The 57,671-nt window shown below is 60.3% G+C and carries 48 protein-coding genes and 1 pseudogene (1 of these 49 only partly in view); 18 read left to right on the forward strand and 31 right to left on the reverse strand.

Annotated elements, in window-relative coordinates; genetic code table 11:
- Positions 1–172: 172 nt before the first annotated feature.
- From ACVWYU_RS23100 to cmoB, 7 genes are all read left to right on the forward strand, one after another.
- Positions 173–1,555: a carbohydrate porin gene (locus ACVWYU_RS23100; protein WP_457373756.1), complete on the forward strand. Its 1,383-nt coding sequence runs from the start codon at positions 173–175 to the stop codon at positions 1,553–1,555.
- A gap of 211 nt (positions 1,556–1,766) precedes the next feature.
- The gene (locus tag ACVWYU_RS23105) at positions 1,767–4,178 is read left to right on the forward strand and encodes a glucose/quinate/shikimate family membrane-bound PQQ-dependent dehydrogenase (RefSeq protein ID WP_457373757.1); all 2,412 of its coding nucleotides are present in this window, start codon (positions 1,767–1,769) and stop codon (positions 4,176–4,178) included.
- Positions 4,179–4,485: 307 nt separating this feature from the next.
- Positions 4,486–6,903, forward strand: coding sequence for an endopeptidase La (gene lon, locus ACVWYU_RS23110; protein WP_090316635.1), 2,418 nt, complete (start codon positions 4,486–4,488; stop codon positions 6,901–6,903).
- 216 nt (positions 6,904–7,119) lie between these two features.
- Positions 7,120–7,512 (forward strand): protease inhibitor I42 family protein, encoded by a 393-nt coding sequence (locus tag ACVWYU_RS23115; RefSeq protein ID WP_090316632.1) that lies wholly within the window; start codon positions 7,120–7,122, stop codon positions 7,510–7,512.
- A gap of 2 nt (positions 7,513–7,514) precedes the next feature.
- Positions 7,515–8,150, forward strand: a complete 636-nt coding sequence (locus tag ACVWYU_RS23120) for a lysoplasmalogenase (protein WP_457373758.1) — start codon at positions 7,515–7,517, stop codon at positions 8,148–8,150.
- A 205-nt stretch (positions 8,151–8,355) separates the two neighbouring features.
- Positions 8,356–9,135: a carboxy-S-adenosyl-L-methionine synthase CmoA gene (gene cmoA, locus ACVWYU_RS23125; RefSeq protein WP_174552466.1), complete on the forward strand. Its 780-nt coding sequence runs from the start codon at positions 8,356–8,358 to the stop codon at positions 9,133–9,135.
- Positions 9,132–10,088 carry a tRNA 5-methoxyuridine(34)/uridine 5-oxyacetic acid(34) synthase CmoB gene (gene cmoB / locus ACVWYU_RS23130; RefSeq protein ID WP_390958923.1) on the forward strand — a complete coding sequence of 319 codons (957 nt, stop codon included), beginning with the start codon at positions 9,132–9,134 and terminating at the stop codon, positions 10,086–10,088. The genes cmoA and cmoB overlap by 4 nt, the downstream gene beginning before the upstream one ends.
- 134 nt (positions 10,089–10,222) lie before the next feature.
- Here cmoB and tadA read toward each other — a convergent pair whose 3' ends face one another.
- Together tadA and ACVWYU_RS23140 are read right to left on the reverse strand one after the other, a co-directional pair.
- Complete coding sequence (gene tadA / locus ACVWYU_RS23135) at positions 10,223–10,720, reverse strand: tRNA adenosine(34) deaminase TadA (protein WP_103405798.1); 498 nt, start codon at positions 10,718–10,720, stop codon at positions 10,223–10,225.
- Positions 10,720–12,096: a multicopper oxidase family protein gene (locus ACVWYU_RS23140; protein ID WP_457373759.1), complete on the reverse strand. Its 1,377-nt coding sequence runs from the start codon at positions 12,094–12,096 to the stop codon at positions 10,720–10,722. Before ACVWYU_RS23140 ends, tadA begins: the two co-directional genes overlap by 1 nt.
- Before the next feature lie 188 nt (positions 12,097–12,284).
- Between ACVWYU_RS23140 and ACVWYU_RS23145 the strand changes: the two genes are divergently transcribed.
- A complete protein-coding gene (locus tag ACVWYU_RS23145) occupies positions 12,285–15,287 on the forward strand; it encodes a membrane-targeted effector domain-containing toxin (protein WP_457373760.1) in 3,003 nt (1,000 codons plus the stop codon).
- Positions 15,288–15,408: 121 nt separating this feature from the next.
- Here ACVWYU_RS23145 and guaA read toward each other — a convergent pair whose 3' ends face one another.
- From guaA to ACVWYU_RS23185, 8 genes are all read right to left on the reverse strand, one after another.
- Positions 15,409–16,986 (reverse strand): glutamine-hydrolyzing GMP synthase, encoded by a 1,578-nt coding sequence (guaA, locus tag ACVWYU_RS23150; RefSeq protein ID WP_457373761.1) that lies wholly within the window; start codon positions 16,984–16,986, stop codon positions 15,409–15,411.
- A 98-nt stretch (positions 16,987–17,084) separates the two neighbouring features.
- On the reverse strand, positions 17,085–18,554 hold the full coding sequence (gene guaB / locus ACVWYU_RS23155; protein WP_090316613.1) for an IMP dehydrogenase: 1,470 nt from the start codon (positions 18,552–18,554) through the stop codon (positions 17,085–17,087).
- A 241-nt stretch (positions 18,555–18,795) separates the two neighbouring features.
- A complete protein-coding gene (locus ACVWYU_RS23160; protein WP_090316610.1) occupies positions 18,796–19,344 on the reverse strand; it encodes a sugar ABC transporter ATPase in 549 nt (182 codons plus the stop codon).
- Positions 19,345–19,547: 203 nt separating this feature from the next.
- Entirely contained in the window at positions 19,548–20,729 is a 1,182-nt protein-coding gene (purT, locus tag ACVWYU_RS23165) for a formate-dependent phosphoribosylglycinamide formyltransferase (RefSeq protein ID WP_457373762.1), read from the reverse strand.
- 99 nt (positions 20,730–20,828) lie between these two features.
- Positions 20,829–21,296 (reverse strand): preQ0 transporter, encoded by a 468-nt coding sequence (locus tag ACVWYU_RS23170; RefSeq protein ID WP_457373763.1) that lies wholly within the window; start codon positions 21,294–21,296, stop codon positions 20,829–20,831.
- Positions 21,297–21,498: 202 nt separating this feature from the next.
- A complete protein-coding gene (locus ACVWYU_RS23175) occupies positions 21,499–21,714 on the reverse strand; it encodes a DUF1289 domain-containing protein (RefSeq protein ID WP_390958913.1) in 216 nt (71 codons plus the stop codon).
- On the reverse strand, positions 21,711–22,235 hold the full coding sequence (locus ACVWYU_RS23180; protein ID WP_047538150.1) for a gamma carbonic anhydrase family protein: 525 nt from the start codon (positions 22,233–22,235) through the stop codon (positions 21,711–21,713). Before ACVWYU_RS23180 ends, ACVWYU_RS23175 begins: the two co-directional genes overlap by 4 nt.
- A gap of 55 nt (positions 22,236–22,290) precedes the next feature.
- Positions 22,291–22,890 carry a CoA pyrophosphatase gene (locus tag ACVWYU_RS23185; protein WP_090316600.1) on the reverse strand — a complete coding sequence of 200 codons (600 nt, stop codon included), beginning with the start codon at positions 22,888–22,890 and terminating at the stop codon, positions 22,291–22,293.
- 147 nt (positions 22,891–23,037) lie between these two features.
- Between ACVWYU_RS23185 and ACVWYU_RS23190 the strand changes: the two genes are divergently transcribed.
- Positions 23,038–23,586 carry an NUDIX hydrolase gene (locus tag ACVWYU_RS23190; protein ID WP_247255908.1) on the forward strand — a complete coding sequence of 183 codons (549 nt, stop codon included), beginning with the start codon at positions 23,038–23,040 and terminating at the stop codon, positions 23,584–23,586.
- A gap of 50 nt (positions 23,587–23,636) precedes the next feature.
- The gene (locus ACVWYU_RS23195; protein ID WP_090316595.1) at positions 23,637–24,140 is read left to right on the forward strand and encodes a L,D-transpeptidase family protein; all 504 of its coding nucleotides are present in this window, start codon (positions 23,637–23,639) and stop codon (positions 24,138–24,140) included.
- Between the two features lie 66 nt (positions 24,141–24,206).
- Here ACVWYU_RS23195 and ACVWYU_RS23200 read toward each other — a convergent pair.
- Positions 24,207–24,302: pseudogene (locus ACVWYU_RS23200) on the reverse strand (NGG1p interacting factor NIF3); the annotation flags it as partial.
- 125 nt (positions 24,303–24,427) lie between these two features.
- Here ACVWYU_RS23200 and ACVWYU_RS23205 point away from each other — a divergent pair.
- A complete protein-coding gene (locus ACVWYU_RS23205) occupies positions 24,428–25,621 on the forward strand; it encodes a hypothetical protein (RefSeq protein WP_457373764.1) in 1,194 nt (397 codons plus the stop codon).
- Positions 25,622–25,724: 103 nt separating this feature from the next.
- Here the strand turns inward: ACVWYU_RS23205 and ACVWYU_RS23210 are convergent, their stop codons facing one another.
- Both ACVWYU_RS23210 and purL read right to left on the reverse strand, forming a co-directional pair.
- Positions 25,725–26,036, reverse strand: a complete 312-nt coding sequence (locus tag ACVWYU_RS23210) for an NGG1p interacting factor NIF3 (protein WP_457373765.1) — start codon at positions 26,034–26,036, stop codon at positions 25,725–25,727.
- A 5-nt stretch (positions 26,037–26,041) separates the two neighbouring features.
- Positions 26,042–29,938, reverse strand: a complete 3,897-nt coding sequence (purL, locus tag ACVWYU_RS23215) for a phosphoribosylformylglycinamidine synthase (RefSeq protein WP_090316587.1) — start codon at positions 29,936–29,938, stop codon at positions 26,042–26,044.
- Between the two features lie 286 nt (positions 29,939–30,224).
- Between purL and mltF the strand changes: the two genes are divergently transcribed.
- Entirely contained in the window at positions 30,225–31,685 is a 1,461-nt protein-coding gene (mltF, locus tag ACVWYU_RS23220; protein ID WP_248914426.1) for a membrane-bound lytic murein transglycosylase MltF, read from the forward strand.
- Positions 31,686–31,810: 125 nt separating this feature from the next.
- Here the strand turns inward: mltF and pdxJ are convergent, their stop codons facing one another.
- The 8 genes from pdxJ to lptF form a co-directional block, all read right to left on the reverse strand.
- Complete coding sequence (gene pdxJ, locus ACVWYU_RS23225; protein WP_247255911.1) at positions 31,811–32,557, reverse strand: pyridoxine 5'-phosphate synthase; 747 nt, start codon at positions 32,555–32,557, stop codon at positions 31,811–31,813.
- Positions 32,558–32,608: 51 nt separating this feature from the next.
- Positions 32,609–33,298 (reverse strand): DNA repair protein RecO, encoded by a 690-nt coding sequence (gene recO / locus ACVWYU_RS23230; RefSeq protein ID WP_457373766.1) that lies wholly within the window; start codon positions 33,296–33,298, stop codon positions 32,609–32,611.
- Between the two features lie 163 nt (positions 33,299–33,461).
- Positions 33,462–34,364, reverse strand: a complete 903-nt coding sequence (gene era / locus ACVWYU_RS23235) for a GTPase Era (protein ID WP_390958906.1) — start codon at positions 34,362–34,364, stop codon at positions 33,462–33,464.
- Entirely contained in the window at positions 34,357–35,046 is a 690-nt protein-coding gene (gene rnc, locus ACVWYU_RS23240) for a ribonuclease III (RefSeq protein WP_008056598.1), read from the reverse strand. The genes era and rnc overlap by 8 nt, the downstream gene beginning before the upstream one ends.
- A 184-nt stretch (positions 35,047–35,230) precedes the next feature.
- A complete protein-coding gene (lepB, locus tag ACVWYU_RS23245) occupies positions 35,231–36,085 on the reverse strand; it encodes a signal peptidase I (protein WP_090316568.1) in 855 nt (284 codons plus the stop codon).
- A gap of 5 nt (positions 36,086–36,090) precedes the next feature.
- Entirely contained in the window at positions 36,091–37,890 is a 1,800-nt protein-coding gene (gene lepA / locus ACVWYU_RS23250; RefSeq protein WP_090316563.1) for a translation elongation factor 4, read from the reverse strand.
- Positions 37,891–38,061: 171 nt separating this feature from the next.
- Positions 38,062–39,123, reverse strand: a complete 1,062-nt coding sequence (gene lptG, locus ACVWYU_RS23255) for an LPS export ABC transporter permease LptG (protein ID WP_390958903.1) — start codon at positions 39,121–39,123, stop codon at positions 38,062–38,064.
- On the reverse strand, positions 39,116–40,234 hold the full coding sequence (lptF, locus tag ACVWYU_RS23260) for an LPS export ABC transporter permease LptF (protein WP_390958901.1): 1,119 nt from the start codon (positions 40,232–40,234) through the stop codon (positions 39,116–39,118). Before lptF ends, lptG begins: the two co-directional genes overlap by 8 nt.
- 398 nt (positions 40,235–40,632) lie before the next feature.
- Here lptF and ACVWYU_RS23265 point away from each other — a divergent pair, with 398 nt between their 5' ends.
- Genes ACVWYU_RS23265 through ACVWYU_RS23275 form a run of 3 tightly spaced genes read left to right on the forward strand, consistent with a single transcriptional unit; the run spans position 40,633 to position 43,010 of the window.
- A complete protein-coding gene (locus ACVWYU_RS23265) occupies positions 40,633–42,123 on the forward strand; it encodes a leucyl aminopeptidase (protein WP_247255915.1) in 1,491 nt (496 codons plus the stop codon).
- Between the two features lie 60 nt (positions 42,124–42,183).
- Positions 42,184–42,612 carry a DNA polymerase III subunit chi gene (locus ACVWYU_RS23270; RefSeq protein ID WP_090316547.1) on the forward strand — a complete coding sequence of 143 codons (429 nt, stop codon included), beginning with the start codon at positions 42,184–42,186 and terminating at the stop codon, positions 42,610–42,612.
- Between the two features lie 8 nt (positions 42,613–42,620).
- Entirely contained in the window at positions 42,621–43,010 is a 390-nt protein-coding gene (locus ACVWYU_RS23275; RefSeq protein ID WP_457373767.1) for a DNA polymerase III subunit chi, read from the forward strand.
- 31 nt (positions 43,011–43,041) lie between these two features.
- Here the strand turns inward: ACVWYU_RS23275 and ACVWYU_RS23280 are convergent, their stop codons facing one another.
- The gene (locus ACVWYU_RS23280; RefSeq protein ID WP_248914422.1) at positions 43,042–43,809 is read right to left on the reverse strand and encodes a sulfite exporter TauE/SafE family protein; all 768 of its coding nucleotides are present in this window, start codon (positions 43,807–43,809) and stop codon (positions 43,042–43,044) included.
- A gap of 198 nt (positions 43,810–44,007) precedes the next feature.
- Here ACVWYU_RS23280 and xseA point away from each other — a divergent pair, with 198 nt between their 5' ends.
- Positions 44,008–45,387 carry an exodeoxyribonuclease VII large subunit gene (xseA, locus tag ACVWYU_RS23285; protein WP_390958898.1) on the forward strand — a complete coding sequence of 460 codons (1,380 nt, stop codon included), beginning with the start codon at positions 44,008–44,010 and terminating at the stop codon, positions 45,385–45,387.
- A gap of 3 nt (positions 45,388–45,390) precedes the next feature.
- Positions 45,391–46,212: a M23 family metallopeptidase gene (locus ACVWYU_RS23290; RefSeq protein ID WP_247255919.1), complete on the forward strand. Its 822-nt coding sequence runs from the start codon at positions 45,391–45,393 to the stop codon at positions 46,210–46,212.
- A 136-nt stretch (positions 46,213–46,348) separates the two neighbouring features.
- Here the strand turns inward: ACVWYU_RS23290 and ACVWYU_RS23295 are convergent, their stop codons facing one another.
- Positions 46,349–46,705, reverse strand: coding sequence for a hypothetical protein (locus ACVWYU_RS23295; protein ID WP_090316533.1), 357 nt, complete (start codon positions 46,703–46,705; stop codon positions 46,349–46,351).
- Between the two features lie 387 nt (positions 46,706–47,092).
- Here ACVWYU_RS23295 and leuA point away from each other — a divergent pair, with 387 nt between their 5' ends.
- On the forward strand, positions 47,093–48,772 hold the full coding sequence (leuA, locus tag ACVWYU_RS23300; protein ID WP_247255921.1) for a 2-isopropylmalate synthase: 1,680 nt from the start codon (positions 47,093–47,095) through the stop codon (positions 48,770–48,772).
- Positions 48,773–48,960: 188 nt separating this feature from the next.
- Here leuA and ACVWYU_RS23305 read toward each other — a convergent pair whose 3' ends face one another.
- The 8 genes from ACVWYU_RS23305 to ACVWYU_RS23340 all read right to left on the reverse strand — a co-directional run.
- Positions 48,961–49,752, reverse strand: coding sequence for an amidohydrolase (locus tag ACVWYU_RS23305; RefSeq protein ID WP_248914419.1), 792 nt, complete (start codon positions 49,750–49,752; stop codon positions 48,961–48,963).
- Entirely contained in the window at positions 49,740–50,888 is a 1,149-nt protein-coding gene (locus ACVWYU_RS23310) for a pyridoxal phosphate-dependent aminotransferase (RefSeq protein ID WP_457373768.1), read from the reverse strand. Before ACVWYU_RS23310 ends, ACVWYU_RS23305 begins: the two co-directional genes overlap by 13 nt.
- Positions 50,889–51,193: 305 nt before the next feature.
- Positions 51,194–52,663: a ribosome biogenesis GTPase Der gene (gene der, locus ACVWYU_RS23315; protein ID WP_090316528.1), complete on the reverse strand. Its 1,470-nt coding sequence runs from the start codon at positions 52,661–52,663 to the stop codon at positions 51,194–51,196.
- Positions 52,664–52,880: 217 nt separating this feature from the next.
- Complete coding sequence (bamB, locus tag ACVWYU_RS23320; RefSeq protein ID WP_390958891.1) at positions 52,881–54,032, reverse strand: outer membrane protein assembly factor BamB; 1,152 nt, start codon at positions 54,030–54,032, stop codon at positions 52,881–52,883.
- The gene (locus tag ACVWYU_RS23325; protein ID WP_247255925.1) at positions 54,025–54,666 is read right to left on the reverse strand and encodes a tetratricopeptide repeat protein; all 642 of its coding nucleotides are present in this window, start codon (positions 54,664–54,666) and stop codon (positions 54,025–54,027) included. The genes bamB and ACVWYU_RS23325 overlap by 8 nt, the downstream gene beginning before the upstream one ends.
- Positions 54,667–54,707: 41 nt before the next feature.
- A complete protein-coding gene (gene hisS, locus ACVWYU_RS23330) occupies positions 54,708–55,997 on the reverse strand; it encodes a histidine--tRNA ligase (protein ID WP_090316521.1) in 1,290 nt (429 codons plus the stop codon).
- Positions 55,998–56,035: 38 nt separating this feature from the next.
- On the reverse strand, positions 56,036–57,145 hold the full coding sequence (gene ispG / locus ACVWYU_RS23335; protein ID WP_020795607.1) for a flavodoxin-dependent (E)-4-hydroxy-3-methylbut-2-enyl-diphosphate synthase: 1,110 nt from the start codon (positions 57,143–57,145) through the stop codon (positions 56,036–56,038).
- A gap of 3 nt (positions 57,146–57,148) precedes the next feature.
- Positions 57,149–57,671 carry the 3' portion of a RodZ domain-containing protein gene (locus ACVWYU_RS23340; protein WP_457373769.1) on the reverse strand. The gene runs 515 nt beyond the window's last position, so only the last 523 of its 1,038 coding nucleotides appear in the window; its start codon lies off the right edge, out of view; the stop codon is at positions 57,149–57,151.

Genomic DNA, 57,671 nt, shown 5'->3' on the forward strand with positions numbered 1-57,671 from the left:
TCGTTCCAACAATTGTTACCGAATCCGAAAGAATTCATCTCAACAAAGCGCTTTCTCTATTTGTAACAGAACATTATCCTTGCGCCCGCCTTAGCTGAAACGCTTCCGCTAATTCGCATCACGCCCTGCTGATTCCGATTATTCCCAGAAAAAGATCAAGAATTCCCCCTCTATGCCTGATTTCAAACTTCCGAAAGACAGCGCTGTCTTAATGCCTGTTGCCTGCCGAAAAGCCCTGAACCTGATCGGCGGATTGACCGTGATGAGCCTCGCCACCTGCGCCCAGGCCGCTGCGGCCTTTGATGGCGACTCACCGTGGATGCTCGGCGACTGGAACGGCACGCGTACCGAACTGGCGGAAAAAGGCTACGACTTCAAACTCGATTACACCGGCGAAATGGGCAGCAACCTGCACGGCGGCTACGACCACGATCGCACTGCGCGCTACAGCGACCAATTCGGCCTCGGTACGCATCTGGACCTGCAGAAGATCCTCGGCTGGAACGACGCCGAATTTCAGCTGACCGTGACCGAACGCAGCGGCAACAACATCAGCAACGACCGGATCAACGATCCGCGGGTCGGCGGCTTCACCTCGGCCCAGGAAGTCTGGGGCCGTGGCCAGACCTGGCGCCTGACGCAGATGTGGTATCAGCAGAAATTCCTCGACCAGGCACTCGACATCAAGGTCGGCCGCTTTGGCGAGGGCGAAGACTTCAACAGCTTCCCTTGCGACTTCCAGAACCTGGCGTTCTGCGGCTCCCAGGTCGGCAACTGGGCCGGCGGCATCTGGTACAACTGGCCGGTCAGCCAATGGGCCATGCGGGTCAAATATCACCTGACGTCCGAGCTGTACGCGCAGGTCGGTGCCTATGAGCAAAACCCGTCGAACCTCGACCGCGACAACGGCTTCAAACTCAGCGGCAGCGGCACCCAGGGCACGGTCCTGCCGGTGGAACTGGTGTGGACGCCGAAGCTCAACGGCCTGCCCGGCGAATACCGCGCCGGTTACTACTACAGCAGCGCCAAGGCCACCGACGTCTACAAGGACAGCAACGGTCAGCCCGCAGCCCTGAGCGGCGAGGCCTACCGCAGCGCGTCAAGCAAGCACGGTGTATGGCTCGGCCTTCAGCAGCAGGTCACCAGCGTCGCCAGCGATAACACCCGCGGCTTGAGCCTGTTCGCCAACGGCACGATGCACGACAAGAAAACCAACGCCATCGACAACTACGTCCAGGCCGGCCTCGTCTACAAAGGCCTGTTCGATGCCCGTGCCAAGGATGACATCGGCTTCGCCCTGGCCCGCGTCCACGTCAACCCGGCGTACCGCAAGAATGCCGAGGCGACCAATCAGGCCCATGCCGTTTTCGACTACGACGACCCGGCCTTCCTGCCGCCCCAGGACACCGAATACAGCGCCGAACTTTATTACGGCGTGCACGTCACGAACTGGCTCACCGTGCGCCCGAACCTGCAGTACATCCGCCATCCCGGTGGCGTGGACCAGGTCGACGACGCGCTGATTGGCGGGATCAAGGTCCAGTCGTCGTTCTGACCAGTGCCACAAACCCTGTAGGAGCGAGCCTGCTCGCGATGGTCGTCAACGATAACGTTGGTTGCCTGACACCCCACGTAGTTCTCGGGTCCATCGCGAGCAGGCTCGCGCCTACAGGGATCACCGTTTTTATCTGAACCATGCCCGCGCGGGATCGTCATCTACAGTGAACTGACGCGGGACTACTTGAAACGTCACGGAGAATCACACTATGAGCACTGATGGTGCCTTGGGTCGAAGCCGGATATGGCCGACCCTGCTCGGCATACTGCTTCTGCTAATGGGCCTGGCCATGCTGGCCGGGGGAATCAAGCTGAGCATGCTCGGCGGCTCGCTGTACTACCTGCTGGCCGGTATCGGCATCGCGCTGACCGGCGTGCTGCTGATCGCCGCCCGTCGCGCCGCACTGGGCCTGTACGCGCTGGTGCTGTTCGCCAGTACGGTGTGGGCCTTGTGGGAAATCGGCCTCGACTGGTGGCAACTGGTGCCGCGTCTGGCACTGTGGTTCGCCCTGGGCGTGGTGATGTTGTTGCCGTGGTTCCGTCGTCCATTGCTGCGTGACGGCCCCGCGACACTGGGCACCGGTGCGTTGAGCGTGGCCGTGGTGCTGGCCGGTGCGACCGCCCTTGCCAGCCAGTTCACCCACCCCGGTGAAGTCTTCGGCGAGCTGGGCCGCGACAGCGCCGACATGACCAGCACGGCACCAGCCATGCCCGAAGGCGACTGGCAAGCCTATGGCCGCACCGAATTCGGTGATCGCTACTCGCCGCTCAAGCAAATCACCCCCGGTAACGTCGGCAAGTTGCAGGAAGCCTGGCGTATCCGCACCGGCGACCTGCCGACCGCCGATGACCCGGTGGAACTGACCAACGAGAACACGCCGCTCAAAGCCAACGGCATGCTCTATGCCTGCACCGCCCACAGCAAGGTACTGGCGCTGGACCCGGACACCGGCAAGGAAATCTGGCGCTTCGACCCGCAGATCAAGAGCCCGGTGGGCTTCAAGGGTTTCGCCCACATGACCTGCCGTGGCGTGTCGTACTACGACGAAGCGGCCTACGCCAAGTCGGAAAACGCCGCATCGGCCGTCATCTCCGAGGCCGGCAAAGCGGTGGCCCAGGCTTGCCCGCGTCGTCTGTACCTGCCAACCGCCGACGCTCGCCTGATCGCACTGAATGCCGACACCGGCAAGGTCTGCGAAGGCTTCGGCAATAAGGGCGTAGTGGACCTGACCCAGGGCATTGGCCCGTTCACACCGGGTGGCTACTACTCCACCTCGCCGGCCGCGATCACCCGTGACCTGGTGATCATGGGTGGCCACGTCACCGACAACGAGTCGACCAACGAGCCGTCCGGCGTGATCCGCGCCTTTGATGTGCGCGACGGTCACCTGGTGTGGAACTGGGACAGCAACAACCCGGACGCCACCGAGCCTTTGGCACCGGGTCAGATCTACAGCCGCAACTCGGCGAACATGTGGTCGCTGGCCAGCGTCGACGAAAAACTCGGCATGGTTTACCTGCCGCTGGGCAATCAGACGCCCGACCAGTGGGGCGCGGACCGCACCCCTGGCGCCGAAAAATTCAGCGCCGGCCTGGTCGCTCTGGATCTGGCCACCGGCAAGGTGCGCTGGAACTACCAGTTCACCCACCATGACCTGTGGGACATGGACGTCGGCAGCCAGCCAACCCTGCTGGACATGAAGACCGCTGACGGCGTGAAACCTGCGCTGATCGCGCCGACCAAGCAAGGCAGCCTGTATGTCCTTGACCGTCGGGACGGCACGCCGATCATTCCGATCCACGAAATCCCGGTCCCGCAAGGCGCCGTGAAGGGTGACCACACCGCACCGACCCAGGCCCGTTCGGAACTGAACCTGCTGGCCCCGGAACTGACCGAAAAAGCCATGTGGGGTGCCAGTCCGTTCGACCAGATGCTGTGCCGCATCCAGTTCAAGCAACTGCGTTACGAAGGCCAGTACACTCCGCCGTCGGAACAGGGCAGCCTGATCTATCCGGGTAACGTCGGCGTGTTCAACTGGGGCGGCGTGTCGGTCGACCCGGTTCGCCAGATGTTGTTCACCAGCCCGAACTACATGGCCTTCGTCTCGAAGATGGTGCCACGCGCCCAAGTCGCGGCCGGCAGCAAGCGCGAGAGCGAAACCGCTGGCGTGCAGCCGAACACCGGCGCCCCGTACGCGGTGATCATGCACCCGTTCATGTCGCCTTTCGGCGTGCCGTGCCAGGCGCCGTCCTGGGGTTACGTGGCCGGTATCGACCTGACCACCAGCAAAATCGTGTGGAAACGCAAGAACGGCACCAGCCGCGACAGCTCGCCGCTGCCGATCGGCCTGCCCCTGGGCGTGCCAAGCATGGGCGGCTCGATGGTCACCGCCGGCGGCGTCGGCTTCCTCAGCGGCACCCTGGACCAGTTCCTGCGCGCCTATGACGTCAACACCGGCAAGGAACTCTGGAAGTCGCGCCTGCCGGCCGGCGGCCAGGCGACACCGATGACCTACACCGGCAAGGACGGCAAACAATACGTGCTGCTCGTGGTCGGCGGTCATGGTTCGCTGGGGACCAAGATGGGCGACTATGTGATTGCGTATAAATTGCCGGAATAAGATTTAGCGGCAGTAAAACGAAAGGCGACGCCCGTGAGGACGTCGCCTTTTTTTGTGGCCGCAGATTTCAAAACACCACACGCCCCCTGTGGGAGATTGCTCGCGATGGTGTGTCAGCTACGTTGGTGTCAACTGACACTCCATCGCGAGCAGGCTCGCTCCCACAATTGACCGCGCAAAGCCGTGGTTCAGCTAACCTGAATCCCTGCTGAATACACCTTGGAATGACCGGTTAATGCCCAGGCATCATTGAAACCACCGCCAACCTGCCCCATCTAAGACCCATACCCATTGCGCAGGTGCCCAAATGAGCGACCAGCAAGAATTCCCCGAAGACCCGAGCGAATACGCCGATCCGGAAAACGCGACCCATCACTCCACTGGTAAAGGCCTCGCCCTGCCTGGCCAGAACCTGCCGGACAAGGTCTACATCATCCCGATCCACAACCGACCGTTCTTCCCGGCCCAGGTGCTGCCGGTGATCGTCAATGAAGAACCCTGGGCCGAAACCCTCGACCTGGTCGCCAAATCCGATCACCACTCCCTGGCCCTGTTCTATATGGACACGCCCCAGGAAGACCCGCGTCATTTCGACACCTCGGCCCTGCCGCTCTACGGCACCCTGGTCAAGGTGCATCACGCCAGCCGCGAAAACGGCAAGCTGCAGTTCGTCGCCCAGGGCCTGACCCGCGTGCGTCTGAAGACCTGGCTCAAACACCATCGCCCACCATACCTGGTGGAAGTCGAATACCCGCACCAGCCCACCGAGCCGACCGACGAGGTCAAGGCCTACGGCATGGCGCTGATCAATGCGATCAAGGAATTGCTGCCGCTCAACCCGCTGTACAGCGAAGAGCTGAAGAATTACCTCAACCGCTTCAGCCCCAACGACCCATCGCCTTTGACCGATTTCGCCGCCGCCCTGACCTCGGCCACCGGCAGCGAACTGCAGGAAGTGCTCGATTGCGTACCGATGCTCAAGCGCATGGAAAAAGTCCTGCCGATGCTGCGCAAGGAAGTCGAGGTTGCGCGCCTGCAAAAGGAAATTTCCGCCGAAGTTAATCGCAAGATCGGCGAACATCAGCGCGAGTTCTTCCTCAAGGAACAGCTCAAGGTCATCCAGCAGGAGCTGGGGCTGACCAAGGATGACCGCAGCGCCGACCTCGAACAGTTCGAACAGCGCCTGGTGGGTAAAGTCCTGCCGGTGCAGGTGCAGAAGCGCCTCGAAGAGGAAATGAACAAGCTGTCGATCCTCGAGACCGGCTCGCCGGAGTACGCCGTCACCCGCAATTACATCGACTGGGCGACCTCGGTGCCGTGGGGCGTGTACGGCGAGGACAAACTCGACCTCAAGTACGCCCGCAAGGTGCTGGACAAGCACCATGCCGGCCTCGAAGACATCAAGGACCGCATTCTCGAATTCCTCGCAGTCGGTGCCTATAAAGGCGAGATCAGCGGCTCAATCGTGCTGCTGGTCGGGCCGCCGGGCGTGGGCAAGACCAGCGTCGGCAAATCCATCGCCGAATCCCTCGGCCGGCCGTTCTACCGCTTCAGCCTCGGCGGCATGCGCGACGAAGCCGAGATCAAGGGCCATCGCCGCACGTACATCGGTGCGCAGCCGGGCAAACTGGTGCAGGCGTTGAAAGACGTCGAAGTGATGAACCCGGTGATCATGCTCGACGAGATCGACAAGATGGGCCAGAGCTACCAGGGCGACCCGGCCTCGGCGCTGCTGGAAACCCTCGATCCGGAGCAGAACGTCGAATTCCTCGATCACTACCTCGACTTGCGCATGGACCTGTCGAAGGTGCTGTTCATCTGCACCGCCAACACCCTGGATTCGATCCCCGGGCCGTTGCTTGACCGGATGGAAGTGATTCGCCTGTCGGGCTATATCACCGAAGAAAAAGTCGCCATCGCCAAGCGTCACCTGTGGCCCAAACAGCTTGAGAAGGCCGGTGTATCCAAGGGCAGTCTGAGCATCAGCGATAGCGCGCTCAAGGCATTGATCGACGGCTATGCTCGCGAAGCCGGTGTGCGCCAGCTGGAAAAAAACCTCGGCAAACTGGTGCGCAAAGCGGTGATCAAGCTGCTCGACGACCCGAATGCGGTGATCAAGCTTGGCCCCAAAGACCTCGAAAGCTCGCTCGGCAAACCGGTGTTCCGCAACGAGCAAGTGCTGTCGGGCACTGGCGTGATTACCGGGCTGGCCTGGACCAGCATGGGCGGCGCCACCCTGCCGATCGAAGCGACGCGCATCCACACCCTGAACCGTGGGTTCAAACTCACCGGGCAACTGGGGGATGTGATGAAAGAGTCCGCGGAAATCGCCTACAGCTACGTCAGTTCCAATCTGAAGTCGTTTGGCGGTGATCCGAAGTTCTTCGACGAGGCTTTCGTGCACCTGCACGTACCGGAAGGCGCCACCCCGAAAGACGGCCCGAGCGCCGGCGTGACCATGGCCAGCGCGCTGCTGTCGCTGGCGCGCAACCAGCCACCGAAAAAAGGCGTGGCAATGACCGGTGAGCTGACATTGACCGGGCACGTGCTGCCGATTGGCGGGGTACGCGAAAAGGTCATCGCGGCGCGGCGGCAGAAGATCTTCGAGTTGATTCTGCCAGAGGCCAACCGGGGTAATTTCGAGGAGCTGCCGGAGTACCTGAAGGAAGGCATTACCGTGCACTTCGCCAAGCGGTTTGCGGATGTGGCGAAGGTACTTTTCTGATAGCCCTGTAGCGACTGTTTGATTGCATTCGCGGGCAAGCCCGCTCCCACAGGATTTTGCGGTGAACACACAATATGTGAGCACCGCTGAACACTGTGGGAGCGGGCTTGCCCGCGAAGGCGTCCTCCCTGCCACCACATCCTTCTGCGACTGTCACACCCTGTCTCATCTCAGTTATGCTCGCCGTTCGTCGTGAACGCCGGAGCCATTGACCTTATGTCCCCCACCCGCCTGTTTGTCCCCCTCGCCCTCGCGCTGTTGGCCGCCTGTGCCACTCAACCGAAGCAGAATGTGACCGTGGAAAAACAAAGCGAATGCCCGGTGAAACTCGCCAACGGGCAAAACCTGATCCTGACCCTGCCGAGCAACCCGACCACGGGTTACCGCTGGGCCATTCAGGATTCGGCCGGCGGCGTGTTGCGTGCGCTCAGCCCCGAGGTCTATACCAACCCGGAAGATGCCGGGGTGGTCGGCGCGGCCGGGGTTTCCACCTGGCGCTTTCAGGCCTTCGCCACCGGGACCGGGCGTTTGCGCCTGACTTCACAACAGCCTTGGGCACCGGAAGTGCTGCCGGTGGACTCTTTCGACTGCAGCATCTCGGTTAACTGACCGTGGGCTGGCTGATTCTGGCGCTCATGGGCGCAGTGACGTTCCTCTACGGCCTGAGCGTGCACGCCGCGCTGCTGTGCCTGCTGGTCAAGCCGCTGCCGGTCCTGGCGCTGCTCGGCTGGTTGCACGACGCGCCACCGAGCGAATATCGGCGCTGGATCAGCCTCGGCTTGATCTTCTCCCTGCTCGGCGATGTGCTGCTGGCGTGGCCGGGGGATTTGTTCGTGTTCGGCCTCGGGGCGTTCCTGGTCGCGCATCTGGCTTACTTGAAAGCGTATTTGAGCGATTGTCGGCGCCTGGCCGTATTGCCGCTGATCCTGGCCATGGGTGTCGGCGCCGTGTTGCTGGGGATTCTGATTTCTCATGGACTTGGGCCGTTGCTGATCCCGGTGATCGTCTATGGCCTGGCCATCAGCACCATGCTCTGGCGCGCACTGGCCCGACTCGGCACCGACGTGCCCAAGCGCTCGGCGCTGCTGGCTGCCGCTGGCGCCGTGGCGTTTGTGTTTTCCGACAGCGTGATTGGCATCAGTCGCTTTGTGGTGCCGTTCGAAGCCGCGCCGTATGTGATCATCCTCAGCTACTGGCTGGGGCAATGGGGCATTACCGCCTCGGCGTTCACCCAAAACAAACGCTAACCCCTGTGGCGAGGGAGCTTGTCGGATCGCCGCACCGTCCCGTTCGGCGGCGCAGCCGTCGTAAATGCGGCTGATGAAGTAGTCCTGATAAAACAAAGGTGAATGGTTTGAGGGCCGCTGCGCAGCCCAGCGGGAGCAAGCTCCCTCGCCACAAAGCCTTCGCTTTATCAGACAACCCGCGCATCCCCGCGCCAACTTGGCTAAAATGCCGGCCTTTTCCACCTACGCCGCTGGAACCGCCGTGAGCAAAGAACCCGATCGCCTTTTCGCCCAGCCTTTGGCCCAGGTGCCTGACTTCGCCTTCAACGAGGACGTGGTGCGGGTGTTCCCGGACATGATCAAGCGCTCGGTGCCAGGTTATCCGACCATCGTGGAAAACCTTGGTGTGCTCGCCGCGCAGTTCGCCCAGCCCAACAGTGTGCTCTATGACCTGGGTTCGTCGTTGGGTGCCGTGACCCAGGCCCTGCGTCGCCACGTGCGTACCGACGGTTGCCGGGTGATCGCTGTGGATAACTCGGCGGCCATGGTCGAGCGCTGCCGCGAGTACCTCAACGGCCAGGACTCGATGTTCCAGGAGTTGCTGCCGGTGGAAGTGATCGAAGGCGACATCCTCGCCCTCGACTTCCAGCCAGCCTCGGTGGTGGCGCTGAACTTCACCCTGCAATTCATCGCTCCGGAACACCGCACGGCATTGCTGTCGCGCATCCGTCAGTCGCTGCTGCCCGGCGGTGCGCTGATCCTCTCGGAAAAACTGCGCTTCAACGATCCCGAAGAGCACGCGTTGCTCACCGATCTGCACATCGCGTTCAAACGCGCCAACGGCTACAGCGAACTGGAAATCGCCCAGAAGCGCAGTGCCATCGAAAATGTCATGAAGCCCGACAGCCTCGAAGAACACCGCGAACGCCTGCTGGCCGCCGGGTTCTCGAAAGTCGTGCCGTGGTTCCAGTGTCTTAACTTTGCCTCGTTGATTGCCTTGCCATGATTGATCTGTCCCCTCTCGCCCGCCGTCTGGCGGGCACACCGCTGGCCGACTGGGCCAACACCCTGCAAGCGCAACTCGACAAGAAAATGGAAAAGGGTCACGGCGACCTGGAGCGCTGGCAAAGTGCGCTGGACGCCCTGCCGAAACTGCAGCCGAGCGAAGTCGATTTGCTCAACGGCTTGACACTGGACACCGATTGCGACGATGCCACCCGCGCGCAGATGCGCACGGCGTTGATGGGCCTGTCACCCTGGCGCAAAGGGCCGTTCGACCTGTTTGGCGTGCACGTCGACACCGAATGGCGCTCGGACTGGAAATGGTCGCGGGTGGCTCCGCACCTGGACCTCAAGGGCAAACGCATCCTCGATGTCGGCTGCGGCAACGGCTATTACATGTGGCGCATGCTCGGCGCCGGCGCGGACAGCGTGATCGGTGTCGACCCGAACTGGTTGTTCTTCTGCCAGTTCCAGGCCGTGCAGCGTTACCTGTCCGAGCCGAATGCCTGGCACCTGCCCTTCCCCTTCGAAGACCTGCCGCCGAACCTGGAAGGCTTCGACACGGTGTTTTCCATGGGCGTGTTCTACCACCGCCGCTCACCGATCGAGCATTTGCTGGCGCTGAAGGATTGCCTGGTCAAGGGCGGCGAACTGGTGCTGGAAACCCTGGTGGTCGAAGGCGACAAACACCAGGTGCTGGTGCCGGAAGACCGTTATGCGCAAATGCGCAACGTGTGGTTCCTGCCCTCGGTGCCGGCGCTGGAATTGTGGCTGCGCCGCGCCGGGTTCAGCGATGTGAAGTGCGTGGACGTGAGCGTGACCACGGTCGAGGAACAGCGCGGCACGGAGTGGATGAAGTATCAGTCGCTCAGTGATTTCCTCGATCCGCACGATCACAGCAAGACCATCGAAGGGCTGCCGGCGCCGATGCGGGCTGTGATTGTCGCGAAGAAATAAGCCGACCTCAAAAACGCAGCAAAAACCTGTGGGAGCTGGCTTGCCAGCGATGGCGTCGGCACATCAAACATTGATGTCGACTGATCTACCGTTATCGCTGGCAAGCCAGCTCCCACAGGGTTTGATGTTGTCCTTTATTCAGCGGGTTTGGCGCGCCGCGCCTTGAAAAACTCGCTCAACACCGCGCCACACTCCTCGGCCAACACCCCACCCTCATACAACACCCGGTGATTCAAGAAGCCCTGGGTGAAGAACTGTCCCTGGCTCTGCACGATTCCGGCTTTGGGCTCCAGCGCGCCATACACCACCCGCGCAATCCGCGAGTGCACGATCAGCCCGGCGCACATGCTGCACGGCTCCAGGGTCACGTACAGCGTGCTGCCCGGCAGGCGATAGTTGCTCACGGCCTGGGCGGCGGCGCGGATGGCGACCATCTCGGCGTGGGCGCTCGGGTCGTTGCCACTGATCGGGCAGTTGAAGCCGCGCCCGATGATTTCGCCGTCCTGCACCAGCACCGCGCCCACGGGCACTTCGCCCAATGCGGCGCCCTGGGCGGCCAGGGCCAGGGCTTCACGCATGAAATCGCGGTCACGGCTACGGTCGATGATGGCGGCGGGACGTATCTGACGCATCAGGCCACCTCGATCGCGGCCATCAGGCCGGTTTCCATGTGGTCGATCACATGGCAATGGAACATCCACACGCCCGGGTTATCCGCCACCAGTGCCACTTGCGCGCGCTCGTTCTTGCCCAACAGGTAGGTGTCGGTGAAGTACGGAATGACCTTGTGCCGGTTCGAGGCGATGACTTTGAAGCTCATGCCGTGCAGGTGGATCGGGTGCTGGTATTGAGTCATGTTTTTCAATTCGAAGATGTAACTCTTGCCCTTCTCGAGCCTGGCAATCGGCCGGTCGGCGCAGGTCTTGTCGGTGATGTCCCAGGCCTTGCCGTTGATCTGCCACAGGCTCGGCGGCTTGCCATTATCGACGTTTACCGACACCGAGCCCACCCACTCGAAATTGAAGTTGAGTTTCTCGGCATTGGCCAGATCCGGTTCGGCCACCGGGTTGGCGGGCAGCGCGGGTGGCCATTCGGTCGGCGCATCGGTATTGGCCACAGAGCGCAACGTCGCCAACCGTACAGGGCCGTTGCGCAGCGACAACTCTTCGCCGACCGGTGGCGCCTTGATCGCCAGGCAAATGCGCATGCCGGGGCCGAGCCAGTATTCCTTGCCGAGCGGGCGCGGCTCGACCGGGTTGCCATCCAGCGCATAGATCTGCGCTTCGACACCGGGGATGTTCAGACGATAGGTCAGGGTGTTGTCGAGGTTGAGCAGGCGCACGCGGGTGATCTGGCCGGCGGGCAAATCGATCACCGCTTGCGGGACACCGTTGATGGTCGAAAGACGCCCCGCCGTGCCGCCACGGGCCGCCTCGCGAGGAACGCTGAACGCGACGAAAGCACCCTTTTCATCGACGTGCCAGCTCTTGAGGCTCAAGGTTTTTTCATACTTGAAACCGGTCGGCTCGCGCTCTTCGATGATCAGCGGGCCAACCAGGCCACGGCCGAGCTCTTCGCTGCTGTTCACATGGGGGTGATACCAGTAGCTGCCGGCGTCCGGCACGCGGAATTTGTAGTCGAAGTATTCGCCCGGCAGCACCGGCAGTTGCGAAACGTAGGGCACGCCGTCCATTTCCAGCGGCAGGCGGATGCCATGCCAGTGAATGGTGGTGGCGACCGGCAGGTGGTTGATGAAGCGCACCCGCAGCCATTCGCCCTGACGTACCCGCAGCTCGGTGCCCGGCGCCGACGGGCCGAACGCCCAGGCTTGGGTTGTGTGTCCCGGCACCAGCTCGACGTCCAGCGGTGCGGCGATCAGCTCGTAGTCGTGGCCCGCCTCGGCGTCAGCCCTCTTGCCCAGCCAGTAGCGCGACGCGCCCCCCGCCCCCACGCCAACCACTACAAGACCGGCCAGACCACCGAGTATTTGTCGACGGGTAAAGGACATGTACTCAACTACCTCACGTATCAGCTTCGGGCCCTGGGCCCGCAAAAGGCGAATACGATACACCTGCAATTGCGAAACAGTAAGGGTGACGTGTGCCCGCACATCCACCGAGGGCATAACTATGTAGTGCACATGCCTTGGGTGAACGGGGCATCCTGCGCTCCCGTCTTCTCAAGGAAAGAGAGTGCATGAACCTCAACGAAACACGCCCGCTGCCCAATGCCGCCGATAAAGCGGCGCTCAAGGCCATTGCTACCCGGATAATCCGGACCTGCCCCGGCCTGCAGGACACGGCCCACGAGGTGGCCAGTGACCTGCTGAAAAAGTCCGGCATCACCGGTCTCGATCCGGATCAGGTCTACTTCCACCGTTTCGACGCCTCCCAAAGCAGTTCGAAGGCCTTTACCGGCTGGGAGCACGTCCACGCCACGCCGACGTCCTCCATGACCCTGACGCAGTTGGTCATCCACCGCTTTCGCACCAGCGACCAGGACAACGCCGACCTGCTGGACGTCTATGCGGGCTTCTATACCGCCGGCGCTAACGCCGGGACCTACAATGAAACCAACGAAGTGCGCCTGCATGGCAACGAAGTGCTCAAGGCATTCTGGAGCCTCGATTTCAGTTCGATGTACCGCGAGCGCCTGTTCACCTTCTGGAACACTTGCGCCGATGACTTCCGCACCCTGGCCAAATGCAATTTCCTGATCCAGGCCGTGAAGGCCAGGGACGCGCGCCAGCTGAGCGACGAAGACTTTCAATTCGTCACCCATGCCGTAATGGGGCCGATCACCTGGCCGGTGGATCTGACGCAGCTGCAGGCACGGCATCCTTGTGCCGACAATGTCAGGACCCTGGACGTCGACGGTCACGTCGCCACCAACATCCTTCGTTTTGTCTCGCCCAGCGGCCGCCAGATTGTCTACCTGCCCGGTGAAGCCGTCGCCTTCAAGGTGCTGGAAACCGCGACGGACATGCATTACTGGATACTGCAGGAAATGAACGAGGAAGCCGCGCGCCAGACGTTCATGACCCACTTTGCCCTGGCCGATCGCCAGACCATCGCCGAGCACATCACCGATATCATGAACAGGCTGGTCAGCACCTGGGGCCAATACGACCATCATCTGATCAACAAAGAAAATCGCAGCGTCAGCGGCGATGCCTTCAGTTGGCTGTGCCATTCGAGCAAGAACGCCATGTTCGCCGAAGCCGAACTCTCCCTGACGTCCAATGGCGATCTGCGCAAGAAACTGTGGATCGGTTACCTCAGCGCCGGCTTGAAAGTATTCGGCCCCATGGCGGTGGTCGGTTGGCCGGTTGCCCTGCCGCTGGTCGGCGCCAGTATCGCCAGCATGGGGTTGAACATCGACCAGGCGGTTAACGGAAAAACCGCCGTGGAGCGCAAGGCCGGCATTCTTGGCGCCGTGCTGGGCAGCATCGATTTGCTGTTCAACCTCCTGCTCCTCAAAGGGCCGGGATCACTGGAGGAAATCGCTCCGGGCAACCTCGATGAGCTCAAAGAGGCATTGGTTACCGAGGACTTGAAGCCCGTGGGCTTGCCCACCGAACCGCCCATTGAACTGGACTCTTCCTTGTCTGAAACGTCGCAGCCCATGGAAATTCCCAAGCACTGGCAAGCCAATGAACTGCTCGAAGGTCGAACACCGATGAGTGAGTCCGGGCAATACCAGGGCATTTATCAACTCGATTCCAACCCTTCCACCGCCATCATGCTGGAAGACATCGCCTACTACGTGCGCTATGAAGCCGACCCCAACGGCAGCGGGACCTGGGCCATCATTGATCCGGAAAACCCGCACGCGTTTTCAGGATCGCTGCCTGTGCGTCTCAATGCCCAGGGCGAGTGGGAGCTGGCACCTCGATCCGGACTCAAGGGCGGCGGCAACCGGCATCCGGGATCGTCGCAATCGCCTGCGCCTGCACCGGGGCCTGCTTCTGTCCAAGAGCCGGCACAGCCCATCCTGCGCAGCCCCTCCACGCAATACGATAACGTTAACCGGTACCGTTTCAGGCAACTGGCGCTGGGTGAAACTGAAACCCATATCAAAGTCGTCCGTCAGCCAGATGGAAGTTTTCGCGGACTGAGCACCTACGAGGAGTACATCGCAGCCCCTCGCGCCAAGCTTTCACAGGACGCGCGTCTGTTCTTCGCTCACGACGGTTTCGCCGCTTCGCTACCACCGCGCCCTGAGCTGCCTGCCGTGACGCCAGCCACCACTGCCGAACAATTGATTACGAAGGTCTTTGAAGCGGCCCCCGGCCTGGTCATCGGCGAAAGCCAGGACCGCATCGCCAGCATGCGGTTTCTGATCGAGAACATGCCGGTCCTGGCCCGACAGGACGTCAAGACGATCTATTTCCATCGCCTGCTCAACGATTTCAACCAAGCGGAACTCGATCAATTCTTCAAGACCGGGTCAATGCCAAGCGATCTGGAAGCGTATTTGCAAAAGCTGCAAAGCGATCCCTCCGGACGCTTCACCCCACTCGAAGTGGTCAAGGCGGCTCAACAAAACGGTATTCGAATTCAGGCAACTGACTGTCTGGCCAGTTACCGCTACCCCGGCGCACCGCTTCCCGACATGCATGAGCAAGCCATCAAGACCTACCTCACCCACACCCTGATGCAGACCGACAAAGCGCTCAATGGAGCGAGCAAATGGGTGGTGCTGACGGATCAGGAAAACATCAATACCTTTCGCGGTATGCCTGGCATCAGCGAAATGCAGGGCGGTATCGGATTGCGCATCGAAGAGGTGTTGCCGGAAGAAAGCCTGCTGATTGAACAGGATCGAGGCATCGAGGTGGGTCGTGGCTTTGCCACTCAACCCGAATCCACCGAGGGAAACTTTGACACCCTGCACGCAGACTTGAGCCTGCAGATGCCACTGCCGTTGCTCGAAAGGACGCCAGAGGAACTGAGCCGGATGCTGTTCAGGCAAGGCATGTTCACGTTTGAGAAGTCGAACGGTAACTGGACACTGATTCATCGCAGCAGAGACCGCCAGGTGGTCCGAACCCTGGTAGAGCGGACGGTTGATGGCAACTACCTGATCAATCGCCCCGCATGGACCGAAGTGCATCAGGTGCCCTACGCCAACATCACAGAGCTGTCCTGGGGCCTCAGCCGCATGGGCATGCACCTTGAAGGCCGGTTGCCGTTGTAACCCCTCGGCTGCTTCGCTGGAGGACTCTGCCACTGAAATGCAAGAAGCCCCCGATCTCGCGATCGGGGGCTTCCTTTTTGTCACTCTCGTTTTGAGCCTGGGTTTACCGGCTCAAACTCGATCATTCCCACTCAATGGTCGCTGGCGGCTTGCTCGACACGTCGTAGGTGACGCGAGAGATGCCTTCGATCTCATTGATGATGCGGCCGCTGACGGTTTCCAGCAGTTCGTAAGGCAGGTGTGCCCAACGCGCGGTCATGAAGTCGATGGTTTCCACGGCACGCAGGGCCACGACCCAGGCGTAACGACGGCCATCACCCACCACGCCAACCGATTTCACCGGCTGGAACACCACGAATGCCTGGCTGACCTTGTGGTACCAGTCGGCCTTGCGCAGTTCTTCGATGAAGATGTGGTCGGCGCGACGCAGCAGGTCGGCGTATTCCTTCTTCACTTCACCGAGGATCCGCACGCCCAGGCCCGGGCCCGGGAACGGGTGACGGTAGACCATGTCGTACGGCAGGCCCAGCTCCAGGCCCAGACGACGGACTTCGTCCTTGAACAGCTCGCGCAGGGGTTCAACCAGCTTGAGGTTCATTTCTTCCGGCAGGCCACCCACGTTGTGGTGCGACTTGATCACGTGAGCCTTGCCGCTCTTGGCGCCAGCCGATTCGATCACGTCCGGGTAGATGGTGCCCTGGGCCAGGTACTTGATGTTGTCCAGCTTGCAGGATTCGGCATCGAATACGTCGATGAAGGTGCGGCCGATGATCTTGCGCTTCTTCTCCGGGTCGGACTCGCCGGCCAGGTTGTTGAGGAACTGCTCCTCGGCGTTGGCGCGGATCACCTTGACGCCCATGTTCTCGGCGAACATGGCCATCACTTGCTCGCCTTCGTGCAGACGCAGCAGACCATTGTCGACGAACACGCAGGTCAGCTGGTCGCCAATGGCCTTGTGCAGCAGCGCGGCAACCACCGACGAATCCACACCGCCGGACAGGCCGAGCAGCACGTTGTCGGTGCCGACCTGGGCACGCACCTGGGCGATGGCGTCTTCAGCGATTTTCGACGGGGTCCACAGGGCTTCGCAGCCGCAGATGTCGAGGATGAAGCGCGACAGGATGCGACCGCCCTGCTTGGTGTGGGTCACTTCCGGGTGGAACTGCACGCCGTAGTAGGCACGCTCGTCGTTGAACATGCCGGCAATCGGGCAGCTCGGGGTGCTGGCCAGGATGTGGAAGTTTTCCGGCATCCTGGTGACCTTGTCACCGTGGCTCATCCACACGTCGAGGCCGAACAGGCCGTCGGCGTCGATGTGGTCTTCGATGCCGTCGAGCAGGCGGCTCTTGCCGACCACGTCTACGCGGGCATAACCGAACTCACGCAGCTCGGAACCTTCTACCTTGCCGCCCAGTTGCTCGGCCATGGTCTGCATGCCGTAGCAGATGCCGAAAACCGGCACGCCCAGATCAAAGACAGCTTGCGGGCAGCGAGGGCTGTTGGCTTCGTGCACGGACTCGGGGCCACCGGCGAGGATGACGCCTTTCGGAGCGAATTCGCGAATCGCTTCCTCGTCCATGTCGAACGGATGCAGTTCGCAGTACACACCGATTTCGCGAACGCGACGGGCGATCAGCTGGGTGTACTGGGAACCGAAGTCGAGGATCAGGATGCGGTGAGCGTGAATATCGAGGGCCATGATTCAGTCTCGTCTAAGTCATTCAGAAACAGTCGTGATTCAGAAACAACTCGGGGCTGAATAAAACAGCCCCGGTCGTTAACTTTTTGCTAGAAGGCTCAACCTACGCGGTAGTTTGGCGCTTCTTTGGTGATCTGCACGTCGTGAACGTGGGACTCGGCCATGCCAGCGCCGGTGATCCGCACGAACTCAGGCCGGGTGCGCATTTCTTCGATGTTGGCGCTACCGGTGTAGCCCATGGAAGAACGCAGGCCGCCCATCAGTTGATGGATGATGGCGCTCAGGGTGCCCTTGTACGGAACACGCCCTTCGATGCCTTCCGGAACCAGCTTCTCGGCGCCTGCCGAGGAGTCCTGGAAGTAACGGTCGGAGGAGCCTTGAGCCTGGGACATGGCGCCCAGCGAACCCATGCCGCGATAAGCCTTGTACGAACGACCCTGGAACAGTTCGATCTCGCCCGGCGCTTCTTCAGTACCGGCGAACATCGAACCCATCATCACGCAGGAGGCACCGGCCACGATGGCCTTGGACAGGTCACCGGAGAAACGGATGCCGCCGTCGGCGATCAACGGAACGCCAGTGCCTTCAAGGGCAGCGGCAACGTTGGCGATGGCACTGATTTGCGGGACGCCGACACCGGCGACGATACGGGTGGTGCAGATCGAGCCAGGACCGATACCGACCTTGACCGCGTCAGCGCCGGCCTCGGCCAGGGCCTTGGCAGCAGCGCCGGTGGCGATGTTACCGCCGATGACCTGCACTTCAGGGAAGTTCTGCTTGACCCAGCGAACGCGGTCGATCACGCCTTTGGAGTGACCGTGGGCAGTGTCGACCACCACCACGTCAACACCGGCGCTGACCAGGGCCGCGACGCGATCACCGGTGTCTTTACCGGTGCCGACGGCGGCGCCAACGCGCAGACGACCTTGATCGTCCTTGCTGGCCAGCGGGTAAGCCTTGGCTTTTTCGATGTCGTTGACGGTCATCATGCCCTTGAGGGCGAATTTGTCGTCGACGATCAGAACGCGTTCGATGCGGTGCTTGTGCAGCAGCTCGCGGACGTCGTTCTTGTCGGCGCCTTCCTTGACCGTGACCAGACGCTCTTTAGGCGTCATCACATCACGGACGGTGGCTTCCAGGCGGTTCTCGAAACGTACGTCACGGGAGGTGACAATGCCGACCAGGTCGCCATTGTGCAGCACCGGAACGCCGGAGATGTTGTTCATGCGGGTCAATTCGAACAGCTCGCGCACGGTAGCGTCGGCGTCGATGGTGATCGGGTCCTTGACCACACCGGCTTCGTAACGCTTGACCTTGCGCACTTCGGCAGCTTGCTGCTCGATGGTCATGTTCTTGTGGATGATGCCGATACCACCTTCCTGAGCCATGGCAATTGCCAGACGGGCTTCAGTGACGGTGTCCATGGCAGCGGAAACCAGTGGGATATTCAGCTCGATGCCACGGGTAAGGCGGGTCTTGAGACTGACTTCGTTAGGAAGCACCTCGGAATAACCAGGCACTAGGAGAATGTCGTCGAATGTCAGAGCTTCTTGGCTGATACGCAGCATCGCGGGGGCTCCCGAGCGGGAAAATGGAAGCGCGCCATTATAGTCAGACACCCCCTCGGGTTCAATGTAAAACTCTGTCTATTATTGGCATTACTGATATACGGGGATCACAGCGGTACGGATTGCTGTTTTTTTGTGGGAGCGAGCCTGCTCGCGATGGTCGTTAACGATAACGCATGCTTCTTTCTGCAAACCAACGTCGCCTTCAGGTTTTCGCGAGCAAGCTCGCTCCTACCGTTATTTAGAGTTCGACTTTGACCCAACTGACCGGCTGATCGAGCCAATCGGCAAACTCGTCCAGAAAGCTCTGCTTGAACCCGGCCTCGGCCCAGTTGTTGAAGATGAAGCCCAGGTTGGAAAAGCCGCATTCCTGCAGGAACAGAAAGCCGTTGATGTCGTCTTCATGCCCGCATTCCGGACACGTGAAGTTGTCGGTACGCCCCGGCATCCAGTCTTCCAGGCTCTCGAACAAGGCTTCACCTATTTCCCTGCGACACTCGGCACAACCGGCCTCGCCAAGAAATCCCTTGGCCGGCGTATAGATGCAGCGCTTGGTGACGATCTCCAGACCGTTGATCTGTTCGCCAAACGGCAGGGCTTCGGGGTGCAGGACCACATCACGGGCGCCCTCGGCGATGGCGTGGGCCATGCGATTGCCGGTGCGACCGCAGGTTGTCAGCTCTTCCTTGACGATGTTCTTGCGCACCAGCCAACGCACGATCGCCCGGGCCCGGGGTTCGTGTACCGGCAAGGTGGAAATTTTCGGGACGATGATGCTTTGGGAATTCATGGGGTACAGGCCTGATGCTTTTTGAAGAAGGGTCTTGGGCATCCCGAAATTATAGGCCGACCCGGGCCTGATGCCTGGCATCGAACCTGTTGGAGCGGGCTTGCCCGCGATGGCGTCAGCACATCAAACATTGATATCGACTGACCCACCGCAATCGCGGGCAAGCCCGCTCCCACAAGGTTGCGGACCTGCCTGAGAAGCGCTTACAGCTCGACGACCACCGCCTGCGACGCACGGGTCGCTTTGGCGCGAGCGGCTTCGATCGATTCATCGCGAGCCAATGCCACACCCATGCGGCGCTGGCCGTTGACTTCAGGCTTGCCGAACAAACGCAACGCGGTGTCCGGCTCGCTCAATGCGGCGCCCAGGTTGGCGAAAGCGGTCTGGGTCGACTGCCCTTCCACCAGAATCACCGCCGAAGCCGAAGGCCCGAACTGACGGATCAATGGAATCGGCAGGCCCAGGATCGCCCGGGCGTGCAGGGCGAATTGCGACAGGTCCTGGGAAATCAGCGTAACCAGACCGGTGTCGTGCGGGCGCGGCGACACTTCGCTGAACCACACCTGATCGCCCTTGATGAACAGCTCCACGCCAAACAGACCACGGCCACCCAGGGCTTCGGTCACGGCTTTGGCCACGCGCTCCGATTCTGCCAGGGCAATCGGGCTCATGGCTTGAGGCTGCCAGGATTCCTGGTAGTCGCCCTTCTCCTGACGATGGCCGACCGGCGCACAGAACGTGGTGCCGCCGACATGACGCACGGTCAGCAGGGTGATTTCGTAGTCGAAATCGATGAAGCCTTCGATGATCACCCGGCCTTTACCGGCGCGGCCGCCTTCCTGGGCGTAATCCCAGGCTTTCTTGACGTCATCGACACTGCGCAGCAGGCTCTGGCCTTTGCCCGACGAACTCATGACCGGCTTCACCACGCACGGAAAACCGAGGTCCTCGACCGCCTTGCTGTAGTCCTCGAAGGTGTCGGCGAAGTGGTACGACGAGGTCGGCAGGTCCAGCTCTTCGGCGGCCAGGCGACGGATGCCTTCACGGTTCATGGTCAACTGGGCGGCGCGCGCGGTCGGGATCACGGTGAAGCCTTCGGACTCCAGCTCAACCAGGGTCGCGGTGGCAATGGCTTCGATTTCCGGCACGATGAAGTGCGGCTTCTCGGCTTCGATCACCGCACGCAGGGCGGCGCCATCGAGCATGTTGATCACGTGGCTGCGGTGGGCAACCTGCATGGCCGGTGCATTGGCATAACGATCCACGGCAATCACTTCAACGCCCAGGCGTTGCAGCTCGATCACCACTTCCTTGCCCAACTCGCCACAGCCACACATCAATACGCGGGTCGCAGTCGGCGACAATGGAGTTCCGATACGGGTCATCTCAGGTCCTCAAAGGAGCGGATCATCGAGGATACGGCGAAATACGCACGATCCATGGGGAGAAAGCGCGGCATTTTACATGAACCACAGGGTTTGGCTTCAGCTGACGAGGGCCTGTTTGCGCAAGCGCCAGGCCATGATCAGCCACACGGCGGTCACACCGGCGAACTTCGAGCCCAGCGCGGTGAGGATCACGCCGGGGGTCAGTGCGTCGATCATGCCGAAGAAAATGAAGGTATCGAGGGGAATACTCAGGGCCGAACTTATCCACAGACGATCGTGCAGCGGACGCTTGGTGAGGCTGAACACCAGCCAGTCAATGCATTCGGAGACCGCGAACGCCGTGGCGCTGGCCAGGGCAATGGACGGATCGGAGGTGATATAGGACAGCACCAGCGCCGCCAGCATGGCTGCGATGGCCCCATGACCGAAGCGGGTTTGCACCATGTCGCGCAGGATGAACACCAGACCACCCCAGGCTGACCAAATGATGTCCAGGTGCGGCGCGGTGGAAAAGGCGTAGTTGATCAGCACGACGCTGCTGATGTAGGCGATGAGGAAGAGCATGAGGGTACCTGTCAATTTGCGCACAGGGTACTTCATCTTCAATGCACAGATAACCTGTGGCGAGGGAGCTTGCTCCCGCTGGAGCGCGCAGCGCTCCCAAACCAGAAGGCGCAGTGTGTCAGATGAATGACATCGAACAGATCGGGTCTGCTGCGCAGCCCAGCGGGAGCAAGCTCCCTCGCCACAAAAAGTCCACTCTAATTCAGCGACCAGATTTGGTCGGCAACATCCACACCAACCCGCTGGCCTTGGCCCGCTCATGGCACAACCCCAGCACCGTGCGGCGTTCGTCGTTGGTCATACGGCTCCAGCGGGTAATCTCTTCGACCGTGCGCTGACAGCCCGTGCAGATGTCATCGTCGTCCAGCGCGCAAATATTCACACAGGGCGATGATACGGGGCGTTCGGTGGTCGTCATTCTTCTTGCTCAACCAGATCGCGAGCGTAACGCTGGGCGTTATGCACGTAGTGAGCGGCGCTGGCTTCGAGCATTTTCTTCTGCGGTTCGGTCAATTCGCGCACCACTTTACCGGGCGAGCCCATCACCAGTGAACCGTCCGGAATTTCCTTGCCTTCGCCAATCAGTGAATTGGCGCCGATGATGCAGTTCTTGCCGATTTTTGCGCCGTTGAGAATGACCGCATTGATGCCGATCAGGCTGTAGTCCCCTACGGTGCAGCCATGCAGCATGGCGTTATGGCCAATGGTCACGCCGGTGCCGATGGTCAGCGGGTAGCCCATGTCGGTGTGCATCACGGTGCCATCCTGGACGTTGCTGTTCTTGCCGATCAGGATCAACTCGTTGTCGCCCCGCAGCACGGCGTTGAACCAGACGTTGGCCCCCTCTTCCAGCTTGACCTTGCCCACCAGCACGGCATTGGGAGCGACCCAGCTCTGTGGGTGGGTCTCGACACGGGCGTCGCCCAGGCGGTATTTCATCGTGTTGTCCTCAAGGCGCAGGCAGCGGCGTGTTCAGGCCATTGGAGTGATGGCTTCAGGTATTGATAAAGCTTTTGGGCGGTTGGTGCAGGCTGATTTTGGCGTCATAGAGCAGGTTGATCAACTCGACAATCATGATTGCCGTCAGGCCCCAGATCTTGTATTCGCCATAGCGATAACTCGGCACGTACCAGCTGCGGCCCTGATAATCGATGCGGTGGGTGTGTTCGCGCGGGTCCTTGCGGAAGAACTCCAGGGGCACGCTGAACACCGCGGCAATCTCGGCATCGTTGGCCTGGTATTCGACGAAATCGGGAATCACCCCGACATAAGGGGTGACCTTGATCCCGTGCAGGGAAATCAGCGGGCTGAGCGGGCCGATCACTTCAACCAATCCTGGCGGCAAACCAATCTCTTCTTCAGCTTCGCGCAGGGCGGTGAAAATCAGGTCGGGGTCTTCAGGATCGCGTCGGCCGCCGGGAAAGGCGACTTCGCCGCCGTGGGTCGAGAGGCCGCTGGCACGCAGGGTCAACAGCAGCTCCGGCTCGTCACTGCGGGTGATGGGCACCAGGACGGCGGCCTCGGGGAAACGTCGGTCGGTCTCCAACGTGCGCGGAGTATGGTTACTTACCCGATGCAGTAGCTCGTCCAGCATGAGTGTTCTCGATCTGTGCCTTACCCTGCATCATGCACCAATCGCTTCGGCCGCCCAACCCCTCGTACAGCAGCGTGTCGCGAAACGACAACTTGCCGACGGACACCGCCGCACGCCAAGATAGGCGCAGCATTCAGGAACCCAAGCATGAAATTTTGCAGTCAATGCGGCAACCCGGTGACCCAGCGCATTCCCGAAGGCGATTCGCGCCTTCGTTTCGTCTGCGACCGCTGTCAGACCATTCATTACCAGAACCCCAATATCGTCGCCGGTTGCGTGGCGACCTGGGGCACCAAGGTGTTGCTGTGCCGACGCGCCATCGAGCCCCGCCTGGGTTATTGGACCCTGCCCGCCGGCTTCATGGAGAACGGCGAGACCATCGAACAGGCGGCGATTCGCGAAACCGCCGAGGAAGCCTGTGCCCGGGTGCGCAACCTGAGCATCTATACCCTGATCGACGTGCCGCACATCAGCCAGGTGCATGTATTTTTCCGCGCCGAACTGGCGGACCTGAACTTCGCTGCCGGCCCCGAAAGCCTGGAAGTGCAATTATTCGACGAAGTCGACATTCCCTGGGATGAGCTGGCTTTCCGCACGGTGGGCCGTACCTTAGAATGCTTCTTCGCTGACCGGCGGACCGAGGCCTACCCCGTGCGGTCCGAATCGATCCCGCCGCTTGCTCAGCCTGCCAACTAAAAAACATCTATAAATGAATAATCGAGACACCTTTTTGGGGAATCGTTTCAATGCGCTGGTTGCTTGCCCTGTTTTGCTTGTCGTTCATCACGGTGTCCCAGGCTTCTGCCGTGGAAACGCTGAACGGCAAGGTCATCGAGAAAGTCCTGGTTCTCAAGTCCGCACATCAATTGCAATTGATCAATGACGGCAAGCCGGTCAAGACCTATCGCATTTCCCTGGGCAAAAACCCGAGGGGGCCGAAACTGATGGAGGGCGATAAACGTACGCCGGAGGGTTTCTACTGGATCGACTGGCGCAAGACCAGCAACAACTTCAATCTGGCGATGCACATTTCTTACCCGAACATCACTGACTCCGCACGCGCGCGCCGCGAAGGTGTCGAGCCCGGCGGCATGATCATGATCCATGGCACCCCGGACACAGAAGACACCCCGGAAGACCTGTTCCACACCCTGGACTGGACCGATGGCTGCGTCGCCATGCGCAACATGGACATGCGTGAAGTCTGGAATCTGGTGCCGGATGGCACGATGATCGAGATTCGTCCGTAGCTCCCTTTGTTTCGCGCAACAAAAAACCCGCTGAAATCGCTTTCAGCGGGTTTTTCATTTCAGCGGTCAGAAATCCTCCAACCGCCACACCTCATACGCCGGTGCCTCATAGGGATGGCTCTGTTTCAGCGCCATCACCACCGAGTGAATCAACTCATCCGCACCATTGATCCCAACGACTACCGTTGGTCTGAACTGTCATTTCTGTCAGGTTTTTACTATTGATGATCTATCCGAGAATCTGCACCAGACCCAGGCAAGTCTGCCTGCGCCAGGAGTGCAAGACCATGAGCGATTCAAGCGTAGACCAAGCAGAAAATACGGACAAAATCACTTCAACCGCAAAATCGACGAAACCACCCGTGCCGGTGGTCGAATGGCCAAAATTGGGTGCAGTGTATTCTGATTACATTCGCATTTGCGGCACGTGCGTGGATAACGCGCAAGTAGAGCTATTGATCTCGTCGTCATGGGTAACTGTGCCGGCCATCGGCACAAAGTGGTCCCATTCGCTGAAGGATTTTTCACCGGGCGACCATACTTTTCAGGTTCGACAAACTGTCGATGGCATTACCTCGGATCCTGGACCAGTCCCGACATTCATAGTGCGCGATAAGGGCACAATCCCCTTGCCCGAAGTGACAGAGCCCAACGTCAACAGCTCCATTCCCATCGGCGGCATAGTGCAGTTCAAGGGATCGTGTACGTTGAACGCGACAGTTGCTGTATTTGATCTGGATGAAAACATGTTAGGCAAAGCGGTAGTGACCGGTACCACCTGGTCATACGCACATACATGGAGGCAGAGCCAGGTGGCCTATGTGAAGATTCGGCAGGTGGTCGGTGATGACGTATCCGATGTGGTAGGACGCTGGATTGGAGTCGGATTGACAAACAACGAACTGGAATTCACCTGGGATACGCCCGAAGATACGCCCGGACAACGAAGAAACGTTCCAATGGGTATTTCCGAATTCAGCGGTACGCGCACCCCATATTCAGGCACTGAATCATTTACTTACGTAGTGACCTGGTGGGGTAATGCCGACTATTACGGATATTCAGTCGGTGACCGCTGGAAAGTGATGGTTGGCCCTCACCGCACACCCCGTGATGAATATGTCGATATTGAAGTAGGTGATGGACACTCTGGGCAGAGGATAAGTAAAAAAATTCATCAGCAGTTCATCAGGATCATCGACACCCCCCGCCCCCCCGCACCATCAATTCGAGTCCCCGTCACGGGCAGTACCCACCCGGTGGGGGCTTTGGCAATCGATGGATTATGCGAAGTGGGCAATACAGTCGAATTGCTCAATGGCGCAGGTACAAAGTTAAACGACGCGTTGGTGGTGGATAACAAATGGTACAGCTCGCTAACGCTAGGAGAAGGCAGCCATAGCATCCAAGCACGACAGAGTAAAAATGGTCTCACTTCCGAGCCGAGTGCAGTTGTCCAGTTTACGGTGGCACGCCCGTAAGATTAGATTCCGCTGCGCTGACTGAGCACCTTCCCACACTGCTGAAACCCAACCCCCAAAAAACCCGCTGAAATCAAACTCAGCGGGTTTTTCATTTCAGCGATCAGAAATCCTCCAACCGCCACACCTCATACGCCGGTGTCTCATAGGGATGGCTCTGTTGCAGCGCCACCACCACCGAGTGAATCAACTCGTCAGCCACTACCAACTCGACCTTCCATTCCTCGACCCGCTCGACCTGCCCGGCTTCGCCAATGAACGGCTGACTGCCCTCCAGTGGACGAAACTGGCCTTGGCCCAACACCTGCCATGCGCAGTGATCGTAAGCACCGATCCGCCCGCCACCGGCGGCGAATACGGCACTTTTGACCACGTCGACATGGCTGTCGGGAACAAAAAAGCTGAGCTTGTACACGGCTCTTAGTTCACCCACACGCGAGCGTTACGGAACATGCGCATCCAAGGGGCGTCTTCGTTCCAGTCATCCGAACGCCACGAGTTCTGCACGGCGCGGAACACACGCTCCGGGTGCGGCATCATGATGGTCACGCGACCGTCGCGGCTGGTCAAACCGGTGATCCCGCGCGGCGAGCCGTTCGGGTTGGCCGGGTAGTTTTCGGTGACCTTGCCGTGGTTGTCGACGAAACGCATCGCCACGCAACCGGACAGATCGGCTTCCAGCAACGCTTCTTCGCTGGCGAATTCGGCGTGACCTTCGCCGTGAGCAATGGCGATCGGCATACGCGAACCGGCCATGCCTTGCAGGAAGATCGAGTTCGACTCCTGGATCTGCACCATCGCCACACGGGCTTCGAACTGCTCGGAACGGTTACGCACGAAGTGCGGCCAGAACTCGCTGCCCGGAATCAGTTCGTGCAGGTTGGACATCATCTGGCAACCGTTGCACACACCGAGGGTGAAGCTGTCGTTACGCTCGAAGAAGCCCTGGAACGCATCGCGGGCACGGCTGTTGAACAGCGCCGACTTGGCCCAGCCTTCACCGGCACCCAGTACGTCGCCGTACGAGAAGCCACCGCAAGCGACCATGCCCTTGAACTCGTTCAGGTCGACACGGCCGGCCAGAATGTCGCTCATGTGCACGTCGATCGCGTTGAAACCGGCGCGGTCGAACGCCGCCGCCATTTCCACCTGGCCGTTGACGCCCTGCTCACGCAGCACGGCGACCTGTGGACGGATGCCTTTCTTGATGTAAGGCGCGGCGATGTCCTGGTTGACGTCGTAGCTGAGCTTGACGCTCAGGCCCGGGTTGTCTTCTTCCAGCAGCACGTCGAACTCTTGATCGGCGCAGTCGGCGTTGTCACGCAGACGCTGGATCTGGTAGCTGGTCTCGGCCCACTGGCGTTGCAGCAGACGACGCTGGCCTTCGAATACGGTGTCGCCGTTGAAGGTAATGCTGATCTCGCCGTTGTTGATCGGCTGGCCGATCACCGACACGCACTCGCCCAGGCCGGCAGCGCTGAACTGCGCGAGGATGTCCGGGGTGGCGTCCTGGCGAACCTGGATCACCGCACCCAACTCTTCGTTGAACAGGATGGCAGCGATATCGGCGGAAGTTTCCGCCAGACCGTCGAGGTTCAGGCTCAGACCGCAGTGACCGGCGAAGGCCATTTCCACGGCGCTGGTCAGCAGACCACCGTCGGAACGGTCATGGTAGGCCAACAGGTGACCGTCCGCATTGAGGCCCTGGATCACGGCGAAGAAGGCTTTCAGGTCTTCGGCGTCGTCGACGTCCGGAGCCTGCTTGCCGAGCTTGCCGTGAACCTGGGCGAGGATCGAGGCGCCCATGCGGTTCTGGCCGCGGCCCAGGTCGATCAGGATCAGGTCGGTGGTGCCCTTGTCCATGCGCAGTTGCGGGGTCAGGGTCTGACGGATGTCAGTCACTGGCGCGAAACCGGTCACGATCAGGGACATTGGCGAAGTGACCGCCTTGTCCACACCTTCATCGTTCCAGCGCGTGGCCATGGACATCGAGTCCTTGCCCACCGGAATGGTGATGCCCAGCTCAGGGCACAGTTCCATGCCGACCGCTTTGACGGTGTCGTACAGACGCGCGTCTTCGCCCGGGTGACCGGCAGCCGACATCCAGTTCGCCGACAGCTTGATGTCGGAGATCTTGGCGATGCGCGAGGCTGCGATGTTGGTCAGGGTTTCGCCGATGGCCATGCGGCCCGACGCCGGAGCGTCCAGCAGCGCCAGCGGAGTACGCTCGCCCATGGCCATGGCTTCACCGGTGTAGACGTCGAAGCTGGTGGCGGTGACGGCAACGTCGGCCACCGGAACCTGCCAGGGGCCAACCATCTGGTCACGGGCCACGAGGCCGGTGATGGTGCGGTCGCCGATGGTGATCAGGAAGCTTTTGCTCGCCACGGCCGGGTGATGCAGGACGCGCTCGACGCATTCGCCGATGTTCAGGGTCGACGGATCGAAATCGTCGCCCAGCTCGTTTTCACGCACCACCGAACGGTGCATGCGCGGGGCTTTGCCCAGCAATACTTCCAGCGGCATGTCCACCGGGCTGTTGCCGAAGTGGCTGTCGGTCACGGTCAGCTGCGGCTCGGCAGTGGCTTCGCCGACCACGGCGAACGGGCAACGCTCGCGTTCGCAGATCGCCTTGAAGCGTTCGAAGTCAGCCGGGCCGACGGCCAGTACGTAACGCTCCTGGGATTCGTTGGACCAGATTTCGTGCGGGGCCATGCCCGGCTCGTCGTTTGGAATGTTGCGCAGTTCGAAACGGCCACCACGGTCGCCGTCGTTGACCAGTTCCGGGAAGGCGTTGGACAGACCGCCCGCACCCACGTCGTGGATGAAGCTGATCGGGTTCTTGTCACCCAGTTGCCAGCAACGGTCGATGACTTCCTGGCAGCGACGCTCCATCTCAGGGTTTTCACGCTGTACGGAAGCGAAGTCCAGGTCGGCCGAGCTGGTGCCGGTGGCCATGGAGGAAGCCGCGCCGCCGCCCAGACCGATCAGCATCGCCGGGCCGCCGAGCACGATCAGCTTGGAGCCAACGACGATTTCGCCTTTCTTGACGTGTTCTTCACGGATGTTGCCCATGCCGCCAGCCAGCATGATCGGCTTGTGGTAGCCGCGAACTTCATCACCGTGCGGGGTGGTGATGGATTGTTCGAAGGTACGGAAGTAGCCGGTCAGTGCAGGACGGCCGAATTCGTTGTTGAACGCCGCGCCGCCCAGTGGGCCTTCGATCATGATGTCGAGCGCGGTAACGATGCGCTCAGGCTTGCCATATGGCACTTCCCATGGCTGTTCGAAGCCCGGAATCTGCAGGTTGGACACGGTGAATCCGGTCAGGCCAGCCTTCGGCTTGGCGCCACGCCCGGTTGCACCTTCGTCGCGGATCTCGCCACCGGAACCGGTGGACGCGCCCGGGAACGGGGCAATCGCGGTCGGGTGGTTGTGGGTCTCGACCTTCATCAGGATGTGCACCGGCTCCTGCACCGCGCCGTACTGGCGGGTTTCAGGGTCCGGGAAGAAACGCCCGGCCACGGAGCCGACGATCACCGAAGCGTTGTCCTTGTAAGCCGACAGAACGCCTTCGCTGTGCATCACGTAGGTGTTCTTGATCATGCCGAACAGGCTTTTTTCCTGGCTTTCACCGTCGATGTCCCAACTGGCGTTGAAGATCTTGTGACGGCAGTGCTCGGAGTTCGCCTGGGCAAACATCATCAGCTCGATGTCGTGCGGGTTGCGCTTCAAGCCGACGAACGCGTTGACCAGGTAGTCGATTTCGTCTTCAGCCAGGGCCAGGCCCAGCTCGGTGTTGGCTTTTTCCAGCGCGGCGCGGCCGCCACCCAACACGTCGATCGCGGTCAGGGGCTTGGGTTCGGCGTGGCTGAACAGGCCGGCGGCCTGCTCGAGGTTGCCCAGGACGATCTGGGTCATGCGGTCGTGCAGCGCATCAGCAATGAGTTGCGCTTCAGCATCGCTGAACTGGCCGGCAACGTAGAACGCGATGCCGCGCTCCAGGCGCTGGATCTTGGTCAGGCCGCAATTGCGAGCGATGTCGCTGGCCTTGCTCGACCATGGCGAAATGGTGCCAAAACGCGGCAACACCAGAAACAGACGACCGGTCGGCTCCTGGACCGGAACGCTTGGACCGTACTTCAGAAGGCGCGCAAGCACCTGCTGTTCGTCGTCGGTCAGGACGCCGGTAACTTCGGCGAAGTGAGCGAATTCAGCATACAGGCCACTGACAGCCGGGACCTTCTGGCTCAGTTGCTCAAGGAGCTTGCTGTGGCGAAAGGCAGAAAGGGCAGGAGCGCCGCGCAGGATCAACATCTTCGGGACAGCCTCGGGAAGGGGTGTGCTTTGAGGCCGTGCATTCTAGCCTAAACAGCCCGCGACATCACCCGAAACGCTACGCACGGTTGCACCCGGGCGTCCGGGCGGGCGTCCGAGCGAAAAACCAGGGCCGACCGGAGCACTTTTCACCCGTTATTTTCACTGTCATAAAAAGTGCTTAAAGCCCATTCCTGCGGGCTCCAAGTGGGATTTTCGCTCTCTAGCAGACAAGCCCTTTGCTGTCGAGATATGGCGCTCGTTGTCCTTTGCGTATACTGCGCAAATGTTTTCCCCAATGGCTTTGCGTCCGCGGTTCGCCAAATGGCTGATCGCAACCGGACTCTTCCTGATGCTCAGTGGCTGTGTTGATAAACCCAACACACTGGAGCGCGTAAAGGAGGATGGTGTGCTGCGGGTGATCACCCGAAACAGCCCCGCCACTTACTTTCAGGATCGCAACGGTGAAACCGGCTTCGAATACGAGCTGGTGAAGCGCTTCGCCGACGATCTGGGGGTCGAGCTCAAGATCGAGACTGCCGACAACCTCGACGACCTGTTCAACGAGGTGGGCAAACCCAAAGGCCCGGTACTCGCGGCCGCAGGGCTGGTCAGCAGCGAAGCGCGCAAAAAGCAGGTACGGTTTTCCCACTCCTATCTGGAAGTGACCCCACAGATCATCTATCGCAACGGCCAGTCGCGCCCTACCGAAGCGAAAGATCTGGTGGGCAAGAAGATCATGGTGCTCAAGGGCAGCACCCACGCCGAACAACTGGCGCAGCTGAAAAAGCAATTTCCCGGCATTGAATACGAAGAGTCCGACGCCGTCGAAGTCGTCGACCTGTTGCGCATGGTCGATGAGGGGCAGATCGATCTGACCCTGGTGGACTCCAACGAAGTCGCGATGAACCAGGTGTACTTCACCAATATCCGGGTCGCCTTTGACCTGGGTGACGCCAGCAACCAGAGCTGGGCAGTGGCGGCTGGCGATGACAACAGCCTGCTCAACGAGATCAACGCCTACCTGGACAAGGTCAAGAAGAACGGCACCCTGCAACGCCTCAAAGACCGCTATTACGGGCATGTCGATGTGCTTGGCTATATGGGTGCCACCACCTTCGCCCAACACTTGCAGCAACGTTTGCCCAAGTACGAGCAGCACTTCAAGGCCTATGCCAAGAAAGAGAAAGTCGACTGGCGCCTGCTGGCAGCCATCGGCTATCAGGAATCGCTGTGGCAACCGGCCGTCACATCCAAAACCGGCGTGCGAGGCCTGATGATGCTGACCCAGAACACTGCGCAGGCCATGGGCGTGTCCAACCGCCTCGACCCCAAGCAGAGCATCATGGGCGGCGCCAAATACCTGGCTTACATGAAGGATCAGCTCGACGAGTCGATTCAGGAACCGGACCGCACCTGGTTTGCCCTGGCGGCCTACAACGTCGGCACTGGTCACCTGGATGACGCGCGCAAAATGGCGTCCAGGGAAGGCCTGAACCCGGACAAGTGGCTGGACGTGAAGAAAATGCTGCCGCGCCTCTCCGAGAAGAAGTGGTACAGCAAAACCCGATACGGCTATGCTCGTGGCGGCGAGCCGGTGCATTTTGTGGCCAACATCCGCCGCTACTACGACATCCTGACCTGGGTCACGCAGCCGCAGCTTGAAGGCGATCAAGTGGCCGAGGGCAACCTGCACGTGCCCGGGATCGACAAGACCAAACCGGCTCCGGAACCGGCTCCGCTTTAACTGCCCCCATCAAACAATTGCGGGAGCGAGCCTGCTCGCGATGAAGCCCTTTCAGTCACTTCAATCGTAACTGTCCGGCCGCCATCGCGAGCAGACTCGCTCCCGCATTGGTTTTGCGCTCGGTTTTAAGCCTTGGCAGCCGCCGCCAGAATCAGCGATTTCATTTCCGATACAGCCGACTTGAAGCCCACGAACAACGCATGAGCCACCAGCGCATGGCCGATGTTCAGTTCGTTAATGCCCTTGATCGCGGCCACGGCTTCGACGTTGTGGTAGTGCAGGCCATGGCCGGCGTTGACGATCAGGCCCTGGGCCAGACCAAACGCCACGCCATCGGCAACGCGCTTGAGCTCTTCAGCCACCTCGGTCGGTGTCTCGGCATCGGCGTAACGCCCGGTGTGCAGCTCGATGGCCGGTGCGCCAACACGGCGGGAAGCCTCGATCTGGCGCTCGTCGGCATCAATGAACAGTGACACTTCAGAACCGATCTTCGACAGACGTTCCACGGCAGCCTTGATCCGCGCTTCCTGGCCGGCCACGTCCAGACCACCCTCGGTCGTCAGCTCCTGACGGGTTTCCGGTACCAGGCAAATGTGCGCCGGGCGAATACGTTCGGCGAAAGCCATCATTTCTTCGGTGACGCCCATTTCGAAGTTCATGCGGGTTTGCAGCACGTCCTTGAGCAGCAATACATCGCGTTCCTGGATGTGGCGACGGTCTTCACGCAGGTGCACGGTAATGCCGTCAGCGCCCGCCTCTTCCGCATCCAGCGCAGCCTTGACCGGGTCCGGATAGCGAGTTCCCCGGGCCTGACGCAGGGTGGCAACGTGGTCGATGTTTACGCCAAGAAGAATGCGGGTGCTGGTGGTCACAGAAGCGCTCCAGAAGAAGAGAAAGTTCGGTGCACAGCATACATGGGGAATTTACGGTTTTCGAAACAACTCGCGGGAAACCAGCGGTCGACCACCCAGATGCACGGCCAGTGCCTGGCGCATCAGGCGTTTGGCTGCCGATAGGGCCCCCGGTGCTGACCAGTCGGCTTCGGCCATCGCCAGCAGCTCGGCGCAATTGAACAGCCCCGGTTGTAACAGGTAAACCCGCTCCAGCCCCGCATCCACTTGCAACCGGTAGAGTCCATCCGCTGCGATGGCATTGCCATGGATGTCAGTGGTCAAGGCGAAGCCGTAGCCCAGGTCGTCAAGCAGCCGCCATTCGAATGAGCGCAACAACGGCTCAAGCGGCCGGCCTTCGGCCAGGGCCAGCAATGTGGCGGCGTAATGATCGAATACGGCGGGATGCGGATCTTCGGCGGGCAGCAGACGAATCAGTAACTCATTGAGATAAAGGCCGCTGAACAATGCCTCACCGTTGAGCCAGGTGGAAACGCCAGCGCTTTCCATGCGCCCCACATTCTTGAGCTCGCCCCGCCCTCGAAATTCGACTTCCAGCGGCACGAATGGCCGCGCCAGGGTCCCGGCCTTGCCTCGTGCACTGCGCAAAACCGCCCGCAGCCGACCTTGCGGCGTGAGGAAGTCCACCAGCGCGCTGCTTTCGCGGTAGGCGCGGGAGTGGAGGACGTAGGCGGGTTGGCCGAGGGGCTGAGTTGAGGACATGGGTGTCTCACTGAAGGCGTGCCGTTTTGAAATCAACACAAACCAATGTGGGAGCGGGCTTGCCCGCGATGACTGATTCACATTCGACATCTCTGCTGAATGTTACATCCTCATCGCGGGCAAGCCCGCTCCCACAGGGTTATACGGTGTAGCGCAAACCTGTTTACAGGTCGCCGTAACCCAGCGAACGCAGGGCACGCTCGTCGTCGGACCAGCCGCCTTTCACCTTGACCCAAAGGTTGAGCATGATCTTGGAGTCGAAGAGCAGTTCCATGTCCTTGCGCGCCTCGGTGCCGATACGCTTGATGCGCTCGCCCTTGTCGCCAATGATGATTTTTTTCTGGCCGTCTCGTTCAACGAGGATCAACGCGTGAATGTGCAGGGTTTTGCCCTGCTGCTTGAACTCTTCGATTTCGACGGTGATCTGGTACGGCAGCTCAGCGCCCATCTGACGCATGATTTTTTCACGCACCAGCTCAGCGGCAAGGAAGCGGCTGCTGCGGTCGGTGATCTGGTCTTCCGGGAAGAAGTGATCGTTTTCCGGCAGATGATCGGCAATCACCCGCTCCAGCGCATCGAGGTTGTGCCCGTGCTGGGCCGAGATCGGGATGATCTGTGCGTTCGGCAACTGTTCCTGCAACCAGGACAGGTGCGGCATCAGCTCAGCCTTGTCTTCGATGCGGTCGGTCTTGTTCAGCGCGACGATCAGCGGGCCGGTCACGTATTGCACGCGCTCGAGGACCATCTGGTCTTCTTCGGTCCACTTGGTGCGGTCAACCACGAAGATCACCACGTCGACGTCTTTCAACGCCGCCGACGCGGTTTTGTTCATGTAACGGTTCAGGGCTTTCTCGCCCCCCTTGTGCATGCCAGGGGTATCGACGTAGATCGCCTGCACATTGCCTTCGGTCTTGATACCGAGCATGTTGTGGCGGGTGGTTTGCGGCTTGCGCGAAGTGATCGCCAGCTTCTGACCGAGGATGTGGTTCAGCAACGTGGACTTGCCCACGTTCGGACGGCCGACGATGGCAACATAGCCACAGCGCGTTGCAGTTGTATCAGTCATTGCCATTCTCCACACCCAGGGCAATCAGTGCTGCGGCGGCCGCTACCTGTTCGGCAATACGACGACTCACACCCTGACCTCGGCTTTTTTCATTCAGTAAGGTGATTTCGCATTCGACGAAGAACGTCCGGCAATGCGGTTCACCCTGGATATCCACCACTTCGTAACGCGGCAGCTCGCAACCACGGGACTGCAGAAATTCCTGCAGGCGGGTTTTTGGATCTTTGTTGGTGTCGACCAGCGTCAGGCCTTCGAACTCACCGGCCAGCCAGGCCAGCACGCGCTCGCGCGCCACTTCCATGCCAGCGTCGAGGTAGATCGCACCAATCAGCGCTTCCAGGGCATCGGCCAGGATCGACTCGCGACGGAAACCGCCGCTCTTCAACTCGCCGGAGCCCAGGCGCAGGTATTCGCCCAGATCGAAACCACGGGCCAGTACGGCCAGGGTCTCACCTTTCACCAGACGGGCACGCAAACGCGACAACTGGCCTTCGCGGGCCAGCGGGAAGCGATCGAACAGCGCCTCGCCGGCCACGAAGTTGAGAATGGCATCACCGAGGAACTCCAGGCGTTCGTTGTTGCGCCCGGCAAAGCTTCGGTGAGTCAGGGCCAGGACCATCAGCTCCTGATCCTTGAAGGTGTAGCCGAGCTGACGCTCGAGACGGCTTAAGGAGACGCTCACGGTTTACCCACGCTGAGTTCGTGGTTGGATTCCACCGCCATCGCCGGGATTCGACGCAGGCTTGGGACAATTAACGCTGTGTTCAAAAATAACGTCCTGAATATCGTTGTTTTCATGCAGCCGGTGTCGATTGTGTCGACTCCAGAAATGCATTCGGCGCTGTGTTCAACAGCGCCGTGTTTGATTACTTGATCAGGCCAACCCGCGAGAAATTCGGCAGGTGACTGAGTTTCGGTTCCGGCCAGCTCATCCAGACTGCAAAGGCCTTGCCGACGATATTCTTGTCGGGAACCATGCCCAGCAGATCCTTGGGAATGTTCGGATCATCCCAGTAGCGACTGTCGTTCGAATTGTCGCGGTTGTCGCCCATCATGAAGTAGTGCCCGGCAGGCACGGTCCATGTACGGTCCGGCGTTGCGCGGTAACGACTCATTTCCTTGCGGATCAGGTGCTCGGCGGCGCCGAGTTTTTCCTTGTAGAGTTCGGCGCTGCCCAGGGTACCCGGCTCGGAGCCGACCAGTTGCTCGGCAATCGACTGACCGTTGACGAACAGATGCTTGTCGGCGGTGTAACGAACCTGATCACCCGGCAGACCGACGACACGCTTGATGTAGTTGACGTTCGGATCGCTTGGATAGCGGAACACCATCACATCACCACGCTGTGGCTCGCCGACTTCGATGACTTTCTTGTCGATGACCGGCAAGCGGATCCCGTAGGAAAACTTGCTCACCAGGATGAAGTCGCCGACGTCCAGGGTCGGTTTCATCGAGCCGGAAGGAATCTGGAACGGTTCCACCAGGAACGAACGCAGCACCAGCACGATGAACAACACCGGGAAGAACGACTTGCCGTATTCGACCAGCAGCGGCTCTTTGTTCAGTTTCTCGACCACCATCACATCAGGCTGGCTTACGCTGCCCTGATAGGAGGCAATGGCGGCACGCCGACGCGGCGCCAGGAACAGCAGATCGAGCAACGCCAACAAGCCGCAAACGAATACGGCGATGACCAGCAACAGCGGGAAATTTAGTGACATAGGACCTAACTATCCAACCTGAGCACTGCAAGGAAGGCTTCTTGTGGAATTTCCACGTTACCGACCTGCTTCATGCGTTTTTTACCGGCCTTTTGCTTTTCCAGCAGTTTTTTCTTACGGCTAACGTCACCGCCGTAGCATTTGGCCAATACGTTCTTTCTGAGTGCCTTGACGGTTGTCCGCGCCACAATCTGACCGCCAATGGCGGCCTGGATTGCCACGTCGAACATCTGCCGCGGAATCAGGTCTTTCATCTTCTCGGTCAACTGGCGACCTTTGTAGTGCGCATTGTCCTTGTGCACGATCAGCGCCAGGGCATCGACCTTGTCGCCGTTGATCAGCACATCCAGTTTCACCAGATTAGCCGATTGGTAACGATCGAAATGGTAATCCAGCGAAGCATAGCCGCGGCTGGTGGACTTCAGACGATCGAAGAAATCCAGGACCACTTCGTTCATCGGCAAATCATAGGTCACCTGGACCTGGCTACCGAGGAACAGCATGTCGTGCTGAATGCCGCGCTTCTCGATGCACAGGGTAATGACGTTGCCCAGGTGCTCCTGCGGCACAAGAATATTGGCCCGCACGATCGGCTCGCGCATGTCTTCGATCGACGACAGGTCCGGCAGTTTCGACGGGTTATCGACGTAAATCGTTTCACCGGTCTTGAGCAGCAGCTCGAAAATTACCGTTGGCGCCGTGGTGATCAGGTCCAGGTCGTACTCGCGCTCCAGGCGCTCCTGGATGATTTCCATGTGCAACATGCCGAGGAAACCGCAACGGAAGCCGAAGCCCAGAGCATCGGAGCTTTCCGGCGTGTATTGCAACGACGAGTCGTTCAGGGTGAGCTTTTGCAGCGCCTCACGGAAGTCTTCGAAGTCGTCGGAGCTGACCGGAAACAGACCGGCGTACACCTGTGGCTGAATACGTTTGAAGCCTGGCAGCACGTCGACATCCGGCGTCGAGCTCAGGGTCAGGGTGTCGCCCACTGGCGCACCGTGAATGTCCTTGATGCCAGCGATGATGAAGCCCACTTCACCGGCTTTCAGGTCAACGGTCGCGGTGTGTTTAGGATTGAATACACCGACACTGTCCACCAGGTGGATCTTGCCGGTGGACTTGACCAGAATCTTGTCGCCCTTCTTCACGCGGCCATGGCGAACGCGCACCAGGGACACAACGCCCAGGTAGTTGTCGAACCAGGAGTCGATGATCAACGCTTGCAGCGGATCTTCGATGTTGCCGGTTGGCGCCGGAATGGTGGTCACCAGGCGCTCAAGCACTTCATCGACGCCCAGACCGGTCTTGGCGCTGCACGTGACCGCGTCGGTGGCATCGATGCCGATGATTTTTTCGATTTCTTCTTTGACGCGGTCCGGATCGGCCTGTGGCAGGTCGATCTTGTTCAACACCGGCATCACTTCCAGGCCTTGCTCGATCGCCGTGTAGCAGTTGGCAACCGACTGTGCCTCAACACCCTGACCGGCATCGACCACCAGCAGCGCGCCTTCACAGGCCGCCAGCGAGCGGCTGACTTCGTAGGTGAAGTCAACGTGGCCGGGGGTGTCAATGAAGTTCAGCTGATAGGTGATGCCATCACGGGCTTTGTAATACAGGGTAACGCTATGCGCCTTGATGGTGATGCCGCGTTCACGCTCAAGGTCCATGGAGTCGAGGACCTGGGCTTCCATTTCGCGCTCGGCCAGGCCGCCACACATCTGGATGAAACGGTCGGCCAGCGTCGACTTGCCATGGTCAATGTGGGCGATGATGGAGAAATTGCGGATATGACTCAAATCACTCACGGATCAACACTCAAAAAGGCTGCAGGCATAGCCCGCCGAAAAATAGCCGGGAATTGTACCTGATCCACGGCGCAAGCGTCACGTTTGCAGGTCAGACGGCCTGTACAAAAACGCCCCGGTCTTGCGACAGGGGCGTTTTTTATGACCAGTGAAGCCGGGAATGTCCCGCCCTCAACCGGCGCGACGCAACAACAACAGCCCGGCCAGGGCGCAGATACTGGCCGGTACCAGCACTGCAAACAACGGTGAGAAACCGAACACCAGGCTCGAAGGGCCCAGCAGGTCCTGAGCAATGCGGAAGGTGAAGCCCACCAGAACCCCGGTAAATACCCGCTGACCGAGGGTCACCGAGCGCAACGGGCCGAAAATGAAGGAAATCGCCATCAGCACCAGTGCGGCCGTGACCAGCGGCTGCAACACCTTGACCCAAAATGCCAGCCAGTAACGACCATTGTTCAAGCCCTGCTCCGCCAGGTAGTGGATATACCCCCACAGACCGCTGATCGACAGCGCCTCAGGTGTCATCACCACGGTATTGAGCAATTGAGGACTCAATGCCACGTCCCAGCGCTCCTGGGGAGCATTCACCACTTCAGAACTCTTCTCGTGGAACAGCGTGGTGGTGACATCGGTCAACTGCCAGTGCTCCTTGTCGAAGTCCGCGCGCTTGGCGAAGCTGGCCGACAACATGTGCCGCTCGGCATCAAAGCGATAACGGGTCACACCGTACAGAATGCCGTTGGGCTGAACGGAGTTGATGTGGATGAACTCATCGCCCTGACGGTGCCACATGCCGTGCTTGGCACTTTGCGCGTCACCACTGCCCTGGGCCAGGGAACGATTGGCCTGTGCGATGTTTTCGCTGGCGGGGGCGACATACTCGCCAATCAGCACACCGGCAATCATCAGCACCAGCATGGGCTTCATGACCGCCCAGACGATTCGTCCGATCGACACGCCGGCGGCGCGCATGATGGTCAACTCGCTGTTGCTGGCCAGGCTGCCGAGGCCGATCAGGCAACCGATCAGCGCCGCCATCGGCAACATGTCGTAAAGGCGGCGCGGTGCGGTCAGCAGCACATAACTGGTGACATCGGACAGGGTGTAGGTATCGCTGATCTCGCCCATTTCGTCGATGAACGCAAACAACGTTGCCAGGCCCAGGATGATCCCCAGTACCGCCAGGATCGCAATGAGCACGCTGCTACCGATGTAGCGATCGAGCTTAACCACGGGCCACCTCCAGCGCGCTGCGGCGGCTCGCCATCTTCAAGCGCAGGGGCTCCCAGTAAAGCAGGCCCAGGCCGATGACCAGGAAGATGGCATGCACCCACCACAGGCCCAACGCCACCGGGGTCTTGCCCTTGTCCAGAGCGCCGCGCGCGGCAATCAGCAGGGTCAGGTAAGCCATATAAAGAAGAATCGCCGGCAACAGTTTGAGGAAGCGCCCCTGGCGCGGGTTGACTCGCGACAGCGGCACCGCCATCAGAGTCACGATGAAGACCAGCAATGGCAAGGACAGGCGCCATTCGAGCTCGGCGCGCAGGCGCAGGTCATCGCTGTTGATCAGGGAACTGGTGCTCAGCGCATCACGGTCGGTGACTTCGTCGCTGACATCCGGTTTAGCCAGCAATACACCGTACTCGTCGTATTTGATCGCCCGATAGTCGGCCTGCCCCGGATTACCGTCGTAACGGTAGCCATTGTCGAGGATCAGGTAGCGATTGCCATCAGGTTTGATCTCCTGACGGCCCTTTTCAGCCACCAGGACCGAAATCCCGCGATCTTTCCCGTCGGATGAGGCGTTTTTTTGCGAGATGAATACGCCGCCCAGGTTGATACGATCATTCGACAGCTGCTCGGTGTAAGTCACCCGGGTTTCGTCGCGCAACGCCTGGAAACGGCCCGGCTCCAGGGTATCGAACTCGGTCAGGGCATCCTGTTTGTTCAGCAGCAACTGAAACTGATTGGCCCCTTGCGGTGCCAGGCTCAGGCTCAGCCAGGCCACGACCACTGCCACCAGCGTGGCCGGAAAAAGGGTCATGACCAACAGGCGCTGCTGGCTCATGCCGGTAGCCGAAAGCACGGTCATCTCACTTTCCAGATACAGCCGGCCATACGCCAGCAGGATCCCCAGGAACAGCCCCAATGGCAGGATCAGTTGCAGGAATCCCGGTAGACGAAAGCCCATGATCAGGAACAGTGAACCCGGATCCAGAAGGCCCGAAGCCGCCTGGGCAAGGTATTTGATGAAGCGTCCGCTCATGATGATGACCAGCAGCACGGCGCTGACGGCGCTCAAGGTCAACAGGACTTCGCGGGATAGGTAACGAAAGACGATCAAACCAGACACTCCAGGATTGTCAGGCGAAGGCGGCCAAACAAGCAGACATATCAGGCAGCCCACAAGGCAGAGCCGCCGAAAAAGATGGCGCATTATCCTGTGATTGAGTGCACCTGTCACTGCGCAATGCGTGAGGCACCTGCACGAGCGTGCTTGCTCGCCAAGTACGACATCTATTATGCGCGATGCCTGAAACACCAAGGAGGCCTCGGTTTCTTCGCGAGCAAGCTCGCTCCTACAATCGTATGGCCGAGGGTTGTCAGGCCCCGGTAGCGAGGTTCAAACTGCGGCCTTCGTCGCCGGTCGCTACTGGCGCCTTTCTATTTAGATGCAGGCAAGCGGCGCACACCTATTGTGGAGCGCGCTTGCAAGCTGACCATCAATTCAGGGACCCGGACATGGAACTGGTTGTAAAGAGCGTTAACCCGGAAACGTTGAAAACCGCCACGCTGGTGGTCGCCGTCGGTGAAGGCCGTAAACTCGGTGCCGCCGCCAGGCAACTCGACGAACTCAGCGGTGGTGCGATCAGTGCCGTTCTCAAGCGTGGCGACCTGGCCGGCAAGGTTGGCCAAAGCCTCTTGCTGCACAGCCTGCCAAACCTGAAGGCCGAACGCGTGCTGCTGGTGGGCGTGGGTAAAGATGAAGAACTGGGCGACCGCCCGTTCCGCAAGATCATCGCCGGCGTACTCAACACCCTCAAAGGCCTGGGCGGCAGCGATGCGGTCCTGGCCCTGGACGAAATCGTGGTCAAGGGCCGCGACAGCTACGGCAAGACCCGCCTGCTGGCCGAAACCCTGGTGGACGGTGAATACCAGTTCGACCAGTTCAAGAGCCAGAAAGCCGAACCGCGCGCCCTGAAGAAAATCACCCTGCTGACCATCAAGGCCGCCCAGGCTGAAGTGCAACGCGCCGTGACCCACGCCACCGCCATTGCCAACGGCATGGCCTTCACTCGTGACTTGGGCAACTTGCCGCCAAACATCTGCCACCCGACGTTCCTCGGTGAGCAAGCGAAAAACCTCGGCAAAGAGTTCAAGGACCTGAAAGTCGAAGTCTTCGACGAGAAGAAGATCAAGGCACTGGGCATGGGCTCGTTCTATGCCGTTGGCCAGGGCAGCGCCCAACCGCCGCGCCTGATCGTCATGCAGTACAACGGCGGCAAGAAATCCGAGAAGCCCTACGCCCTGGTCGGCAAAGGCATCACCTTCGACACCGGCGGTATCAGCCTCAAGCCAGGCGCCGGCATGGACGAAATGAAATATGACATGGGCGGCTCTGCCAGCGTGTTCGGCACCCTGCGTGCGGTGCTCGAGCTGAAATTGCCGATCAACCTGGTGTGCATCCTGGCTTGCGCCGAGAACATGCCGAGCGGCAACGCTTCGCGCCCGGGCGACATCGTCACCACCATGAGCGGCCAGACCGTGGAAATCCTCAACACTGACGCCGAAGGCCGTCTGGTGCTGTGCGACGCCCTGACCTACTCCGAGCGCTTCAAGCCGCAAGCCGTCATCGATATCGCCACCCTGACCGGTGCCTGCGTGGTTGCCCTGGGCTCCCACACCTCGGGCCTGCTGGGCAACAACGATGAACTGATCGGCCAACTGCTCAGCGCCGGCAAGGCAGCCGACGACCGCGCCTGGCAACTGCCGCTGTTCGATGAGTACCAGGAGCAACTCGATAGCCCGTTCGCCGACATCGCCAACATCGGCGGCCCGAAAGCCGGCACCATCACCGCAGCCTGCTTCCTGTCGCGCTTCACCAAGAACCTGAACTGGGCTCACCTGGACATCGCCGGCACCGCCTGGACCAGCGGCGGCAAGGACAAGGGCGCCACTGGCCGTCCGGTTCCCCTGCTGACCCAATACCTGCTGGACCGCGCCAAAGCCTGAAACCGATGAACCTGGGCGGCGCCGCTTTCGGGCGGTGCCGCTCAAGGCTCAGGAACCGCAATGACCAAAGTAGACTTCTACATCCTGCCCAGCGCCGACCCTTCGGCACGCCTGGATTTTGCCTGCAAGCTCACCGAAAAAGCCTGGCGCATGGGGCACCGCATTTACCTGCATTGCAGCGACGCCTCCCAGCGCGAGGATCTCGATGCACGCTTATGGGCGTTCAAGGGCGAAAGTTTTGTGCCCCACGGCCCTGCCGAAAGCGAACCCGACAGCCTGATTGTCCTGGGTCTTGGCGACGACTGCGGCCAGCACCAGGATTTACTGGTCAATCTTGACCTGAAAGTGCCGGCCTTTGCCCAGCGTTTTGCCCGCGTGGCAGAAGTGGTGGTGGAAGACCCGGTGATTCGCCAGGCCGCGCGCGAGAGTTTCCGTTTCTACCGCGAACAGGGCTATCCTCTGCAAGATCACCGTTTACAGCGACTCTGAGCATTCCGATGGACACTCCAAAACCGCTGCAAAAGTCCGTGCACCTGCTGGATGACCTTGAGTCGATCCGCCAACTGCTCGGCGATGACAACCTGCAACCACCGCTGCTGACCGACACGGTCGATGAAGGTGAACAGGAACAGATTCCAATGCTGTTCGATGCCGTCAGCGCCCCCGCGCCGATCATCGAACCGAAAGCCCCGGCGCCAGCCGCCGAACCGGCGCCGACCACCCGCAAGGGCGCCGACGCCCTGCTCTACCTCGACAACGAACTGCGCGCTGCCGCGCAATTGATCATGCAGGACGTAATCGACGACTTCGCGCCGCACATCGAAACCGAAATCAAGCGCCGCTTGAATGCGCGGATGGAGCGGTTGCTGAGCCAGTACAACGATTGATCCTGGTGAGTAGACAATCTGGTGGCTGGGGTCAGGTGCTGAGGTAGCGCCCGATCAGCGCGACCCCGCTCGCCAGCACCAACCAGGTCACCAGCCGCACGAAGGCCTCGCGAGACAGACGCATCGTCAGCCGTCGACCGATCCACAGCCCCAGCGCCATCGCCGGTAACAAGCACAGCGCCAGTACCAACAAGGGCAGCTCGGCGTACACGCCCGCCACAATGAAGAGACTCAACCGCACCACGGTGCTGCAACTGATCAGCGCGCTCTGCGTCGCCCGCGCCTCGTCCTTGGGCAGTCGACTGTTCAGATAAATCGCATACAAAAAACCGCCACTGCCGAACAACGCACCGAACATCCCGCCCACCGTTCCCATCGGCAGCGCCCACACGGCAGACAATTGCGTCGGACGGGCTTTGACCCACAGGCTGTAGATCGCATAGGCGCTGATAAACAGCCCCATCAACAGCAGTAACAGATCGGATTTCAGGTTCAGCAAAAAAATCACACCCAACGTGCAACCGACCGCCATGCACGGCAGCAAACGCAATAACTCCGGTTTCGCCACATCACGCCGCGAAGGCAACAGATTGCCGAATGCCGCGACAAAATCCAGCAGCACCAGCAAGGGCACGATTTTCGACAGTGGCATGAACACAATCAGAATCGGCCCGGCCACCAGCGCGGTGCCGAACCCGGCGATGCCGAATACGATATAGGCCAGGGCGATCCCGACCCCGATCAGCAGCCATTCCATGACTCCGAAAGGCCATTGGTTCAACAACTCAAGCACATTCATTCCCCCGATCTTCCTTGATTTCCGCTGACGACTTTAACCTTGTGGGAGCGAGCTTGCTCGCGATGGCGTCTTAAAATTCATCGACGATATTGCCAGCCGGACCGCGATCGCGAGCCAGCTCACGCTCACAAAGGCATCAACAAGGGAATTGTTCGCGCGCATGGAGATTGATCACCGAATGCCTTTAAACTGCGCCCCATGATTAAAGATCCCTTTGCAAGACTCGGCCTGGACCGTGAAGTCCTGACCGTCAGCCAGCTCAACGGCCGCGCGCGGGTGCTGCTCGAAGACGTGTTCAGCAACATCTGGGTCGAAGGCGAAATTTCCAACCTCGCCCGTCCGGCGTCCGGCCACGTGTATTTCACGCTCAAGGACAGCGGCGCCCAGGTGCGCTGCGCGCTGTTCCGGCAGAACGCGGCGCGGGTACGACAAGCGTTGAAGGACGGCCTGGCGGTGAAGGTACGCGGCAAGGTTTCGCTGTTTGAGGGGCGTGGTGATTACCAACTGATCCTCGACACCGTGGAACCGGCCGGCGACGGCGCGTTGCGGCTGGCCTTCGACGCGCTGAAGGAAAAGCTCAGCGCCGAAGGCCTGTTCAGTGCCGAACGCAAGGTACCGCTGCCGGCCCATCCACAGCGGATCGGCATCATCAGCTCCCCCACCGGCGCGGTGATCCGCGACATCATCAGCGTGTTCCGCCGTCGCGCACCGCAGGTACAACTGACACTGATCCCCACAGCCGTTCAGGGCCGCGAAGCCACTGCGCAGATTGTCCGCGCGCTGAAACTGGCCGATGCCCGCGGCTTCGACGCCTTGATCCTGGCCCGTGGCGGCGGCTCGCTGGAAGACCTCTGGTGCTTCAACGAAGAAGCCGTGGCCCGCGCGGTGGATGCCTGCATAACGCCGATCGTCAGTGCCGTCGGCCATGAAACCGACGTGTCCATCAGTGACTTCGTCGCCGACGTGCGCGCCCCGACGCCATCCGCCGCTGCTGAATTGCTCGCGCCGGATTCCAGCGACCTGGTCCGTCGGGTCGAAAGCCTGCACCGACGGCTGGTGATGCGCATGCGCGACCGTTTGATGCGCGACCGCCTGCGCCTCGAAGGTATTTCCCGGCGCTTGCGTCACCCCGGCGAACGCCTGCGCCAGCAAGCGCAACGCCTGGATGATCTGGACATGCGCATGCGCCGCGCCTTCGAACGCAGTCTCAACACGCGCCGTGAACGGTTGATTCGCCTGGAAACCCGCCTGGCCGCGCAACATCCAGGTCGGCAACTGGCGATGTTGCGCCAGCGTCTCGACAGCCTCGCCGAGCGCCTGCCTCGTGCCATGCGCGAGGGCCTGAAAAACCGTCGCCTGCAGTTGCAAAGTCAAATGCAGACCCTGCATGTGGTCAGTCCCCTGGCGACGCTCGGTCGCGGCTACAGCATTTTGCTCGATGAGCGCGGCAACGCGATTCGCAACGCCGCTCAAACCCAAAACGGACAGCGTCTGAAAGCCAGATTGGGCGAAGGCGAACTGCAAGTACGGGTCGAAGACAACCACCTGACGCCTGTCACCCTTTCATTACTGGATTGACCCATGCCGCGCCTTTTAGCTTCGCTGCTGTTGCTGTGCCTGACCTTCAACGCCCACGCCGACAGCTACATCACCCGCCTGTTGAACAAACCGGTGCCGGGTGGCGTCGCGGTGGTGGACCTCGGCACTTCCGCGCAAGCACCGAAAGCCAGCTATCAGGGCAAACCGGTGCTGGTGGTCAAGGAACAGAACAATTGGCTGGCCATCGTCGGCGTACCACTGACGACCAAGCCGGGCGCTCAGTCCATCAACAGCGGTGGCCGTACGCTGAGCTTCACGGTGGGCCAGAAAAAATACCCTGAACAACGCATCACCTTGAAGAACACGCAGCAGGTCAATCCGGACCCGGAGAATCTCAAGCGCATCGAACGCGAGCTGGCTGAGCAGATCACCGCCTACCGCACGTTCAGCCCGAATACGCCCAGCAACCTGCTATTGGACAAGCCTGTCAACGGGCCGCTGTCGAGCAAGTTCGGGGTGCGCCGGTTCTTCAATGGTGAAGAACGCAATCCCCACGCTGGCCTGGACTTCGCGGTGCCGGCCGGTACCCCGATCAAAACTCCGGCCGCTGGCAAAGTGATTCTGATCGGCAATTATTTCTTCAACGGCAACACGGTGTTTGTCGACCATGGCCAAGGCTTCATCAGCATGTTCTGCCACATGTCGAAAATCGATGTGAAGGTCGGTCAACCATTGGCTCGCGGTGACGTGGTCGGCAAGGTCGGTTCGACCGGGCGGGCGACCGGGCCACATATGCACTGGAACATCAGCCTGAACGATGCGCGGGTGGACCCGGCGATTTTCATCGGGGCGTTTCAGCCCTGAATTCGCAGTGAGGCGAGCGGCCTCTTCGCGGGCAAGCCCACTCCCACATGATTCGTGTTAACACCGATCCATTGTAGGAGCGGGCTTGCCCGCAAAGGCAGCATCACAGGCTCAACCTTGATCACTGAAAAACAACTTACTCCGCGTCCAGATCCTCAATCCCATGCACCTCCCGATCCGCCAGGCAGTGTTTGACCCACTCCTGCGTCTCCTGCGAAAAGCCGCTTAACTCTTGAGCCGTAATCAACTCCCGGGCACACAGCCCGAGCAAGTGCGAGCGGGCTTCATGACGTGAAAAACTGAAAACCCCAAAGGCCCAATACAGCTCTTTTTGACCAGCCTTGAGCAGCTCCTCGCTGGCCTCCATCCGCTCGTAAGGTGAGAGGCTTTTATCCAGCACGGTCTTTTCGACATCCGCCATGATCCGCACGCACATCCGCTCGCGGGCCATCGGACGCAGCACACAATAAAGCTTCCAATCGGACTCGTTCATCGCCGACTCCTGCTTGCCAGTCGAGGCTTAAAGCATAGCTGCGCCACCGGCCGCCCATGCTGAAAGCTTCGATTGCGCACCACTCAAACCCTGCGCAAGCAACTGAACATTCGTAGTCAATCAAAGCAATAAAATCTCGATAAATACATTGTCACGAGTATTCCTCTCAATTTTTTTCGACTGCTTGCCATCCTTTCCCCCCGCGGTTAGGGTTGAAGACATGAAAACCTCTCACACCCTCATTCAGCTTCGCCAGCACCGCAGCCTGTGCCTTGTCAGCGCACGACTGCCGGGCTGATCGCGATGCCTCGTCTCACGCGTTACCCCCAGAACATTTGATCCACCGGCAGGCCGCCTTTTTTCGGCCCACACAATAAGGATTTCCCGATGAGCATGCTCAAAGACCCGTCTTCGAAATACCGCGCGTTCCCGACCATCGACATCCCGGACCGCACCTGGCCGTCGAAAACCATCACGGCCGCGCCGATCTGGTGCAGTTCCGACCTGCGTGACGGCAACCAGTCGCTGATCGAGCCGATGGACGCCGTCAAGAAGCTGCGCTTCTGGAAAACCCTGGTGCAGGTAGGCGTGAAAGAAATCGAAGCCTCGTTCCCGGCCGCTTCGCAAACCGACTTCGACTTCGTGCGCACCCTGATCGAAGGCAATCACATCCCGGACGACACCACCATCCAGGTGCTGACCCAGGGCCGTGAAGACCTGATCGAACGTACCTTCGAATCCCTGCGCGGGGCAAAGAAAGCCATCGTTCACCTGTACAACGCGACCTCCCCTTCCTTCCGCCGGATTGTCTTCAATCAGGACAAGGAGGGAGTCAAGGCCATCGCCGTGAACGCCGCCAAACTGTTCGTCAAATACGCAGCCATGCAGCCGGACACCGAGTGGACCTTCGAGTACTCGCCAGAAACTTTCAGTGCCACCGAACTGGAGTTCGCCAAGGAAGTCTGCGACGCGGTGATCGAGGTCTGGAACCCGACGCCCGAGCACAAGATGATTCTTAACCTGCCGGCCACCGTCGAATGCGCAACCCCGAACATCTATGCCGACCAGATCGAATGGTTCGGCCGTCACATCAACCGTCGTGACAGCGTGATCATCAGCCTGCACACCCACAACGACCGTGGCACTGGCGTTGCGGCCACTGAACTGGGCCTGATGGCCGGCGCCGACCGCGTCGAAGGCTGCCTGTTCGGCAACGGCGAGCGTACCGGTAACGTTGACCTGGTGACCGTCGCGCTGAACATGTACACCCAGGGCCTCGACCCTCAACTGGACTTCTCCGACATCGACGGCGTGCGCAAAGTCGTCGAAGAGTGCAACCAGATCCAGGTTCACCCACGTCACCCGTACGTCGGCGACCTGGTGCACACCGCGTTCTCCGGCTCCCACCAGGATGCCATCCGCAAGGGCTTCGCCCAGCAGAAACCGGACGCGCTGTGGGAAGTACCGTACTTGCCGATCGACCCGGCCGACATCGGCCGCAGCTACGAAGCGGTCATCCGCGTCAACAGCCAGTCGGGCAAGGGCGGTATCGCCTACTTGCTGGAACAGGAATACGGCATCAGCCTGCCGCGTCGCATGCAGATCGAGTTCAGCCAGGTCGTGCAGCGTGAGACCGATCGCCTGGGCCTGGAAATGACTGCCCAGCAAATCCACGCCCTGCTGCACAGCGAGTACTTGCAGGCCAACACCCCGTACGCGCTGGTCAGCCATCGTCTGCAGGAAGAAAACGGCCACAGCGCCGTCGAAGTGGAAGTCGCCAGCCAAGGCCAGGGCGAAACCAACCTGCATTGGCGCGGCAAGGGCAATGGCGCCCTGGAAGCGCTGGTGGCCGGTTTGCCAGTGCCGGTGGAAATCATGGACTACAACGAGCACGCCATCGGCGCAGGCACCAACGCCAAGGCTGCCGCCTACATTGAACTGCGAGTCAATGGTGAGCGCGCGGTGCATGGCGTCGGCATCGACGAAAACATCACCACCGCCAGCTTCAAGGCTCTGTTCAGCGCGCTGAACCGCTCCCTGAGCCAGCCGGAAGCGAAAGCCGCGTAAGCCTTCGCTGTCACGCAAAAAGGCCCCGGGGTGCGAACCTCGGGGCCTTTTTGTTTACCGGATGGTTTATGTGTTGGCTGTTATGGCCCCTTCGCGAGCAGGCTCGCTCCCACCTTGGATCGGTGTGAACGCGGACATTGTGGGAGCGAGCCTGCTCGCGAAGGCGGTTTCTCAGACAAGCAAAAATCTCAGGTGAATTCGAAAGTATCCGCATCCAGATTCGCCGGAAACCGCGTGCGATACGCCGCCAGTTCCGCCGCATTGAGCAGCACCTTGAATACTCCGTCCGCCTCACCGGCACTGAGCAACGTCTCGCCCTGGAAATCCAGCACCTGACTGTCACCGGTATACGCAAAGCCTTTGCCGTCCGTCCCGATGCGGTTCACTGCCGCCACGTAACACAGGTTTTCGATCGCCCGCGCCGGCAACAAGCGGTTCCAGTGCTGGCGTCGAGCGCCCGGCCAGTTGGCGGTATACAGCAACAGGTCGGTGTCCTGGGCATCGCGACTCCACACCGGGAAGCGCAGGTCGTAGCAGATCAACGGCCTCACGCGCCAGCCCTTGAGTTCGAACTGCACCTGACGCTCGCCCGGGGTGTAGTGATGATGCTCGCCGGCCATGCGGAACAGGTGGCGCTTGTCGTAGTGCCACAGCTCGCCGTCCGGCCGCGCCCATAACAGGCGATTGCGATGACTGCCATCGGCCGCCTGAATGATGACGCTACCGGTGATCACTGCCTCGAATTTCGCCGCTTGAGCCCGCAGCCACTGGCTGGTAGGGCCGTTTTCCGGTTCCGCGAGGGTTTCGGACTCCATGGAAAAACCGGTGGTGAACATCTCCGGCAGAATGATCAGGTCTGCGCCGCGCGCCTGTTCCAGCAGCGACTCGAAATGCTCCAGGTTTGCCTGGCGGTCATGCCAGGCCAGGGACGTCTGGATCAGCGCGATGTTCAGATTCGGTAGCGCACTCAGATCACGCATAGTTTTTCCGCTGCTTCACGCAGGGTCTCCTCACGCTTGGCAAAGCACAGTCGCACCAGGCGCTGGCCTTCGGGCGGCGTCTGGTAGAACACCGAGATCGGAATGCTTGCCACGCCATGTTCGCGAGTCATCCACAGGGCCATTTCGACGTCATTGAGGTCCGGACGGATTTGCGAGTAATCGACCAACTGGAAATAAGTGCCGGTGACCCGTTTGAAACTGAAACGCGATGGCGCGAGCAAATCGCAGAACAGATCACGCTTGGCCTGATAGAAATCTGGCAGTTCTTCGACGTGTTCCGGATGCTCGGCCATGTAATCGGCCAAGGCATATTGCAGTGGCGTAACACCGCAGAAACTGACGTATTGATGCACCTTGCGCAGCTCTGCCGTCAGGGCCGGCGGCGCGACGACGTAACCGGTTTTCCAGCCGGTGACGTGATAAGTCTTGCCGAAAGAGCTGACCACGAAGGCTCGCTGATACAGTTCTTCATGGGCCAGCACGCTGACGTGTGGTACGCCGTCGTACACCAGGTGTTCGTAGACCTCGTCGCTGACGATGTAGATGTCGCGATCGCGAATCAGCGCCGCCAACTGATCCAGCTCGGCGCGACTGATCAAGGCACCGCTGGGGTTGTGCGGGGAATTGAGGATGATCATTCGCGTACGCGGACTCAACGCAGCGGCAAGCCTGTCGAAGTCGATGCTGAAATCGTCCAGGCCCAACGGTACGTGCACGCAACGCCCACCCGCCAACTCAACCGAAGGCTCGTAACTGTCATACGCCGGATCGAACACGATGACTTCGTCACCGTTGTGGATAACGGCCTGGATGGCGCAGAAAATCGCCTGGGTCGCGCCCGGGGTGACGGTCACTTCGTTGTCGGCATCGACGTTGACGCCATAGCTACGGGCGATCTTCGCCGCAATCTGCTGACGCAGAGCGGGCAGGCCGGTCATCGGCGAATACTGGTTGTGGCCATTGGCAATATGCCGGCCAACCGCGTCGCACAGGGCTTGCGGGGCATCGAAATCGGGAAATCCCTGAGACAGGTTTAGCGCGCCGGTCTGCGCGGCGAGCTGAGACATCTGGGTGAAGATAGTGATGCCGACATTCGGCAGCTTACTGGTGATCATCGGTGATTCCCTGCTCTGCACCCGGCTCTAACGGCGGCGCGGGAGAGCCCGAGGATAGCCCAAACGGCAGGCACGAAAAAGGGCGCCATACAGGGCGCCCTTCGTCAATTGATCACCGCTGTACCTGTGGCGAGGGAGTTTGTCAGACCGCCGCACCGCCCCGTTCGGCTGCGAAGCAGTCGTAAAACCTGCACCGGGGTCTGACAGACCCCGGTGGATGGTTTCGGTCTGGCTGCGCCACCCAACGGGGGCAAGCCGCCTCACCACAACAAGCCCCCGACAAAAGAGAGTGCGAGGGCTTGGAATCAGCGTTTGTCGCGGCGCTTCTTGTCGGCCTTCTTGTGGTGCGACATCAAGCGACGCTTCTTGTTGACCTGACGGTCGGTGAGCGAGTTCTTGTTGCCTTCGTACGGGTTCTCGCCGCCCTTGAACTCGATGCGGATCGGCGTACCGACCAACTTCAGCACACGACGGTAAGTGTTTTCCAGGTAACGGACATAGGACTTCGGCACCTTTTCGATCTGGTTACCGTGGATCACGATGATCGGCGGGTTCGCGCCACCCAGGTGGGCATAACGCAGCTTGATCCGACGGTTATTGACCATTGGCGGCGCGTGCTCACCGACCGCGTCTTCCAGGATCTGGGTCAGGCGGTTGGTTGGCCAGCGGGTGACCGCAGACTTGAACGAGTTTTGTACCGACGCATAGAGATTACCAACGCCAGTGCCGTGCAGCGCCGAGATGAAGTGAATGTCGGCGTAGTCAACGAAGAACAGGCGACGCTGCAACTCGACCTTCACGAAGTCGCGTTCGCTCGGGGTCATGCCGTCCCACTTGTTGATCGCGATGACCAGCGCACGACCCGACTCAATGGCGAAGCCCAGCAGGTTGAGGTCGTGATCGACCACGCCTTCGCGGGCGTCCATCACGAAGATCACCACGTTGGCGTCTTTGATCGCTTGCAGGGTTTTGACCACGGAGAACTTTTCGACTTCTTCGTGGATCTTGCCGCGCTTGCGCACACCGGCGGTGTCAATCAGCGTGTACTTCTCGTCGTTACGCTCGAACGGGATGTAGATACTGTCGCGAGTGGTGCCGGGTTGGTCATAGACGATAACCCGGTCTTCACCGAGCATGCGGTTGACCAGGGTCGACTTGCCGACGTTCGGACGGCCGATGATCGCGATCTTGATCCCGTCTTTTTCGCTCGGGCCAGGAATGCGCTTGGCTTCTTCGCCCTCGGCAACTTCCTCTTCCTCGCCTTCTTCCGGCTCTTCTTCGTCTTTCGGGAATTCGCTCAGGGCGATTTCCAGCATCTGGGTGATGCCACGGCCATGAGCACCGGCGATTGGAATCGCGTGCCCCATGCCCAACGGAGCGAATTCGGCGCGGGCCATATCAGGGTCGATGTTATCGACCTTGTTGGCGACCACGTAGGAACGCTTGTTACGTTTGCGCAAATGCTCGGCGATCATCTGGTCGGCGGCGGTGAAACCGGCCTTGGCATCTACCAGGAACAGCACAACATCCGCTTCTTCAATGGCCAGCAGCGATTGCTCGGCCATTTTTTCGTCCATACCATGCTCGTCACCGGAGATACCGCCAGTGTCGACCAGAATGTAGGAACGCCCTTGCCACTTGGCCTCACCGTATTGGCGATCACGGGTCAGACCGGACAAGTCGCCGACAATGGCGTCGCGAGTCCTGGTCAGGCGGTTGAACAAGGTGGACTTGCCGACGTTCGGTCGGCCCACCAGGGCGATTACGGGAACCATGCGGCTCTCCACTTCGTTATTTCAGAAAATACAAAAGCCGCTGCGAGGCAGCGGCTGGTGCTCGGGGCTATCACTGCAGGAGCGAGCTTGCTCGCGAAAAACGCAAAAACACCGCGTTTACTCAGACCGCAAACGTAATCGTTGGCGCCCATCGCGAGCGAACTCGCTCCTGCAAGTGAAGCAGCCTGGGGGGTTAACCCCAAGCATAGTCAAACCTTTACTTGATGGTCAGGGCTTCCAGTTTGCCGCTGTTGCCATACACATAAATCGTGTCACCCACCACCAGCGGACGGGCACGCAGGCCGTCGCTGTCGATACGCTCACGGCCGACGAATCGACCATCAACCTGACTCAGCAGGTGCAGATAACCTTCCAGGTCACCCACTGCAACGTAGCTGGAAAACACTTCAGGAGCCGTCAGCTGACGACGAGCCAGCGAATCGTTGCTCCACAAGGCCGTGGTGGAACGCTCGTCGACGCCTTCGACAGTGCCCGAAGACAGACTCACGTAGAGACTCCCGAAGCCCTGCGCGACACCCGCATAGCTGGAAGCATCACGCTGCCACAGCTGGCGACCGCTTTGCAGGTCAAGCGCGGCAACGCGCCCCTGGTAGCTCGCGACGTAAATCGTCTCGCCGGACAACAGCAGGCCGCCGTCGATATCGACCACACGCTCCAGCTCCGAACGACCTTGCGGGATTGCTACACGCTGTTCCCACACCGGCACGCCGTTGGAAATGTCGAGAGCGACCACTTTACCGGTCGACAGGCCAGCCACCGCGAGGTGGTTGGTCACGATCGGCGCACTGGTACCGCGCAGTGTCAGAACCGCTGGCGTGCTGTCATACAACCAGCGCTGAGTGCCGGTAGCGGCATCCAGACCGATCAGACGGTCGTCCTGGGTCTGAACCACCACCACATCGCCGTTGTTGGCCGGTGGTGCCAGAACTTCGCTGGACACGCGAGCACGCCACTTGACTTCACCGTTGGTGGTGTCCAGGGCAACGATTTCACCCTTGAGCGTACCCAATGTCAGCAGACCGTAACCCACGCCAACGGCGCCGGAAACAGGCAGTTCGAGTTTTTTCTTCCACTTGACGTCGCCGTTGCTGCGATCCAGTGCCATCACCACACCAGTCACGTCGGCAGCATAAATGGTATCGCCGTCGATCGCTGGAACCAGCATGTTGTAGGTTTCGCCCTGACCGTCACCGATCGAACGACTCCACTGCTTTTTCAGCACCACTTCTTCCTTGAAGTCGGTCAACTCGGCCGGTGGCAATTCTTTTTTGCTGTTGCTGCTGCAACCCGCGGCCAACAGGGCCAGAGCCAGCAATGCTGCATGTTTCCAACGAATCACGTCACGCATCCCCTTTGGCCAGGTCGTCCAGCTTCATTTGTAGGCCACCCACCGCCGCTTCATCCGACAGTGCAGCCTTGGCCTTTTGATAGGCCTTATACGCGTCATCGGTGCGACCCAACTGCACCAGCAGGTCGCCCTTGAGCTCTTCACGAGTGGCCAGGAATGCCTTGTCCGCATCGCCTTCAAGCAGTTTCAAGGCTTCATCGGCCTTGTTCTGCGCGGCCAGCACCTGAGCCAGGCGCTGACGGGCGATTTCGCCCAGTGCCGGATTGGCCGGCTTGGCTACAATGCCTTTCAGCTCGCTGGCTGCGTCATCCAGCTTGCCACTGTCGACGGCGACTTTCGCCACGAACAGGTTGCCGTATTGCGCATAGGCGCTACCGCCGAACTCACTGTTGAGTTTGGCAGCCAGGTCCGAAACACGGCCCGCATCAGGCTTGCCGTCAGGCGTCAGCGTGGTTTCCAGCAATTGCTGATAGAGCATCGAGGCGCCTTGCGACTGGTTGCTCTGATACTTGTGAAAGGCTTGCCAGCCGAACACGATGACCAGCGCCAACAGGCCGCCAGTCACCAGGGGCTTGCCGTTACGTGACCACCAGTCCTTCAAATCCGCCAGCTGTTCGTCTTCGGTACTCGACACCCCAATACTCCTTAATCGCTAAATCGGCTGTTTAGACAGCTTCAACCCTGCACGACGCAGGTGGCCAGGTGTGCAGCAAGCGCATCCCAGGCAATGCTTTGTTGTTCGCCCTGGCCACGCAGGGGTTTGAAACCTACCACTTGCTGGGCCATCTCGTCGTCACCGAGGATCAGTGCATACAGCGCACCGCTCTTGTCGGCCTTCTTGAACTGGCTTTTGAAGCTGCCGGCGCCGGCATTCACTTGCAGGCGCAGGTTGGGTAGCTGATCACGAACGCGTTCGCTCAACGCCAGAGCAGCCAGCTCGGCGGCTTCACCGAAGGCGCAGAGGTAGACGTCGACCTGACGGGAGATCTCTTCCGGGATCTGCTCCAGGGTTTCCAGCAACAGCACCAGGCGTTCGATGCCCATTGCAAAGCCAACGCCCGCCGTAGGCTTGCCGCCCATCTGCTCGACCAGGCCGTCGTAACGACCACCCGCACACACGGTGCCCTGGGCGCCGAGTTTGTCGGTGACCCATTCGAAAACAGTCTTGCTGTAGTAATCCAGCCCGCGAACCAGCTTCGGGTTGATCACATAAGGAATGCCAGCGGCGTCCAGGCGAGCCTTCAGCCCCTCGAAGTGCACGCGGGACTCTTCGTCGAGGTAATCAGCCATTTTCGGCGCGTTGACCAGGATCGCTTGAGTGTCGGCGTTCTTGGTATCCAGAACCCGCAGCGGGTTGGTCTTGAGGCGGCGCTGGCTGTCTTCGTCCAGCTTGTCCAGGTGAGCGGAAAGGAACTCGACCAGTGCCTCGCGATAACGACCACGTGATTCGCTGGTGCCCAGGCTGTTGAGTTCGAGCTTGACCGCATCGCGGATCCCCAGCTCGCCCCACAGGCGCCAGGTCAGCACGATCAGCTCGGCATCGATGTCCGGACCATCAAGGTTGAACACCTCGACGCCGATCTGGTGGAACTGACGATAACGGCCCTTCTGTGGACGCTCGTGGCGGAACATCGGACCGATGTACCAGAGTTTCTGCACCTGGCCACCGCCGGTGATGCCGTGCTCGAGCACGGCACGCACACAGGCTGCCGTGCCTTCCGGACGCAGGGTCAGGGAGTCGCCGTTACGGTCATCGAAGGTGTACATCTCTTTTTCGACGATGTCGGTCACTTCACCGATGGAGCGCTTGAACAGCTCGGTGAACTCAACGATCGGCATGCGGATCTGCTTGTAGCCGTAGTTATCCAGCAGACGCGAAACGGTGCCCTCGAAATGACGCCACAGAGGGGTCTGTTCGGGCAGGATGTCGTTCATGCCACGAATGGCTTGCAGAGACTTGCTCACATTAAATCCTTAAATTCCGTTCGGCTCTTTGGTCGGGCTCAGCCGCGCGCGATAACGGCAGCGTCAGCTTCGACCTTTTCGGCCGCTTTCTCGCGGATCAAGCGTTCGAGCTCATCCACGAGATTGTCATTCGTCAGTTTCTGCGACGGCTTGCCGTCGATGTAAATCAGGTTTGGCGTGCCGCCGGTCAAGCCGATATGGGCTTCCTTGGCTTCACCGGGTCCGTTGACCACGCAACCGATGACCGCGACATCCAGCGGCACCAGCAGGTCTTCAAGGCGCCCTTCCAGTTCGTTCATGGTTTTGACCACATCGAAGTTCTGCCGCGAGCAGCTCGGGCAGGCGATGAAGTTGATGCCACGGGAACGCAGATGCAGGGATTTGAGAATGTCGTAGCCGACTTTCACTTCCTCGACCGGATCAGCCGCCAACGAGATGCGAATAGTATCGCCAATCCCCTCGGCGAGCAGCATACCGAGGCCCACGGCAGATTTCACCGTGCCGGAACGCAAACCACCCGCTTCGGTGATCCCCAGGTGCAACGGCTGGACGATTTCCTTGGCCAGCAGGCGGTAGGCTTCGACGGCCATGAACACGTCGGAGGCTTTGACGCTGACCTTGAAGTCCTGAAAATTCAGGCGCTCGAGGTGCTCGACGTGGCGCAAGGCCGACTCAACCAGTGCCGCGGGTGTCGGCTCGCCGTATTTTTTCTGCAGGTCTTTTTCCAGGGAGCCGGCGTTTACGCCGATGCGAATCGGAATGCCGCGATCACGGGCGGCATCGACCACGGCACGTACGCGATCTTCGCGCCCGATATTACCCGGGTTGATCCGCAGGCAGTCAACGCCAAGCTCGGCGACGCGCAATGCAATCCGGTAGTCGAAATGGATATCGGCAACCAACGGCACCTTGACCAGTTGCTTGATTTTGCCGAAGGCCTCGGCGGCATCCATGTCGGGCACCGACACCCGCACGATATCAACACCGGCTGCTTCCAGACGATTGATCTGTGCAACGGTGGCCGCGACGTCATTGGTGTCGCTGTTGGTCATGCTCTGCACAGCGATTGGCGCATCACCGCCAACCGGTACGTTACCGACCCAGATCTTGCGTGATTCGCGACGTTTGATTGGAGATTCGCCGTGCATGACTTATTGACCCAACTTCAGGCGAGCGGTCTCGCCACTGGTGAATGGAGCCACATCAACGGGCTGGCCGTTGTAGCTCACCTGAGCGCCACGGGCGAAGCCCAGGCGAACGGCAAACGGCGGCTTGCCGCTGACGGAAACGCTATCGCCTTTACGCTTGAGGCCGCTCAACAGCACCTTGCCGGTGCCATCGGTCACTTGCGTCCAGCAATCGGCGGTGAATTGCAGTTGAACCTGGCCCTGGCCGGCGACTGGAGCCGTCGTTGCGGGTGCAGGGGTGCTCGGGGCAACCGGCGCGGTCACGACCGGAGCAGGAGCGGCCGGTGCCGGCGTCGCAGGAGCAGCCACAACCGGAGCAGCGCTGTGCGCCGGGGCTGTTGGCGCAGGTGCGACCGGTGCTGCAGGCGCAGCCGCAGGTGCAGGTGCAGGTGCAGCCGCTTGAGCTTCGGCCGGTGCTGGCGCCGATGTATCGGCTGGCGGCAATGCAAGAGTGGTTGCGCCTTCAGTCTGGCCTTGTGCGACAGCC

The organism is Pseudomonas sp. TE12234, from assembly GCF_054061835.1.

Bases quoted from the DNA above. Each gene is read 5' to 3' on its own strand.
- ACVWYU_RS23180 (WP_047538150.1), bottom strand. From the start codon at position 22,235: ATGAAATACCGCCTGGGCGACGCCCGTGTCGAGACCCACCCACAGAGC.
- der (WP_090316528.1), bottom strand. From the start codon at position 52,663: ATGGTTCCCGTAATCGCCCTGGTGGGCCGACCGAACGTCGGCAAGTCC.
- ACVWYU_RS23280 (WP_248914422.1), bottom strand. From the start codon at position 43,809: ATGAATGTGCTTGAGTTGTTGAACCAATGGCCTTTCGGAGTCATGGAA.
- ACVWYU_RS23100 (WP_457373756.1), top strand. From the start codon at position 173: ATGCCTGATTTCAAACTTCCGAAAGACAGCGCTGTCTTAATGCCTGTT.
- ACVWYU_RS23275 (WP_457373767.1), top strand. From the start codon at position 42,621: ATGGACACTCCAAAACCGCTGCAAAAGTCCGTGCACCTGCTGGATGAC.
- ACVWYU_RS23105 (WP_457373757.1), top strand. From the start codon at position 1,767: ATGAGCACTGATGGTGCCTTGGGTCGAAGCCGGATATGGCCGACCCTG.
- bamB (WP_390958891.1), bottom strand. From the start codon at position 54,032: ATGCGTGACGTGATTCGTTGGAAACATGCAGCATTGCTGGCTCTGGCC.
- ACVWYU_RS23295 (WP_090316533.1), bottom strand. From the start codon at position 46,705: ATGAACGAGTCCGATTGGAAGCTTTATTGTGTGCTGCGTCCGATGGCC.
- lon (WP_090316635.1), top strand. From the start codon at position 4,486: ATGAGCGACCAGCAAGAATTCCCCGAAGACCCGAGCGAATACGCCGAT.
- tadA (WP_103405798.1), bottom strand. From the start codon at position 10,720: ATGCGTCAGATACGTCCCGCCGCCATCATCGACCGTAGCCGTGACCGC.
- guaA (WP_457373761.1), bottom strand. From the start codon at position 16,986: ATGGCCCTCGATATTCACGCTCACCGCATCCTGATCCTCGACTTCGGT.
- ACVWYU_RS23160 (WP_090316610.1), bottom strand. From the start codon at position 19,344: ATGAATTCCCAAAGCATCATCGTCCCGAAAATTTCCACCTTGCCGGTA.
- ACVWYU_RS23265 (WP_247255915.1), top strand. From the start codon at position 40,633: ATGGAACTGGTTGTAAAGAGCGTTAACCCGGAAACGTTGAAAACCGCC.
- ACVWYU_RS23270 (WP_090316547.1), top strand. From the start codon at position 42,184: ATGACCAAAGTAGACTTCTACATCCTGCCCAGCGCCGACCCTTCGGCA.
- ispG (WP_020795607.1), bottom strand. From the start codon at position 57,145: ATGCACGGCGAATCTCCAATCAAACGTCGCGAATCACGCAAGATCTGG.
- guaB (WP_090316613.1), bottom strand. From the start codon at position 18,554: ATGCTGCGTATCAGCCAAGAAGCTCTGACATTCGACGACATTCTCCTA.
- ACVWYU_RS23115 (WP_090316632.1), top strand. From the start codon at position 7,120: ATGTCCCCCACCCGCCTGTTTGTCCCCCTCGCCCTCGCGCTGTTGGCC.
- ACVWYU_RS23310 (WP_457373768.1), bottom strand. From the start codon at position 50,888: ATGATCACCAGTAAGCTGCCGAATGTCGGCATCACTATCTTCACCCAG.
- era (WP_390958906.1), bottom strand. From the start codon at position 34,364: ATGACTGATACAACTGCAACGCGCTGTGGCTATGTTGCCATCGTCGGC.
- ACVWYU_RS23145 (WP_457373760.1), top strand. From the start codon at position 12,285: ATGAACCTCAACGAAACACGCCCGCTGCCCAATGCCGCCGATAAAGCG.
- ACVWYU_RS23290 (WP_247255919.1), top strand. From the start codon at position 45,391: ATGCCGCGCCTTTTAGCTTCGCTGCTGTTGCTGTGCCTGACCTTCAAC.
- lepB (WP_090316568.1), bottom strand. From the start codon at position 36,085: ATGTCACTAAATTTCCCGCTGTTGCTGGTCATCGCCGTATTCGTTTGC.
- ACVWYU_RS23175 (WP_390958913.1), bottom strand. From the start codon at position 21,714: ATGACGACCACCGAACGCCCCGTATCATCGCCCTGTGTGAATATTTGC.
- ACVWYU_RS23140 (WP_457373759.1), bottom strand. From the start codon at position 12,096: ATGTCCTTTACCCGTCGACAAATACTCGGTGGTCTGGCCGGTCTTGTA.
- ACVWYU_RS23190 (WP_247255908.1), top strand. From the start codon at position 23,038: ATGAAATTTTGCAGTCAATGCGGCAACCCGGTGACCCAGCGCATTCCC.
- mltF (WP_248914426.1), top strand. From the start codon at position 30,225: ATGTTTTCCCCAATGGCTTTGCGTCCGCGGTTCGCCAAATGGCTGATC.
- ACVWYU_RS23205 (WP_457373764.1), top strand. From the start codon at position 24,428: ATGAGCGATTCAAGCGTAGACCAAGCAGAAAATACGGACAAAATCACT.
- ACVWYU_RS23185 (WP_090316600.1), bottom strand. From the start codon at position 22,890: ATGCTGGACGAGCTACTGCATCGGGTAAGTAACCATACTCCGCGCACG.
- ACVWYU_RS23195 (WP_090316595.1), top strand. From the start codon at position 23,637: ATGCGCTGGTTGCTTGCCCTGTTTTGCTTGTCGTTCATCACGGTGTCC.
- purL (WP_090316587.1), bottom strand. From the start codon at position 29,938: ATGTTGATCCTGCGCGGCGCTCCTGCCCTTTCTGCCTTTCGCCACAGC.
- purT (WP_457373762.1), bottom strand. From the start codon at position 20,729: ATGACCCGTATCGGAACTCCATTGTCGCCGACTGCGACCCGCGTATTG.
- cmoB (WP_390958923.1), top strand. From the start codon at position 9,132: ATGATTGATCTGTCCCCTCTCGCCCGCCGTCTGGCGGGCACACCGCTG.
- xseA (WP_390958898.1), top strand. From the start codon at position 44,008: ATGATTAAAGATCCCTTTGCAAGACTCGGCCTGGACCGTGAAGTCCTG.
- recO (WP_457373766.1), bottom strand. From the start codon at position 33,298: ATGTCCTCAACTCAGCCCCTCGGCCAACCCGCCTACGTCCTCCACTCC.
- ACVWYU_RS23305 (WP_248914419.1), bottom strand. From the start codon at position 49,752: ATGCGTGATCTGAGTGCGCTACCGAATCTGAACATCGCGCTGATCCAG.
- cmoA (WP_174552466.1), top strand. From the start codon at position 8,356: ATGCCGGCCTTTTCCACCTACGCCGCTGGAACCGCCGTGAGCAAAGAA.
- ACVWYU_RS23170 (WP_457373763.1), bottom strand. From the start codon at position 21,296: ATGCTCTTCCTCATCGCCTACATCAGCAGCGTCGTGCTGATCAACTAC.
- leuA (WP_247255921.1), top strand. From the start codon at position 47,093: ATGAGCATGCTCAAAGACCCGTCTTCGAAATACCGCGCGTTCCCGACC.